Origin of the sequence: Agreia sp. PsM10, assembly GCF_030433855.1 — a bacterium.
In the GTDB taxonomy this organism is placed as follows: Bacteria; Actinomycetota; Actinomycetes; order Actinomycetales; family Microbacteriaceae; genus Agreia.
The window spans coordinates 340,679-397,409 of sequence record NZ_JARUXC010000002.1 but is presented as its reverse complement, the minus strand read 5'-3'; the positions used below and the strand labels follow the sequence as shown (position 1 = coordinate 397,409).

53 protein-coding genes and 1 tRNA gene (2 of these 54 cut by a window edge) are annotated in these 56,731 nt (G+C 68.1%); 23 read left to right on the top strand and 31 right to left on the bottom strand.

Going from position 1 to position 56,731, the window contains the following annotated elements; genetic code table 11:
• Window positions 1-406: the 3' portion of a helix-turn-helix domain-containing protein gene (locus QCD70_RS03920; RefSeq protein ID WP_301213869.1), read on the top strand. It extends 203 nt beyond the left edge of the window; 406 of the gene's 609 nt are visible here — the last part of the coding sequence; its start codon lies beyond the left edge, outside the window; it ends in the stop codon at window positions 404-406.
• On the top strand, window positions 403-951 hold the full coding sequence (locus tag QCD70_RS03915) for a helix-turn-helix domain-containing protein (protein WP_301213868.1): 549 nt from the start codon (window positions 403-405) through the stop codon (window positions 949-951). The genes QCD70_RS03920 and QCD70_RS03915 overlap by 4 nt, the downstream gene beginning before the upstream one ends.
• Before the next feature lie 37 nt (window positions 952-988).
• On the opposite strand, the gene QCD70_RS03910 is transcribed toward QCD70_RS03915, so the two are convergent.
• Complete coding sequence (locus QCD70_RS03910) at window positions 989-1,546, bottom strand: flavin reductase family protein (protein WP_301213867.1); 558 nt, start codon at window positions 1,544-1,546, stop codon at window positions 989-991.
• 230 nt (window positions 1,547-1,776) lie between these two features.
• Here QCD70_RS03910 and QCD70_RS03905 point away from each other — a divergent pair, with 230 nt between their 5' ends.
• Together QCD70_RS03905 and add are read left to right on the top strand one after the other, a co-directional pair.
• Window positions 1,777-3,153: an NtaA/DmoA family FMN-dependent monooxygenase gene (locus tag QCD70_RS03905; protein ID WP_301213866.1), complete on the top strand. Its 1,377-nt coding sequence runs from the start codon at window positions 1,777-1,779 to the stop codon at window positions 3,151-3,153.
• Between the two features lie 4 nt (window positions 3,154-3,157).
• Window positions 3,158-4,210 (top strand): adenosine deaminase, encoded by a 1,053-nt coding sequence (gene add / locus QCD70_RS03900; protein ID WP_301213865.1) that lies wholly within the window; start codon window positions 3,158-3,160, stop codon window positions 4,208-4,210.
• Here the strand turns inward: add and QCD70_RS03895 are convergent.
• Window positions 4,181-5,731 carry an MFS transporter gene (locus QCD70_RS03895; RefSeq protein ID WP_301213864.1) on the bottom strand — a complete coding sequence of 517 codons (1,551 nt, stop codon included), beginning with the start codon at window positions 5,729-5,731 and terminating at the stop codon, window positions 4,181-4,183. The genes add and QCD70_RS03895 overlap by 30 nt on opposite strands.
• A 170-nt stretch (window positions 5,732-5,901) precedes the next feature.
• On the opposite strand from QCD70_RS03895, the gene QCD70_RS03890 reads away from it, so the two are divergent.
• Complete coding sequence (locus QCD70_RS03890) at window positions 5,902-6,504, top strand: TetR/AcrR family transcriptional regulator (protein ID WP_301213863.1); 603 nt, start codon at window positions 5,902-5,904, stop codon at window positions 6,502-6,504.
• 124 nt (window positions 6,505-6,628) lie between these two features.
• On the opposite strand, the gene serA is transcribed toward QCD70_RS03890, so the two are convergent.
• A complete protein-coding gene (gene serA / locus QCD70_RS03885) occupies window positions 6,629-8,218 on the bottom strand; it encodes a phosphoglycerate dehydrogenase (RefSeq protein ID WP_301213862.1) in 1,590 nt (529 codons plus the stop codon).
• An 89-nt stretch (window positions 8,219-8,307) separates the two neighbouring features.
• Between serA and QCD70_RS03880 the strand changes: the two genes are divergently transcribed.
• A complete protein-coding gene (locus QCD70_RS03880) occupies window positions 8,308-8,709 on the top strand; it encodes a DoxX family protein (protein ID WP_301213861.1) in 402 nt (133 codons plus the stop codon).
• On the opposite strand, the gene QCD70_RS03875 is transcribed toward QCD70_RS03880, so the two are convergent.
• From QCD70_RS03875 to otsA, 11 genes are all read right to left on the bottom strand, one after another.
• Window positions 8,706-9,077 carry a hypothetical protein gene (locus tag QCD70_RS03875; RefSeq protein ID WP_301213860.1) on the bottom strand — a complete coding sequence of 124 codons (372 nt, stop codon included), beginning with the start codon at window positions 9,075-9,077 and terminating at the stop codon, window positions 8,706-8,708. The genes QCD70_RS03880 and QCD70_RS03875 overlap by 4 nt on opposite strands.
• 8 nt (window positions 9,078-9,085) lie before the next feature.
• The gene (locus QCD70_RS03870; protein ID WP_301213859.1) at window positions 9,086-9,595 is read right to left on the bottom strand and encodes a DNA polymerase III subunit gamma/tau; all 510 of its coding nucleotides are present in this window, start codon (window positions 9,593-9,595) and stop codon (window positions 9,086-9,088) included.
• A 29-nt stretch (window positions 9,596-9,624) separates the two neighbouring features.
• Window positions 9,625-10,428, bottom strand: a complete 804-nt coding sequence (locus QCD70_RS03865) for a DUF1684 domain-containing protein (protein WP_301213858.1) — start codon at window positions 10,426-10,428, stop codon at window positions 9,625-9,627.
• A gap of 145 nt (window positions 10,429-10,573) precedes the next feature.
• Window positions 10,574-14,416: a glycoside hydrolase gene (locus QCD70_RS03860; RefSeq protein ID WP_301213857.1), complete on the bottom strand. Its 3,843-nt coding sequence runs from the start codon at window positions 14,414-14,416 to the stop codon at window positions 10,574-10,576.
• Window positions 14,417-14,695: 279 nt separating this feature from the next.
• The gene (locus QCD70_RS03855) at window positions 14,696-15,355 is read right to left on the bottom strand and encodes a DUF998 domain-containing protein (RefSeq protein WP_301213856.1); all 660 of its coding nucleotides are present in this window, start codon (window positions 15,353-15,355) and stop codon (window positions 14,696-14,698) included.
• Between the two features lie 19 nt (window positions 15,356-15,374).
• On the bottom strand, window positions 15,375-16,400 hold the full coding sequence (gene ilvC / locus QCD70_RS03850) for a ketol-acid reductoisomerase (protein ID WP_044442264.1): 1,026 nt from the start codon (window positions 16,398-16,400) through the stop codon (window positions 15,375-15,377).
• 43 nt (window positions 16,401-16,443) lie between these two features.
• Window positions 16,444-16,953 carry an acetolactate synthase small subunit gene (gene ilvN / locus QCD70_RS03845; protein WP_044442265.1) on the bottom strand — a complete coding sequence of 170 codons (510 nt, stop codon included), beginning with the start codon at window positions 16,951-16,953 and terminating at the stop codon, window positions 16,444-16,446.
• A gap of 3 nt (window positions 16,954-16,956) precedes the next feature.
• The gene (locus QCD70_RS03840; RefSeq protein ID WP_301213855.1) at window positions 16,957-18,786 is read right to left on the bottom strand and encodes an acetolactate synthase large subunit; all 1,830 of its coding nucleotides are present in this window, start codon (window positions 18,784-18,786) and stop codon (window positions 16,957-16,959) included.
• A gap of 80 nt (window positions 18,787-18,866) precedes the next feature.
• Entirely contained in the window at window positions 18,867-20,561 is a 1,695-nt protein-coding gene (gene ilvD / locus QCD70_RS03835) for a dihydroxy-acid dehydratase (RefSeq protein WP_044442268.1), read from the bottom strand.
• 19 nt (window positions 20,562-20,580) lie between these two features.
• Complete coding sequence (otsB, locus tag QCD70_RS03830; RefSeq protein ID WP_301213854.1) at window positions 20,581-21,417, bottom strand: trehalose-phosphatase; 837 nt, start codon at window positions 21,415-21,417, stop codon at window positions 20,581-20,583.
• Window positions 21,414-22,895, bottom strand: a complete 1,482-nt coding sequence (gene otsA, locus QCD70_RS03825) for an alpha,alpha-trehalose-phosphate synthase (UDP-forming) (protein WP_441004906.1) — start codon at window positions 22,893-22,895, stop codon at window positions 21,414-21,416. The genes otsB and otsA overlap by 4 nt, the downstream gene beginning before the upstream one ends.
• A gap of 244 nt (window positions 22,896-23,139) precedes the next feature.
• Here otsA and QCD70_RS03820 point away from each other — a divergent pair, with 244 nt between their 5' ends.
• Window positions 23,140-23,334 carry a hypothetical protein gene (locus QCD70_RS03820; protein ID WP_055931049.1) on the top strand — a complete coding sequence of 65 codons (195 nt, stop codon included), beginning with the start codon at window positions 23,140-23,142 and terminating at the stop codon, window positions 23,332-23,334.
• Window positions 23,335-23,372: 38 nt separating this feature from the next.
• Here QCD70_RS03820 and QCD70_RS03815 read toward each other — a convergent pair whose 3' ends face one another.
• From QCD70_RS03815 to QCD70_RS03795, 5 genes are read right to left on the bottom strand one after another with little or no spacing between them, the layout of a single operon-like run.
• Entirely contained in the window at window positions 23,373-24,140 is a 768-nt protein-coding gene (locus QCD70_RS03815; protein ID WP_301213853.1) for a FadR/GntR family transcriptional regulator, read from the bottom strand.
• Window positions 24,141-24,155: 15 nt separating this feature from the next.
• Complete coding sequence (locus QCD70_RS03810; RefSeq protein ID WP_044442276.1) at window positions 24,156-24,947, bottom strand: 3-oxoacyl-ACP reductase; 792 nt, start codon at window positions 24,945-24,947, stop codon at window positions 24,156-24,158.
• On the bottom strand, window positions 24,944-26,311 hold the full coding sequence (locus tag QCD70_RS03805; protein WP_301213852.1) for an aldehyde dehydrogenase family protein: 1,368 nt from the start codon (window positions 26,309-26,311) through the stop codon (window positions 24,944-24,946). Before QCD70_RS03805 ends, QCD70_RS03810 begins: the two co-directional genes overlap by 4 nt.
• Entirely contained in the window at window positions 26,308-27,063 is a 756-nt protein-coding gene (locus QCD70_RS03800) for a gamma-glutamyl-gamma-aminobutyrate hydrolase family protein (protein WP_301213851.1), read from the bottom strand. The genes QCD70_RS03805 and QCD70_RS03800 overlap by 4 nt, the downstream gene beginning before the upstream one ends.
• The gene (locus QCD70_RS03795; RefSeq protein WP_301213850.1) at window positions 27,050-28,432 is read right to left on the bottom strand and encodes a glutamine synthetase family protein; all 1,383 of its coding nucleotides are present in this window, start codon (window positions 28,430-28,432) and stop codon (window positions 27,050-27,052) included. The genes QCD70_RS03800 and QCD70_RS03795 overlap by 14 nt, the downstream gene beginning before the upstream one ends.
• Before the next feature lie 231 nt (window positions 28,433-28,663).
• Here QCD70_RS03795 and QCD70_RS03790 point away from each other — a divergent pair, with 231 nt between their 5' ends.
• From QCD70_RS03790 to QCD70_RS03760, 7 genes are all read left to right on the top strand, one after another.
• Entirely contained in the window at window positions 28,664-30,235 is a 1,572-nt protein-coding gene (locus QCD70_RS03790; RefSeq protein WP_301213849.1) for an amino acid permease, read from the top strand.
• 132 nt (window positions 30,236-30,367) lie between these two features.
• Window positions 30,368-30,730, top strand: a complete 363-nt coding sequence (locus QCD70_RS03785; RefSeq protein WP_301213848.1) for a hypothetical protein — start codon at window positions 30,368-30,370, stop codon at window positions 30,728-30,730.
• 43 nt (window positions 30,731-30,773) lie between these two features.
• Window positions 30,774-32,348: an AAA family ATPase gene (locus QCD70_RS03780; protein ID WP_301213847.1), complete on the top strand. Its 1,575-nt coding sequence runs from the start codon at window positions 30,774-30,776 to the stop codon at window positions 32,346-32,348.
• Window positions 32,345-33,064, top strand: coding sequence for a potassium transporter Kef (locus QCD70_RS03775; protein ID WP_301213846.1), 720 nt, complete (start codon window positions 32,345-32,347; stop codon window positions 33,062-33,064). Before QCD70_RS03780 ends, QCD70_RS03775 begins: the two co-directional genes overlap by 4 nt.
• A complete protein-coding gene (locus tag QCD70_RS03770; protein ID WP_301213845.1) occupies window positions 33,061-35,028 on the top strand; it encodes a VWA domain-containing protein in 1,968 nt (655 codons plus the stop codon). Before QCD70_RS03775 ends, QCD70_RS03770 begins: the two co-directional genes overlap by 4 nt.
• Window positions 35,021-35,692, top strand: coding sequence for a phosphohydrolase (locus tag QCD70_RS03765; RefSeq protein ID WP_301213844.1), 672 nt, complete (start codon window positions 35,021-35,023; stop codon window positions 35,690-35,692). Before QCD70_RS03770 ends, QCD70_RS03765 begins: the two co-directional genes overlap by 8 nt.
• The gene (locus QCD70_RS03760; RefSeq protein WP_301213843.1) at window positions 35,689-37,056 is read left to right on the top strand and encodes an AMP-binding protein; all 1,368 of its coding nucleotides are present in this window, start codon (window positions 35,689-35,691) and stop codon (window positions 37,054-37,056) included. The genes QCD70_RS03765 and QCD70_RS03760 overlap by 4 nt, the downstream gene beginning before the upstream one ends.
• Before the next feature lie 54 nt (window positions 37,057-37,110).
• On the opposite strand, the gene QCD70_RS03755 is transcribed toward QCD70_RS03760, so the two are convergent.
• Complete coding sequence (locus QCD70_RS03755; protein WP_301213842.1) at window positions 37,111-38,487, bottom strand: glucose-6-phosphate dehydrogenase; 1,377 nt, start codon at window positions 38,485-38,487, stop codon at window positions 37,111-37,113.
• Window positions 38,488-38,543: 56 nt separating this feature from the next.
• Between QCD70_RS03755 and QCD70_RS03750 the strand changes: the two genes are divergently transcribed.
• Window positions 38,544-40,337 (top strand): glycoside hydrolase family 15 protein, encoded by a 1,794-nt coding sequence (locus tag QCD70_RS03750; RefSeq protein ID WP_301213841.1) that lies wholly within the window; start codon window positions 38,544-38,546, stop codon window positions 40,335-40,337.
• A 21-nt stretch (window positions 40,338-40,358) separates the two neighbouring features.
• On the opposite strand, the gene arfB is transcribed toward QCD70_RS03750, so the two are convergent.
• On the bottom strand, window positions 40,359-40,781 hold the full coding sequence (gene arfB / locus QCD70_RS03745; RefSeq protein WP_301213840.1) for an alternative ribosome rescue aminoacyl-tRNA hydrolase ArfB: 423 nt from the start codon (window positions 40,779-40,781) through the stop codon (window positions 40,359-40,361).
• A gap of 36 nt (window positions 40,782-40,817) precedes the next feature.
• Between arfB and QCD70_RS03740 the strand changes: the two genes are divergently transcribed.
• The 3 genes from QCD70_RS03740 (at window position 40,818) to QCD70_RS03730 (ending at window position 44,111) form a co-directional block, all read left to right on the top strand.
• Window positions 40,818-41,552 carry an alpha/beta hydrolase gene (locus QCD70_RS03740; protein ID WP_301213839.1) on the top strand — a complete coding sequence of 245 codons (735 nt, stop codon included), beginning with the start codon at window positions 40,818-40,820 and terminating at the stop codon, window positions 41,550-41,552.
• Window positions 41,549-42,562 (top strand): alpha/beta hydrolase, encoded by a 1,014-nt coding sequence (locus QCD70_RS03735; protein ID WP_301213838.1) that lies wholly within the window; start codon window positions 41,549-41,551, stop codon window positions 42,560-42,562. The genes QCD70_RS03740 and QCD70_RS03735 overlap by 4 nt, the downstream gene beginning before the upstream one ends.
• Window positions 42,563-42,650: 88 nt before the next feature.
• Window positions 42,651-44,111 carry a hypothetical protein gene (locus QCD70_RS03730; protein WP_301213837.1) on the top strand — a complete coding sequence of 487 codons (1,461 nt, stop codon included), beginning with the start codon at window positions 42,651-42,653 and terminating at the stop codon, window positions 44,109-44,111.
• Between the two features lie 122 nt (window positions 44,112-44,233).
• Here QCD70_RS03730 and QCD70_RS03725 read toward each other — a convergent pair.
• Window positions 44,234-44,306, bottom strand: a tRNA-Lys gene (locus QCD70_RS03725).
• Window positions 44,307-44,390: 84 nt separating this feature from the next.
• Here QCD70_RS03725 and bcp point away from each other — a divergent pair.
• Together bcp and QCD70_RS03715 are read left to right on the top strand one after the other, a co-directional pair.
• Complete coding sequence (gene bcp, locus QCD70_RS03720; RefSeq protein WP_301213836.1) at window positions 44,391-44,873, top strand: thioredoxin-dependent thiol peroxidase; 483 nt, start codon at window positions 44,391-44,393, stop codon at window positions 44,871-44,873.
• A gap of 18 nt (window positions 44,874-44,891) precedes the next feature.
• Window positions 44,892-45,239: a DUF2200 domain-containing protein gene (locus tag QCD70_RS03715; protein WP_301213835.1), complete on the top strand. Its 348-nt coding sequence runs from the start codon at window positions 44,892-44,894 to the stop codon at window positions 45,237-45,239.
• A gap of 23 nt (window positions 45,240-45,262) precedes the next feature.
• Here QCD70_RS03715 and QCD70_RS03710 read toward each other — a convergent pair whose 3' ends face one another.
• Window positions 45,263-45,628 (bottom strand): hypothetical protein, encoded by a 366-nt coding sequence (locus tag QCD70_RS03710; RefSeq protein WP_301213834.1) that lies wholly within the window; start codon window positions 45,626-45,628, stop codon window positions 45,263-45,265.
• Between the two features lie 280 nt (window positions 45,629-45,908).
• On the opposite strand from QCD70_RS03710, the gene QCD70_RS03705 reads away from it, so the two are divergent.
• Entirely contained in the window at window positions 45,909-46,157 is a 249-nt protein-coding gene (locus QCD70_RS03705) for a WhiB family transcriptional regulator (RefSeq protein ID WP_044442296.1), read from the top strand.
• Between the two features lie 151 nt (window positions 46,158-46,308).
• Here the strand turns inward: QCD70_RS03705 and QCD70_RS03700 are convergent, their stop codons facing one another.
• Genes QCD70_RS03700 through QCD70_RS03690 form a run of 3 tightly spaced genes read right to left on the bottom strand, consistent with a single transcriptional unit; the run spans window position 46,309 to window position 49,728 of the window.
• Window positions 46,309-47,802 carry a sensor histidine kinase gene (locus QCD70_RS03700; protein ID WP_055930996.1) on the bottom strand — a complete coding sequence of 498 codons (1,494 nt, stop codon included), beginning with the start codon at window positions 47,800-47,802 and terminating at the stop codon, window positions 46,309-46,311.
• Between the two features lie 4 nt (window positions 47,803-47,806).
• Entirely contained in the window at window positions 47,807-49,078 is a 1,272-nt protein-coding gene (locus tag QCD70_RS03695; protein ID WP_301213833.1) for an AAA family ATPase, read from the bottom strand.
• 5 nt (window positions 49,079-49,083) lie between these two features.
• Window positions 49,084-49,728 (bottom strand): SAF domain-containing protein, encoded by a 645-nt coding sequence (locus QCD70_RS03690; protein ID WP_301213832.1) that lies wholly within the window; start codon window positions 49,726-49,728, stop codon window positions 49,084-49,086.
• Window positions 49,729-49,814: 86 nt separating this feature from the next.
• Between QCD70_RS03690 and QCD70_RS03685 the strand changes: the two genes are divergently transcribed.
• Window positions 49,815-50,096, top strand: a complete 282-nt coding sequence (locus QCD70_RS03685; RefSeq protein ID WP_301213831.1) for a helix-turn-helix domain-containing protein — start codon at window positions 49,815-49,817, stop codon at window positions 50,094-50,096.
• A 3-nt stretch (window positions 50,097-50,099) separates the two neighbouring features.
• On the opposite strand, the gene QCD70_RS03680 is transcribed toward QCD70_RS03685, so the two are convergent.
• Window positions 50,100-50,714, bottom strand: coding sequence for a hypothetical protein (locus QCD70_RS03680; protein ID WP_301213830.1), 615 nt, complete (start codon window positions 50,712-50,714; stop codon window positions 50,100-50,102).
• A gap of 283 nt (window positions 50,715-50,997) precedes the next feature.
• Between QCD70_RS03680 and QCD70_RS03675 the strand changes: the two genes are divergently transcribed.
• The gene (locus QCD70_RS03675; protein WP_301213829.1) at window positions 50,998-51,501 is read left to right on the top strand and encodes an Rv3235 family protein; all 504 of its coding nucleotides are present in this window, start codon (window positions 50,998-51,000) and stop codon (window positions 51,499-51,501) included.
• A gap of 93 nt (window positions 51,502-51,594) precedes the next feature.
• Here the strand turns inward: QCD70_RS03675 and secA are convergent, their stop codons facing one another.
• The 4 genes from secA to QCD70_RS03655 all read right to left on the bottom strand — a co-directional run.
• On the bottom strand, window positions 51,595-54,450 hold the full coding sequence (secA, locus tag QCD70_RS03670; RefSeq protein ID WP_301213828.1) for a preprotein translocase subunit SecA: 2,856 nt from the start codon (window positions 54,448-54,450) through the stop codon (window positions 51,595-51,597).
• Window positions 54,451-54,619: 169 nt separating this feature from the next.
• Entirely contained in the window at window positions 54,620-55,345 is a 726-nt protein-coding gene (hpf, locus tag QCD70_RS03665) for a ribosome hibernation-promoting factor, HPF/YfiA family (protein WP_301213827.1), read from the bottom strand.
• Between the two features lie 11 nt (window positions 55,346-55,356).
• Window positions 55,357-56,172 carry a ComF family protein gene (locus QCD70_RS03660; protein ID WP_301213826.1) on the bottom strand — a complete coding sequence of 272 codons (816 nt, stop codon included), beginning with the start codon at window positions 56,170-56,172 and terminating at the stop codon, window positions 55,357-55,359.
• 92 nt (window positions 56,173-56,264) lie between these two features.
• Window positions 56,265-56,731 carry the end of an LpqB family beta-propeller domain-containing protein gene (locus QCD70_RS03655; RefSeq protein ID WP_301213825.1) on the bottom strand. Its footprint extends 1,222 nt past the window's final position, so 467 of the gene's 1,689 nt are visible here — the last part of the coding sequence; its start codon lies off the right edge, out of view; the stop codon is at window positions 56,265-56,267.

Here is a 56,731-nt window from a genome sequence, read left to right as displayed (position 1 = left end):
CCGGCTCGCTGCAGCGCTGGAGGTGCCCGTCGCACGCCTTCTGCCCAGCACCGACCGGATCGAGCGCGTCACCGCCTCGAGGATCAGGCGCGCCCGCTCGCGCAGCGAGGGCCCCGTGCGGCCTCTTCTGACGACGGGCGACCTCCGCGCCGTGCGGATCGAGCTCGCTCCCGGAGAGGTCGAGCCGCGCCCGGTGGTGCACGAGGGCGAGGAGTTCCTCGTTCTACTCCAGGGCGTGCTCGTCCTGCTGCGCGAGGGGCTCCCCCCGTTGCGCATGGAGAGCGGCGACACCCTCTGGCTGGACGGCACCGTGCCGCATCGTTTCGCCTGCCCCGACGAGTCGCCCGTGCCGGGCTCGGCCTTCATCGCGCTCGTCGGGCGCGATGCACTGGACGCGCACTCGTGATCGCCGAGGGATGGGAGCTCGGCATCGGGGCCCGCATTCGGTCGTCCCGAGAAGAAAGGGGGCTGACGACCCGCGCCCTCGCCAGCCTCGCAGGGCTGTCGCAGTCGCTCCTGTCGGACATCGAGAATGGCCGCGCTCTGCCGAGCGTCGCCTCGCTCTACGCGATCGCGGAAGCGCTCGGAACAGGACCCGCCGAACTGCTGCCGCAGGACGACGACACTGCCCGACTGACCGAACACGGGGTACCGCTGCCGCCCGAGGGCCTGGGCGAGGCGGTGTCGACACGCATGCTGTACGGAGCACCGGGGCGCCGCATCGAGGTGTACCTGTCGACCTATCCGCCGGGGCAGACAGACCCCGAACCGTTCCAGCACTCGGGCGAGGACATCATCATGGTGCTCGAGGGGCGCATGACGCTGACCGTCGGCGACCGCGACGAGCAGTTGCGTGCGGGCGATGCCGCATGGCTCGACTCGTCGGCTCCGCACTCCATCCAGCCGCAGGGGCGTGCCGACCTGCAGATCATCGTGATCACCGCACGCTGAGGACCGGGCTCACCGGCGTGCGCGGTAGAACCGTCGTTCAGGCGGGCGACGGCAGGGCCACGGTCGAGCCCGTGTGATAGACGAGCGGTCGGGCGCTTCGGTGCGCGCTCGCTCCGACGACCTCGAGAACGACGACGACATGGTCGCCGGTCGGAATCGCACTCAGGATCCGACACTCGAGCCAGAGGCGCGCGCCGGAGATGAAGACCGCACCGTCGGCCGTGCGGCCGAGCACGGATCCGTCGAAGCGGTCTCCGCTGCGCGAGGCGAGCCGACGAACGGCCTCGCTGTTGTTCTCCGACAGCACCGAGACGCCGATCCGTGCGGCGTTCTTCAGCGACACCCACGTCTGCGATTCGCGTTGTATCGAGACGAGCGCGCACGGAGGGTCGAACGAGGCTCCGACGGTCAGCGAGGTCACGATCATGCCCACCGCGCGCCCCTCGACGTCGGCGCAGATCGCCGCGATGCCGGCCGGGTATTCGGCGAACATCTGCCGCACGGCCGCGGGGTCGGAGGGAACGGGCGGCATGGCCACTCGATCCGATTCATCGTCGGGCGATTCGAACTCGGCCCACGGCTGCGTCCACTCCATCGCTCTCCATTCCCGGGAGCCTTCAGAACTCACGTCAGGACCCGAGCCTCCCGCCGGCACATTTCAGGCTCATTACAGCGCCGAGAACGATGTGTAACAGTTATCGGCACCTACCGCAGAGCCGCAGTTGGAGCGATGGTGAGCGGCTTGTCCGCTGTTGTTGACGCGTGCAATGATCGGTCTGAGATATCACCCGAGTCGGGTGAGAGCACACTCGACAGGGAGATCACATGGTCAAGCAACTCGTCCTCGGGGCGTTCGAGGAATTCACGCCGAACTTCATCGCAAACGCGTGGCATCACGAGCGCGGAGACACCAGCGCGTTCGCGACGCTGGAGTTCTGGCAGGACCTGGCGGCCCGCATGGACGCGGCCGGCTTCGACTTCTTCTTCCTGGCGGAGGCCATCGGCTACCCCATGAACGACGCGGGACAGGTGCCCGAGGCCGTCATCCGCGATGCCGTGCAATTCCCCGTGCACGATCCGCTCGCGCTGATCTCCGGACTCGCTGCCGCGGCCCCGCGCATCGGCTTCGTCGCGACGGCATCGACCACAGCCCAGCACCCGCTGCTCAATGCTCGAACCTTCACCACGCTCGATCACCTCACCGGCGGACGCATGGGCTGGAACATCGTGACGAGCGACAACCAGCAGGCGCTTGTTCGCCTGCTGGGCCAGACGGATGTGACGCCGCACGACGAGCGCTATGCCCGCGCGACCGAGTTCGTCGACCTGTCTCTGCGTCTCTGGGAAGAGGCCTGGGACGAGGGGGCGGTCCTCGCGGACAAGGCGACCCGCACGTTCTCGGATCCGGCGAAGGTGCACCGCATCGAGCACGAGGGAGAGTACTTCCGGTTCGACGGATACTTCCCCGCCACCCCGTCGCCGCAGCGAACCCCCACCCTGTTCCAGGCGGGAACCTCTGCAGCCGGCACCGCCTTCGCCGCGCGGTACGCCGAATGCGTGTTCACCCAGGACAGAGAACCTGCGCGCCTCGCAGCGACCGTGACCCGCCTGCGAGCCCAGGTGGTCGCGGCCGGCCGGCCCGCCGAGTCCCTCAGGATCGTCAACGGTGCGAGCTTCGTGATCGCCGACACGGTGGAGGAGGCGCAGCGCCTGCGGGCCGAGCTCAACGCCACGCCGACCAGGGAGGCGACCGCGGCCCTGTTCCTCGGCTGGTCGGGCGTCGACCTCGGCGCCCTCGACCCCGACGCCACACTCGACTCCGTCTCGACCGAGGTGGGCCAGACGATGATCGACATGTGGCGGAACCCGAATGGCACGAGCCCGACCGTCGGCGAGATCCTCGACTCGCTCGCCTCGACCTTCGGCGGGATGCGTTTCACCGGAACGGCGGAATCGATCGCGACCGAGATCGCAGCCCTCGTCGAGGAGACCGACGTCGACGGGTTCCTCGTCGAGAACTGGTACGGCGGCTACGAGGGCTACCGCGACTTCGTCGAGCTGCTGATGCCCGTTCTGCGAGAGCGGGGGCTGCTGCCCGACGTCGCCCGATCAGGAACTCTCCGCAGCATGCTGACCGGAGAGCCCGACGTGCCCGAGTGGCACCCTGCTCGCGCCGTGCGCGGCGCCCAGAGCGGCGCCTGAGGCGATGGACGATCCCCTCGACAGCGCCACGGAGGCGCTTCTGGTCGCACTCCCCAAGGTCTCTCTGCACAACCACCTCATCGGTGCAGTGGCGGCCCGCACCGTGCTCGATCTCGCTCGCAAGCACGACGTCGTCCTCGACGGCGGTCGCGATGCGGAATCGCTGTACGACCACGACTCCTACGAAGATCTCGACGAATTCCTGCGCGTCCTCGACGTCGCCGGTTCGGTCATGCGGGACGCCGACGACTTCCGTCGGGTCGCCTTCGAGACCTTGACCGACGGAGGGGCGGCGCTGGGCGTCGTGCACCGCGAGATCTTCCTCAGTCCTCCGGGGCATCCCGGCGTGCCGTATCGCACGATCATCGATGGCGTACTGGCAGGGATGCGCGACGCCGAGGCCGAGACGGGCATCACGAGTCGGATGGTGATCGGCCTCAACCGCAACGACTCCGCATCGGCGGCCGTGGAGCTGGTCGAGCAGGTGATCGAGCATCGCATCGACGAGGTCGTGGGCATCGGGCTCGACTACTCCGAGCTGATCGGACCTCCTGCGCGCTTCGTCGAGGCATTCCGGCTGGCCGGCCGCTCAGGGCTCCACCGCACGGCACACTCCGAGAGCGGTCCACCCGCCAACATCGAGGTCATCCTCGACGAGCTCGGCGGAGAACGCATCGACCACGGCTACCACGTCGTCGACGATGCCCGGATCACAGCGCGGTGCGTAGACGAAGGAATCACCTTCACGTGCACACCCGTCAGCTCGGACATCGGCCGGTACTCCGGAAGCGGCGACGGCTCGCACCGTCGGATCGCGCAGATGGTCGACGCGGGCCTGCGCATCACCATCGACTCCGACGACCCTCCGATGTTCGGCACCGACGCCGTCAACGACTTCCGCGCGCTGGCCCGCGCCCTCGGCTACGGCTTGCCCGAGTTCGCCGGCTTCACCCGGAACGCGGTGAACGCGGCCTGGCTGGACGACAACGATCGGGCATCCCTCTCCCGGGCCGTCGAGACGCGCCTGTCAGCCCTCGGAGCGCACCCTGCGCAATGACACGAGCGCCAGCACGATGGCCAGCGCCATGAGCCCGACCCCGATTCCGGAGGTCAGCACCACGCCGCTGTCGAACGACTCGCGGGCCGACTCGAGCAGCCGGTAGCCCGCGGGGCCGCCGATCGACTCCGCCACCGAGACGGCGCCGCCGAGCGTCTCGCGCGCGGTCGCCGCGTTCTCATCGGCCAGCCCGGCCGGCAGGGTGACCCCGGCCCGATAGGCGGCGGTCAGGATGCTGCCCAGCACGGCCGTGCCGAGCACGGCTCCCAGCTCGTACGACGTCTCGGACACTCCGGATGCCGCGCCGGCCTTGTCTGCGGGCACCGACGAGATGATGAGGTCGTTCGAGATCGTCTCTGCCGCGCCGATTCCGAGGCCGAGCACCGCGAAGGCGATCGCCAGTGTGGTCTCGGTCGCCTCCTGGCCGGTGACCATGATGATGGCGTATGCCGCACCTGCCAGCGCGAGCCCCGTGGCGACCACGAAGCTCGGCCTGACCAGGCGCACGATGGGCACGACGACGAGGCCGGCGACGATCATGACGATGAGCCCGGGCACCAGCGCGAACGCCGCATCGAGCGGGCTCAGCCTCAGGACGAGCTGCAGGTGCTGCGAGACGAAGAAGAGAAAGCCCACCAGCGAGAAGACGCTCACGAGGTTGATCAGCACGGCGCCGGTGAAGGCTCCACGACGGAACAGCCTCATGTCGAGCATCGGATTCTCTCGGGAGAGCTGACGGCGCACGAACAGGACTCCCGCCGTCACGCCGATGAGCACGAGCAGCATCTGCGACCACTCGAAGCCGTGCGTCGCGAACTCCTTGATCGCGAAGACGATCGGCACGAGCGTGACCATCGTGAGACCGATGCTGATGAGGTCGATGCGACCCGGGTTCGGGTCGCGCGACTCGGGAACCAGCAGCGGCGCGAACACCAGAAGCGGAATGAGCACGGGCACGGCGATGAGGAAGACGGAGCCCCACCAGAAGTGCTCGAGCAGGATGCCGCCGACGATCGGCCCCAGAGCCGATCCCGCGGCGAATCCGGCGGCCCAGATGGCGATGGCCAGCCGGCGCTGCTCTCGGTCGAGGAAGATGCTGCGCAGCAGCGAGAGGGTCGACGGCATGAGCATGGCGCCGAAGAATCCCAGGCCGACCCGCGCGAGGATCAGCAGTTCGGCCGTGGGCGCGAAGGCGGCCACGATCGAGACGAGCGCGAACCCCGTGGCGCCGATCAGCAGCAGCCGACGGCGACCCCACCGATCGCCGAGGTTGCCCATCGCGACGAGAAGGCCGGCGAGCACCAGCGGGTAGGCGTCGATGATCCAGAGCTGGGCCGCGGCCGACGGGCGAAGCGACTCGGAGATGACGGGCAGGGCGAAGCTCAGCACGGTGTTGTCGATGCTCGAGATGAGCACGGGCAGCATGAGAACAGCGAGCGCGAACCAATTGCGAACGGATGCGCGGGGTGGCCGCCCGTCGTCGGTGCGCAGGGCGGCTGTAGGAGTGGTGAGGAGGGCCATGGTCGGAGTTCTTCGTTTCGATTCGAGAAGTGGTGCGGATCCACTATACCGTCCAGCCGGTACAGTGACTACCTCCATAACGAGCGAACGGGGCTCTCTATTCCCGAGCGGGCCGGGTGAGGTTGTGTCGCGTGCTGCTCGCCGACGCCGGGGCGGCTACCATCGAAGCGATGCCCGACACCCCAGAGAACCCGCCGATCGACGCCGCCGCGCCCGCCTCGGCATCCACGCGCGACCGAATCATCGATGCCTTCGCCCAGCTGCTCGGTGAAAACGGCGAACGCGCCGCGACCCTCGACGCCGTCGCCGCCGCCGCCGGAGTGTCCAAGGGCGGCCTGCTCTACCACTTCGGCTCGAAGGAGGCCCTGATCGAGGGCGTGCTGGAGCGCCTGGCCACGCTGGTGGAGCGCGATGTCGCGGCCATCCGGTCGTCGCCGTCGGGGCCGGTGGCACACCTGATCCGCACGTCGATGGCCACGGGCAGCGCGCTCGACAAGGCGCTTGTCGCCACGTCGCGCCTGGCTCAGGCGTCGAACTCGACGGCCCGCGACGCCCTGCGCGCCGCGAACGATGCGTGGTACGGCATCGTGCTCGAGAGCACGGGAGACCCGGTGCTCTCGCGCGCGATCATGCTGATCAGCGACGGGCTCGCCTACGGCTCGGCTTTTCTGCCCGGGTCGTCGACTCCGGAGACGGCGGAGCTCTCGGCGTCGGACATCGACGATCTCGTCGACCTGATCACCGAGGTCACGGCCCAGCGCGCGGGGCACTGAGCCTGTCGTTCCCTGAGCTTGTCGTTCCCTGAGCCTGTCGTTCCCTGAGCTTGTCGAAGGGCCCGCGGCTGCGCTTCGACAAGCTCAGCGAACGGAACTCCGCTTCGACAAGCTCAGCGAACGATCACTCCGTGAGGTCGATCTCCTGCAGCGAGTCGGCGTCGATGGCCGTGCGCAGCTTCTCGAGCAGCTCTTCGGGGGCGGGCGAGTCGACGGTCAGCACGCTGAGCGCCTTGCCGCCGGCCACGTGGCGGGCGATCTGCATGCCGGCGATGTTGATGTCGGCGTCGCCGAACTCCTTGCCGTAGATCGCGACGATGCCGGGGCGGTCGTCGTAGGTCATCACGATGAGGTGCTCGGCGAACGGAACCTCGACGTCGTAGCCGTTGATCTCGACGATCTTCTCGATCTGCTTCGTGCCGGTCAGAGTTCCCGACACCGAGATCTGCGATCCGTCGCTCAGCGCGCCCTCGAGCGTGATGAGGTTGCGGTACTCCTCAGACACCGACTCGGTGATCAGGCGTGCAGTCACGCCGCGCTGCTCGGCGAGCAGGGGTGCGTTCACGTACGAGACCGTCTCGCTGACGACGTTCGTGAAGATGCCCTTGAGCGCGGCCAGCTTGAGCACGCTCACGTCGAAGTCGACGATCTCGCCGCGCACGATCACGTCGACGCTCGTGAGGGGGCTGTGCGCGAGGCCGGAGAACACCTGGCCGAGCTTCTCGACCAGCGGGATGCCGGGTCGGACCGTCGGGTCGATGACTCCGCCGGCGACGTTGACGGCATCCGGAACCAGCTCGCCCGACAACGCGAGGCGAACCGACTTGGCGACCGAGACGCCCGCCTTCTCCTGCGCCTCGTCGGTGGATGCGCCCAGGTGGGGCGTGACCACGACGTTGGGCAGGGCGAGCAACGGGGAGTCGGTGGGCGGCTCGCTGACGAACACGTCGAGCCCGGCGCCCGCGATGGTGCCCGCGGTGAGTGCACGGTGGAGGGCGGCTTCGTCGATGAGGCCGCCGCGTGCGACGTTGACGATGAACGAGGTGGGCTTCATCAGCGCCAGCTGCTCGTCGCTGATCATGCCGGTGGTCTCGGGGGTCTTCGGCATGTGGATGGTGATGAAGTCGCTCTGCGCGAGCAGCTCGTCGAGGCTGAGCAGCGTGACGCCCAGCTGCTGGGCGCGGGCCGAGGTGACGTAGGGGTCGTAGGCCACGACGTTGGTGCCGAACGCCTGCATGCGGGCGGTGATCAGCGCGCCGATACGGCCGAGTCCGATGATTCCGATGGTCTTCTCGTAGAGCTCGACGCCCGTGTAGGCGCTGCGCTTCCATTTGCCGTCGGCCAGGGCCGCGTGTGCGGCCGGAATGTGACGGGCAAGGCTCAAAATGTGACCGACGGTGAGCTCGGCGGCCGAGATGATGTTCGAGGTGGGCGCGTTGACCACCATGACGCCGGCGGCCGTCGCGGCCTTGATGTCGACGTTGTCGAGGCCGACACCCGCGCGGGCCACGACCTTGAGTTTGCGGGCCGCTGCGATGGCCTCGGCGTCGACCTTGGTGGCGGAACGCACGAGAATCGCGTCTGCGTCGGCGAGCGCGGCGAGCAACGCCGGTCGATCCGTTCCATCGACGTTCACCACATCGAAGTCGGGGCCGAGGGCCTCGACGGTGGCGGGCGACAGTTCTTCGGCGATCAAGACAACCGGTTTCGACACGGAGCGGATCCTTCGGTTTGGCTCTGTAAAGAGGATTTCCGCGAGACTGCGCGGCCAGAAACCATATTAGAGGCAGGCACAATGGGGTGATGACCGATGCGACGCTGACCGTAATAGTGACGATCGTGCGCATCGTGATCGCCGTGGTCTTCATCGGCATGGGCATCAATCACTTCGTGCCGAGGTCGGCACGGGTGATGGCGAAGATGATTCCGCCGGCCATGCGCCGCGAGGGCGCGTTCAACCCGCTGAACCTGGTCTACTTCACGGGCGTCTGCGAGATCCTGGGCGGCATCGGCCTTCTCGTGCCTCAGACGAGGCTCGCGGCCGGTATCGCGCTGGTCGTCTTCCTGGCCGCCGTCTTTCCCGCCAACGCGTATGCGGCCGCGAATCGGGAGCGGTTCGGAGCCGTCGCCATCCCGTTCTGGCCTCGACTCGTGGGCCAGGTCGTGCTGGCCGCACTCATCGTCTGGGTGGCTGTCGCCGCCTAGAGCCCGCCGAGCAGCAGCGACTCGAGGTCGGCCTTGATCACCATGGCGACGGCGAGGGCGACGAGGAAGACGACGGCCTTCGCCCAGGCCGGAAGTCTCCACCCGACGAGGAACCCCAGGCCGTAGGTGACGATGGGCGCGGCGATCGATCCGATGAAGACGAGCCACGAGACGCCGGAGAGCGCGAATCCGAAGGTCGCGAGGGCCTCGAACAGATTGGCCACGCCGACCCAGACCCAGATGGCCGAGATGAGTGCGAAGAGCAGCGCGATGCCCCATCCGGCCTTCTTCGAGAAGCTGAGCTCGCGGAAGCTCGTGCGGGCGGCGGTGCCGGTGGAGCCGCGTGGTGCGGTGGTGTTGTCGGTCATGGTGACGTCTACGCTCCCTGGATGAAGGGCCAGGGCACGAGCACGAAGACTCCGAGCAGCAACCAGCCGAGGCGGGATCGCCAGGTTCTCTTCTGGGTCAGCAGCAGGGCCGACACGAACCACAAGGGCGCCGCCGCGATCGAGAGAAACTGGCCGATTCTGAAGCAGACCTCGAGGAAGAGACTGTCGAGAGGAAAGAAGGTGACGGTCGTGCGGGCCACCACGATGGCCCAGCCGATCGTGTAGAGCAGGTAGATGCCGCCGAGAATACCGAGGGTGATGAGCGCGGCAGAGCTCAACTGGGCCGATGCCTTCTCGGCCGCAGCAAGTTCGGCCTCGACGCGTGCGTCTTCGGCCAGCTCGGCCTGCTCGAGAACGGTGGGGTCTTGCGCCGGTGCCGTGGTCGCCGCCGGTGCCGGGGCCGCGGCCGGGGCGGTGCCTGCCTGGATGGGCGGGGTCAGCGTGGGGTCGTCGTCGCCGGCCCAGTGCAGGGCATCGTCATCGCGGCTCGTCGTCATGTACGCAAGGTTAGCCGCCCGTGCCGTCGCTAGACGGACAGGACGCGCTTCTCCCCCGCATCGACGGGGAACACGAAGCGGTTCTGCTGCGGAGGCATGGGGCAGTTGAACCAGTCCGAGAATCCGCACGGCGGAATGTAGGCACGGTTGAAGTCGAGCTCGACCGTGCCGTCGCGGCGCGGGCGCACCGCGAGGAATCGGCCGACGTCGTAGGTCTCGTCGCCGGTCGTGAGGTCCTGGAAGACCAGCAGCAGTTTCCCCTCGTCTTCGAAGGCGGCCAGCGTGCGGGACTGCCCGCCGATGACCACGTCGATGTCGCCCGGAAGCACCTCGTCGCGCAGCCGGCCGTCGTCTTTGATGTGCTCGATGCCGATCGCGCGCTTCTCGGTGGGGGTGAACGTTCCCTCGAGAACCCACTCGGGCGTGAAGTCGTAGGCCGAGATGCGGTCGAAGCTCTCGGCCTTGGGGTTCGCCGGATCCCAGACCCGCAGGATGTAGTTGCCCTCGAGGCCCGGGTACACCGTTCCGGTCACTCCTTGGCCGAACGTCAGTGTGGAGGGAACGACCGTGTCCGATCCGGCGATGTCGACCGTGCCGTCGACGAGATCGCCGTCGACCCGGATGCCGTCGGTCGCGACCGCGGTGACCCGCACGCCGCCACCGCCGGGAGTCGGCGCCCAGACGCCGGGAACCCCGTCGATCTCGCGCTCGGAGTCGATCTCGGTCGTGCTCACGAGGGCGAGCGGCCCCTGCGGCGAGGTCACGTAACGGTGGCGTGCCTGCCGGAATCGGAGGAAATCGGCTTCGGCGGCAGAGGTGGAGGGTGTGGTCACGGAGTCCATGATCCTCTCAACAGACGAACCGCCGCACCGATTCCCGCATACAGGCGATCCCGCTGCGCCGGTCGAGGAGCCGCACGACGAAGGAGCCGGCGTATCGAGACCACTCGCGACGTGGTCTCGATACGCTCGTTCCTCGCTACTCGACCGGCGAGCTACGACGACGCCTCACCGCGGTGAGCACCACTCCGAACGCCACAAGGAGGGTGCCCAGGCTCAGCCCCAGCGTCCACGACGAGTCGATGCCGGTTCGGGCGAGCGCGCCGCCACCCGTTCCGCCCGCATCGGAGCTGTTCACCGACGGCTTCACCGAACCGGATGCGGGCTCGCCCGTTCCCGGCTGCCCTGTACCCGCGGCCGCGATGACCACCGTTCTCGAGTCGGCGCTGGCCGTGGAGTACCCCTCGACCGCCGCGGTCGCCGTCACTCCGACAGCCGCGCCGACATCGCTCGCAGTCGGCGTGTACCGCGCGGAGTCGGCTCCGTCGATGAGTGCACCGTTCCTCGTCCACGCGTACGACACAGCAGCGTCCGCGGGGTCCGTCGTCGCGGTCGCCACGAGTTCGGATCCGACGATGCCCTCGCCCAGGATGACGGGCGCCACCGTCGCCGCGCGGACGAAGGTGACGCTGTAGCGCGACACCGTCTCGCCGTCGGCGGCCGTGACCGTGACGCTCGCCGCGGCATCCGGACCCACGGCGGCCGTCGGCTGGGTGATCTCGACCGTCGCCTCGGTATCGACGGGCGAGGCCGTGACGACCGGCAGAGCCGAGCCCGTGAGGGGCACGGTGTAGTCGAGCGTCGAACCGTCGAAGCCCTCGACGGCCGTCCCGTTCACGGAGAGCCGCGCGAGATCCGACACGGAGGCGACACCCGGGGCCAGGGCGAAGATCTGCACCTCCGACACGATCATGTGCGTGTTCGGATAGGCCGTGAGCACCACGCGCAGCTGCGCCGTGGAGATGCCCGAGAGGGGCACGTCGACCACGGGTGCGGATCCGTCGGCGGGCGTCTCGACGGTCGTCGGGGAACCGGGAACCGTCGTCCAGGCGCCCGAGGCATCCTGATACTGCACGGTGATCTCCGAGGCCCAGCTGGTGGATCCGCCATCTTTGTAGAAGTAGACCTTCGTGTGGGTCAACGGCATCGAGGAGCCGAGGTCGTAGCTCAGCGTGTCCGAGGTCGACTTCGTTCCGCTTCGCCAGTTCGACCAGCCCTTGTCGCTCGTGACGTTGTTGCGCGTGTTGTCCACGGGATAGCCGGACTCCGTCGACGTCGCCTGCGCCGTCGTCGACGGCAGCGGAGCCACGTTCGCCTCACCGGGCTCCGTGAGTATCACCGACAGCGTGGCCGCGAGCGGCTCTGCCGAGGGATCGTTCGACTGCGCGGTGCCGGGAACGGTGACGACGCCGACCGACGCCAGGCTCTCGGCGGTGACGGCGTCGAAGTCCCACGAGACGGGGGCGTCGAACCGATTGCTGCTCTGGCCGATCCTCGCCGGAACGGTTGCGGGAGCCGCGGCGATCACGGCCTCTCGTGACACACCGGCGTAGCTCGTCAGCGAGACGGGGTCGGTCGACACGAATCCGCCGACCTCGACCGTGGCAACGAGATCGGTGAATGCGGTGCCGAAGAGGTCGGTGCCGGAACCCGTGACCGTCAGCGGGCCCGAGTTCCAGTCGACGCCCTCCGTGTTCCAGGTCACCGCGACCGGAGCCCCCGGCCCGGAGTTGTAGAGGGGCGTCACCGTCGCGGGGAGCTGGGCGGGAATGCCGGCGATGGTGCTCACGACGACGGGCTCGAAGCCGGAGAGTGTCGTGTCCTGGAACGACCACGCCTGGTTGGCCCCGCCGTTCGAGGAGTACACGTTCACCGGGGCGCCCTCGGCCGTCGATCCGCCCGGAACCTCGAGCGCCTGGGGGGAGGCGGCGTTCACGAGGCTCCACGTCGCGCCGTCGGTCGTCGTCAGAATCCATTGCTGAGACGGGGTCGCCGCGGCGTTCTCCCGCGTCGAATCGACGAGCAGCGTTCCCTGGCTGTTGGCCGCCAGCACGAGTCCGGATGCACTGCGCAGAACGTAGCGCTCGGCATTCGAGGTGCCGTTCGTCACCTTCTCGGCGGTCCAGACCTGCGAACCGGCCGCGCCGCTCGTCGTGGCCAGTGCCGTGATCGTCGCGCCCGGGGTGGAGCCGGCGGCCGCACCCGTGTTCGCCGTGATCGCCTTGCCGCTCTGCTTGCCGACGATGCGGTAGGCGTGCCCGTCCTCGAGGGGAGCGGCGCCCTGAGCGATGCCGCTGACACCGTCGATCACGAAGGTGCTGACGGACTTCGCGGGAACGGTCACGACGGCCGTCTTGGATGCCAGGTCGATGGCGACGGGGGTGCCCTCGATGAGCGCGTTCTTCGTCGTGTCGTCGGCAGGAGACTCGGTGGTCACGATCGGGGTCAGGGTTGCACCGGGTGCGATCGTGCCGAACTTCGAGAGGTCGACCGTGATCGTGCGTGCCGTCGAATCGCTGTTGGCGTGGACGAGGGTGACCCCGGATCCGTCGGCCGACACGGCCGAGGTCGTCTGGGTGTTGGTCGAGGGGATGATGTGGTCGCCCGGGTGGATGTAGTGCGTGAAGTTGCGGAGGGTGTTGTACTTCGCGTTGGTGACGATCTTGCACGACGGGTCGGCGTCGCCGTCTGCCAGGCGGCGAACGGAGTTGCCGTCTGCGTTGCAGTCGAAGTCGATGAGCACACTGCCCCAGTTCAGCTTCTCGACCTTCTGCATGTTGTAGTAGTCCTCGACCGGCTGCCACAGCACCCAGGCCGAAGGCTCGAGTTCGCGCAGGTCGTCCATGACGCGGGTGGCCATGCCGATGCCGTTGTTCATGTTGGTCTGGTTGTTCACGCCCGTGCCGTCCCAGTCGCCTTCGATCTCGCTCATCCAGAGCGGCTTGTCGGCCGTCTTGGCGATGTCGCGCACATTCACGCGGCCGGAGGTGCCGTAGGTGTGCACGTTGAGCTGCGAGACCGAGTCCTTCGCCTCCTGGGTCCAGCCGTTCCAGTTCGTCACGAAGGTGCCCGGGTTCGTCTCGTCCATGGCAGAGATGGTGGCCTTGGTCGTCGTGTCGCTCTTGGCCAGCTCGGCGGCCAGCGCCTGGACGACGGCGTCCTGCATGGCCGGACCGACGTGGGCGCCTTCCTGCCCGCCCTTCCTCGGCCATCCGGTGGCGGGGTCGATGTTGGTGCCCCAGTAGTTCGTGTTGGGTTCGTTGACGGGCTCGATCGTGTCGAACGAGATGCCCTCCTCGTTCTCCACCGTCTGAGCCGCGGTCTTGAGGTACGTGGCGAAGTCGGCGACCGCCGACGGCTTGAGCTGCTCGGCGCTCGAATTGAAGCCACCGGAGACGTATCCGCTCTCGGTCATGAAGTACGGCGGCGAGTTGCTGAAGGCCTCCCACTTGGTGATCTTGTCTTTCAGCGCGCTCACCCACCACCGCTGGGTCTGGTCGGCGTCGAGGTTGTAGGAGGCCGGATCGCTCGCATCCCAGGCCGCCGCGTAGGCATCCCGGTCGGCGTAGGTGGAGGTCACCTCGGGGCTGCCTGCGGGAGTCGCGAGGTCGGGGTTCCACCACCCCTCGACGGGTCCACCGGCCCGCAGGTACGGAGGCACATCGGTGGCGTTGCCGCCGCCGATGTTGTAGCGGGCGATGTTGAGGTTCAGGCCGTCTTCGCCGAAGACCTTCTCGAGCAGTTCCTGGCGCATGCTGTCGGGGTAGCCGCCGGTGGCGTTGGCGAACCACACCAGGCTCGTTCCCCAGCCCTCGAAGGACTCGCCCTGGTAGGCGGGGTTCGGCGTGATCGTGATCGCTGTCGACTCGGCGGCGCTGGCGGATGGCGCGGCCGTCGCGCCCACTCCCAGTGTCAGGGCGCCGAGAGCCAGGGCCGTGGTGGCCGCGAGCACGCGTCTCTTCAAGGGTGACGTCATTGTCATGGGTGGACCTTTCCTCCGTTGGAAATGCCGGTACTCGGTGGAGCCGTCGGCGCAATCGTGTTAACGCAAACACTGAGGTAAATTCAGTGATGTTTACGCAAACATTTCTCCGAGTATGGCGAGCCGACGCGACGCGTGTCAAGAGCCGCGGCGTGTCGCCGGGCCGTCGGCGCCGGCCGCAGCCACATGCCGAGCCGCGCTCGTCGAGGTGCGGAATATGGCCGCCTCTGGAGCGCGCAATGCGGCCATACTCCGCACCTCAGCGCGCGGGATCCGGCCTCAGCGGTGGGAGGAGCGGCGCGCGGCCCGGCACACGACGAAGGCCCAGCCCAGGATGCCCGCCAGGCACACGCGCTCGGTGAGGCCCAGAACAGAGGGGGCCCAGGCGATCGACACCGCCAGCAGCACGAGCCCGACGGAGGCCAGCGCGACGAAAGCGGTGGCCGCGCGCCGGACCCGAGTGAATCGCGGGGCCCTGCGCATCCAGATCGCCAGCAGCACCATGCCGGCCAGGGCGCACAGGAAGCCGGTCGTCGCGAACGCGACGTGCACCGCGCCCGTCGCGGTGGTGGGCTCGATGCCGAACTCGCCCGGGCCGTTCACGTCGGTCGGAAAGAAGACGAGCGCCGCCGAGCACGCGCCGGCGATGCCCAGAAGAACGCAGCCGACGACGCGCAGCGCCGACGATGCACCCGAGCGGCTCACGACGACCAGCACGCAGAACGTCATGACCGCCCGGCTCACGAAATTGAGATCCATGACCCAGCCGAACTCCCCGACCGCCAGGTTGCTCTCGGCGTCAGAGATCACGCTGTAGTGCGGAGGAAGCGACTGCAGCACGACGTCGACGGCGATGTACAGCAGAACGAGGGTCATGCCGAGCCCGGCGACGCCCCGTGTGAACGGCGATGGCCGCCCCGACACAATCGGGGCGGCCATCGATTCGAGAGTCAGGAGACTAGCGTGCGGCGGAGCCGTCGGTGTAGTCGGCGTCCTGCTGCTTCCACGCGAAGAGGGCGCGGAGCTCCTTGCCCGTGGCCTCGATGGGGTGCTGGGCACCCTTCTCGCGCAGCGCGAGGAACTCGGGGGCTCCCGCGTCCTGGTCGTCGATGAAACGCTTCGCGAACGCGCCGTTCTGGATGTCGGCGAGAACGGCCTTCATGTTCTCCTTGACGTCGGGCGTGATGACGCGGGGGCCCGAGACGTAGTCGCCGTACTCGGCCGTGTCGGAGACGCTCCAGCGCTGCTTGGCGATGCCGCCCTCCCACATGAGGTCGACGATGAGCTTGAGCTCGTGCAGCACCTCGAAGTAGGCGATCTGCGGCTGGTAGCCGGCCTCGGTCAGGGTCTCGAAGCCGTACTGCACGAGCTGCGAGACACCGCCGCAGAGAACGGCCTGCTCACCGAACAGGTCGGTCTCGGTCTCTTCGGTGAACGTGGTCTTGATGCCGCCGGCGCGCAGTCCGCCGATCGCACGGGAGTACGACCAGGCGAGGTCCCACGCCGAGCCCGACGCGTCCTTCTCGACGGCGACGATGACGGGAACGCCACGGCCGGCCTCGTACTCGCGGCGCACGGTGTGGCCCGGGCCCTTGGGGGCGACGAGGATGACGTCGACGCCATCCGGTGCCTGGATGTAGTCGTAGCGGATGTTGAAGCCGTGGCCGAAGACGAGGGTGGCACCCTGCTTCAGGCTGGGCGCGATGTCGTCGCGGTAGATGTGGCGCTGGAACTGGTCGGGAGCGAGCAGCACGATGACGTCGGACTGCGCGGTCGCCTCGGCGACACTGAGAACCGTGAAGCCGGCCTCCTGCGCCTTGGGGATCGACTTCGATCCTTCCTTCAGGCCGATGACGACGTCGACGCCGGAGTCGCGCAGGTTGAGCGCGTGGGCGTGGCCCTGCGAGCCGTAGCCGACGACGGCCACCTTCTTGCCCTGGATGAGCGAGAGGTCTGCGTCTTTGTCGTAGAAGATTTCGGTCACTTTATTACTGCTCCTTGTTGTGTGGGTGAAGTTCGTGAGGTTGCTAATTCTTGAAGACGCGTTCGGTGATGCTCTTCGAGCCGCGTCCGATGGCGAGCAGGCCCGACTGGGCCAGCTCCTTGATTCCGTAGGGCTCGACGACGCGCAGGAACGCGTTGGTCTTGCCCGAGTCGCCGGTGACCTCGATCACGAGCGCGTCGGTCGAGACGTCGACGACGCGGGCGCGGAACAGGTTGACGGCCTCGAGCACGTGCGACCTCGTGGAGTTGTCGACGCGCACCTTGACCAGCAGGTGCTCGCGCTGCACCGACTGGTCGGGGTCGAGCTCGACGATCTTGATCACGTTCACGAGCTTGTTCAGCTGCTTGGTGACCTGCTCGAGGGGCAGTTCTTCGACGTCGACGGCGACCGTGATGCGCGAGAGGCCCTCGATCTCGGATGCGCCGACGGCGAGGCTCTCGATGTTGAATCCGCGGCGGGCGAAGAGGCCGGCGACCCGCGTGAGCAGACCGGGTTTGTCTTCGACGAGCAGGGAGAGAACGTGGTGGCTCATGGTCTACTCCTCATCCCACTCTGGGGCGATCTGCTGTGCGTGTTCGATCAGCGAGTTGCTGACCCCCTGGGGAACCATCGGCCAGACCATGGCGTCGCGGCTCACGATGAAGTCGATCACGACCGGGCGGTCGTTCGTCTCGATCGCGAGCTTGATCGCCGCGTCGATCTCCTCGACCTTCGTGACTCGGATGCCCAGCGCGCCGTAGGCGTCGGCCAGCTTCACGAAGTCGGGAACCATCTGCGTGCCGTGGCCCGTGTTCAGGTCGGTGAACGAGTGGCGCCCGTCGTAGAACAGGCTCTGCCACTGCCGCACCATGCCGAGCGAGGAGTTGTTGATGATCGCGACCTTGATCGGGATCTTGTTGATCGTGCAGGTCGCGAGTTCCTGGTTCGTCATCTGGAAGCATCCATCGCCGTCGATCGCCCACACCAGGCGATCGGGCTCGGCGACCTTGGCGCCCATGGCTGCGGGAACCGAGTAGCCCATGGTTCCGGCGCCGCCGGAGTTGAGCCACGAGTTCGGCCGCTCGTACTTGATGAACTGGGCGGCCCACATCTGGTGCTGGCCGACACCGGATGCGTAGATCGCCTCGGGTCCGGACAGCTCGCCGATGCGCTTGATCACGTATTGCGGCGACAGCAGGCCGTCGGTCGGTTCTGCGTATCCGAGCGGGAACTCGGTCTGCAGTCCGCGCAGGTACTCCCACCACTCGTCGATGTCGGGGCGCGTCTCGGTGGCCGCGGCCGTGGAGACGAACCCCTTCGTGAGGTCGGCGATGACGTCTTTCGCGTCTCCCACGATGGGAACGTCGGCCGCGCGGATCTTGCCGATCTCGGCCGGGTCGACGTCGACGTGCACGATCTTGGCGTTGGGGGCGAACTCGCTGACCTTGCCGGTGACGCGGTCGTCGAAGCGCGCGCCGAGCGCGACGATGAGGTCGCTCTCCTGCAGGGCGAGTACGGCGGGAACGGTTCCGTGCATGCCGGGCATGCCGAGATTCTGCTCGTGCGAGTCGGGGAATGCGCCGCGCGCCATCAGGGTGGTGACGACGGGAGCACCTGTGGCCTCCGCCAGCACGGCGAGCTCGGCCGAGGCCTGGGCCCGGATGACTCCGCCGCCGACGTAGAAGACGGGCTTCTTCGCCTCGAGGATGAGCTGCGCCGCAGCCTGGATCTGCTTGCCGTGGGCCTTGGTCACCGGGCGGTAGCCCGCCAGGTCGACCTTGGGATTCCACACGAACGGCGCCGAGTTCTGCTGCGCGTCCTTCGTGATGTCGACGAGCACGGGGCCCGGGCGGCCGGTGGATGCGATGTGATACGCGGCAGCGAGGGTCGCGGGCACGTCCTCCGGCTTGGTGACCAGGAAGGAGTGCTTGGTGATCGGCATCGTGATTCCCACGATGTCGACCTCCTGGAACGCGTCTGTTCCCATCAGGGTCGAGAAGACCTGGCCCGTGATGATCAGAACGGGCACCGAGTCCATGTAGGCGTCGGCGATGGCCGTGACCAGGTTGGTGGCGCCGGGGCCCGACGTCGCGATGGCGACGCCGACCTTGTTGGTCGAGGACGCGTAGCCCTCGGCCGCGTGGCCGGCGCCCTGCTCGTGGCGAACGAGGATGTGCCGGATGGCGGTCGACGCCATGAGTTCGTCGTAGAACGGGATGATCGCTCCGCCGGGAAGGCCGAAGACGTCTTTCACCCCGAGGTGCTCGAGCGAGCGGAGGATGGCTCCGGACCCCGTGAGGACCTCAGGGGCGTTCGCCGGAGCGGACGCGGAGGCCGGTTTGGGGATCGCCGGAGAGCTTGGCACGGGAGATGGATCCACGGGCATGTTGTTTTCCTAGCTTGTTGCCTGCACAGCGTGTCGTCGTGCGCTGCGGCAGACGGCGGTGATGAGGGTGGAGCGCCGTACTACCCCGTGATGGCGCCGGTCGCGGCCGACTTCACGAGCTTCGAGTACTTTGCGAGAACGCCACGGGTATAGCGCGGAGGAAGAGGGGCCCAGCCGTCTCGGCGGGCTGCAAGCTCATCGGCCTCGACGAGTAACTCGAGGGAGCGAGCGGCGATATCGACCCGTATTAGATCACCATCGCGCACGAAGGCGATAGGACCTGCGTCCACCGCTTCGGGTGCTATATGGCCGATACACAGTCCGGTTGTGCCGCCTGAGAACCTGCCGTCGGTCAATAGTAGTACATCTTTGCCGAGGCCAGCGCCCTTGATCGCGGCCGTGATGGCGAGCATCTCGCGCATTCCCGGGCCGCCCTTGGGGCCTTCGTAACGGATCACCACGACGTCTCCGTGGTTGATCAGACCCTCCGTCAGGGCGTCCATCGCGGCGCGCTCGCGCTCGAAGACCTTGGCCGGTCCTTCGAAGACGGCCGCGTCGAATCCGGCCGTCTTCACGACGGCACCCTCGGGGGCGAGTGACCCCTTGAGCACCGTGAGGCCGCCCGTGGGGTGGATGGGGTTGTCGAGCGTGCGCAGCACCTTGCCGTCGAGCTCGGGGATGTCGAGTTCGGCCAGGTTCTCGGCCAGCGTCTTGCCGGTGACCGTGAGCACGTCGCCGTGCAGCAGTCCGGCGTCGAGAAGCGCCTTCATCAGAACGGGCAGGCCGCCGTGGCGGTCCATGTCGTTCATGACGTACTTGCCGAAGGGCTTCATGTCGGCGAGGTGCGGGATGGTGTCGCCGATGCGGTTGAAGTCGTCGATCGTGAGGTCGACCTCGGCTTCGTAGGCGATGGCGAGAAGGTGCAGGATGACGTTGGTCGAGCCTCCGAGGGCCATCGCGACGGCGATGGCGTTCTCGAACGCCGGCTTGGTCAGGATGTCGCGGGTCGTGATGCCGAGGCGCAGCATGTTGACGACGGCCTCGCCGCTGCGGTGCGCGTAGTAGTCGCGGCGTCGGTCTGCCGAGGCGGGCGAGGCGGAGCCTGGCAGGCTCATGCCGAGGGCCTCGGCGACGCTGGCCATGGTGTTGGCCGTGTACATGCCTCCGCAGGCACCCTCGCCCGGGGCGAAGGCGCACTCGATGCGCTTGGCGTCGGCCTCGCTCATGGTGCCGGCCTTCACGCCGCCGACAGCCTCGAACGAGTCGATGATCGTGATGTCTTTCTCGGTGCCGTCGGACAGCTTCACCCAGCCGGGCGCGATCGATCCGGCGTAGAGGAAGACGCTGGCCAGGTCGAGCCGTGCCGCGGCCATGAGCATGCCTGGCAGCGACTTGTCGCATCCGGCCAGAAGAACGGAGCCGTCGAGGCGCTCGGCCTGCATGACGACCTCGACGCTGTCGGCGATGACCTCACGCGAGACGAGCGAGAAGTGCATGCCCTCGTGGCCCATCGAGATGCCGTCGGAGACGGAGATGGTGCCGAACTGGAGCGGGTAGCCGCCGCCCGAGTGCACGCCTTCTTTGGCGCCCTGCGCGAGGCGGTCGAGCGACAGGTTGCACGGCGTGATCTCGTTCCACGAACTGGCGATGCCGATCTGCGGCTTCTCCCAGTCGGCGTCTCCCATGCCGACGGCCCGAAGCATTCCGCGCGAGGTGGTTGCTTCGATTCCATCGGTGACGACGCGACTGCGCGGCTTCATGTCTATTTCGGGCATGTTACGAGTTTAGAACCACTCAAGGTGCGGAAGTGCACGCCTCCGCGCGGAACTGGGCGAGCAGCGCGAGCACCTGGGCGACCTCGGCTTCGTCGCTCACGCGGAACTCGGCGATGGTCTTGCCCGCCCCGCTCTTCAGCCCGAAGTCTCCGCTGCGCAGCACCGCGAACGCGTCCTCATCGGTGACGTCGTCGCCCGCGTAGAGCACGGCGGTCGCCTTGGTGTACTCCTTCAGGTGGAGCAGCGCCTCGCCCTTGGTGGTCGATCGGATCGAGAACTCCAGCACGTTCTTGCCCTCGCGCACCGTGAGACCCTCGATCTCGGACTGCGTCTCGGCGAGTGCCATCAGGTGGGCCTGTCGGCTGCCCTCTTCCGACGCGAGGCGGGTGTGCAGCGCGAAGCCCGCCGGCTTCGACTCGATCCAGACGTCGTCGACCTTGTCGGCGACGTCTTCGAGAACACCGCTGAGCACGTCGACCTGGGCCAGCTCCTGCGTGTCGAGCGTGAGCCGCGTGGGGCTGTCGAGGCGGATCTCGACACCGTGGGAGCCCACGAGGAGAACGTCGTCGGGAAGGTCGCTCACCTGTTCGAGGCTCTCCATCGCACGTCCCGAGATGAGTGCCACACGGGTGGAGTCGAGCTTCAGCAGGTCGAAGAGGGCCCGCCTCGCCTCGGGAAGCGCGCGGGCATGACTCGGCACGTCGACCTCGGGAGCGAGGGTTCCGTCGAAGTCGAGTGCGACGAGCAGGCGCTCCGTGCGCGCGAGTTCGCGCAGGCGCTCGATCAGGTCGTCGGTCTCGTCGATCTGGGTGCCGGATGCGACGGCTCGGCTCGTGCCGTTCGGCTGGGTGCTCATCGGTCGGATGCTCCCCACTTGGTCGCGACGTACGAGGGCGTTCCGTTCGGGTCGGTCAGGGCAGACAGGAAGGCGGTCGACCAGCGCGACACGTCGTAGTCGCGCACCCGTTTGCGCAATGCGCGCATCCGTCTCGAGCGCTCGCTCTTCGTCATCTCGATCGCCTCCATGATCGACTCCTTGAGGCCGTCGATGTCGTGGGGGTTCACGAGCAGGGCGCTCTTCAACTCGTCTGCGGCGCCGGCGAACTCGCTCAGCACGAGCACGCCGTCGTTGTCGAAGCGGCTGGCCACGTACTCCTTCGCGACGAGATTCATTCCGTCGCGGAGCGCGGTGACCAGCATCACGTCGCTGGCCAGGTAGAGCGCCACCATCTCCTCGCGGGGGTATCCCTGGTGCAGGTAGCTGATGGCCGTGTGGCTGATGGTCGAGTAGTCGCCGTTGATGCGCCCGACCGTGAGCTCGACCTCGTCGCGCAGCTGCTGGTACGCGGCGACACGTTCGCGGCTGGGGCTGGCGACCTGCACGAGGGTCACGTCTTCGACGGTGACCGTGCCGTCGGCGAGCAGCTCGCCGAACGCCTTGAGACGATGGCCGATCCCCTTGGTGTAGTCGAGCCTGTCGACGCCGAGCATCACGACCTTGGGGTTGCCGAGGCCGGCCCTGATCTCTTTGGCACGGGCCTGGATGTCGGGACGCCGTGCGAGGTTCTCGAAGCTCTGCGTGTCGATCGAGATCGGGAAGTGCCGTGCGTGCACCGTGCGCACGAGGCTGCCCGTGCGCGACGTCGACACCCGGGCCGGCTCGAGCGACTCGGACAGGTCGTCGTCGATCGGCACGTCGATGGCCGTGCCCTTCGTCGTGTAGCTGAGCAGACGGCGCACGGCACGCGTGAAGTTGCCCGCGTCTGCCGCGCGCTGGAACCCGATGACATCGGCCCCGAGGAGGCCCTCGATGATCTGGGCTCGCCACGGCAGCTGCGAGAAGATGCCGTATGCCGGGAACGGAATGTGGTTGAAGAAACCGATGGTGAGGTCGGGACGGAGCTCGCGCAGCATCTTGGGCACGAGCTGCAGCTGATAGTCCTGCACCCAGACCGTGCCGTCGGCCGCGGCGACCGAGGCGGCGCGCTCCGCGAAGCGCTGGTTGACCCGCACGTAGGACTCCCACCACTCGCGGTGGTACGTGGGCGGCGCGATCACGTCGTGATACAGCGGCCAGAGGGTGTCGTTCGAGAACCCCTCGTAGTAGTTCTCGACGTCGTCTGCGCTGAGTGTGACGGGAACGATGGAGATGTCGTCGTGCTCGAACGGCTCGGACTCGTCGTCCGCCACGCCCGCCCAGCCGACCCAGGCTCCGTCGGCCCGTTGCATGACTGGCTCGAGGGCGGTCACGAGACCGCCAGGCGAGGTGCGCCACTCGACGCTGCCGTCGGCGCGGGTGACCTTGTCGACAGGGAGCCTGTTGGAGACGACCACGAGGTCGTATGTGTCGGCAGGGGTAGTGGACCGCGATGCGGCCTCGTCCGTGGAAATGGGGAACTCCTCGTTTGCGATCGGCCAAGGCGCCGACCGTGTAGACCAGTGATCAGGCTACCAGTCGATCCCCCGCACCCACGGGGTGCTCGGGCGTGCGCTATACAAGACGACCCCGAGCATCCGGAAGCCCGGGCGGCCGGACGGCACGAACGACTAACCTGAAGACACGACCACGGAGGCACGCATGCGCAAATTCATCTTCAACTCGAGTGTGATCGGTGCTGTCGTCGGCGCCTGGTCGGTGCTGCAGACCACGAGACAGGGTCCGCGCGACTGGCGACTGCTTCTCATGTGGCTCAGCTGGGGCATCACGGTCGCCCTCGCCATCGGCAGCGTTCTGCAGGCCGACGACGACGCCCGCGAGCTCGACGCGAAGTAGCCGCCCCTTCCCTTCGACAGGCTCAGGGAACGGCGGCGTCAGGCCAGGAAGCCTCGGAGCAGCGCCTCGGATCCCTCGAGGTGTTCACGCATCGTGACCGCCGCCCTGTCCGCGTCTCCCGTGAGGATCGCGAGGACGATCTGCTCGTGCTGCTCGTTCGAGTGCGCGATGTTGCGCTCGAGCAGGGGGATGTGGTCGAGGAACTCGTTGATCCTCATGCGGTTGTCGGCCAGCAGCGGCATGAGCGACGGCACGCCCACGAGCTCTCCGATGGCAAGGTGCAGGCGTGAGTCCAGCCGCCGATAGTCGTCGGCCGACGCCTCGGCGGTCTCGCGCAGGCTGCTCCAGAGCAGTTCGCGCTGCGCCTTCGTGAGTGCGCGATCCGCCGCGGCGCGGGCGGCTCCGACCTCGAGGATGTCGCGGAGGCCGAGCACGTCGTCGAGATCTTCCGCCGTCACCGTCTCGGACTGCGGCGCCGCGTCGTCGAGCACTCCGCTGAGGCCGACGAGCGGAACCCGATCGCTGACGAACGTGCCTCCGTAGCGCCCGCGCCGCGAGACCAGGAAACCGGCATCCGCGAGCGCCTTGATCGCGTCGCGCACCGTGTCGCGGCTCACCCCGAAGCGCAGCGCGAGGTCGCGTTCGCTGGGCAGGGCCTCCCCCGGTGAGACAACGCCCAGGCGGATCGTCTGCAGCAGCCTCGAGACGGTGTCCTCGAACGCGTTGCCGGTGCGCACCCGGCGCAACAGGGCGTCGCCGGCCAGGCCCGCGGCATCCGGTTGCGAGCCGTCTGCGATATCGGTCATCGCGTTCTCGACCCTCTACTCGGGTGTCACGTAGGCCGAGCTGATTCCCCCGTCGACGAGGAATGTCGAGCCCGTGATGAACGAGGAGTCGTCGCTGGCGAGGAACGCGACCGACGCCGCCAACTCCTCTGGCTCAGCGAACCGTCCGAGGGGGATGTGCACGAGGCGGCGCTGGGCGCGGGCCGGGTCCTTGGCGAAGAGCTCCTGCAGCAGGGGCGTGTTCACCGGGCCCGGGCAGAGGGCGTTGACCCGGATTCCCTGGCGGGCGAACTGCACGCCCAGCTCGCGGGACATGGCGAGAACGCCGCCCTTCGATGCCGTGTACGAGATCTGCGACGTGGCAGAGCCCATCACGGCGACGAACGACGCGGTGTTGATGATCGAACCGCGCTTCTGCGGAACCATGTAGCGCAGCGCGGCTCGCGAGCACAGGTAGACCGACTTGAGGTTCACGTCCTGCACCTTCTCCCAGGCGGGAAGCTCGGTCGTCTCGATGGAGTCGTCGTCGGGGGGCGAGATGCCCGCGTTGTTGAAGGCGACGTCGACCGATCCGTAGGTGTCGAAGGCCACCTTGAACAGGTTGTCGACCTGGGCCTCGTCGGTGACGTTCACCTGCACGAAGAGGCCGCCGACGGCAGCGGCCGCGCGCTCGCCCGATGCAGCATCCATGTCGCCGATCACGACCGTGGCGCCCTCGGCGGCGAAGCGGCGGGCGGTGGCGAAGCCGATGCCGCTGGCGCCGCCCGTGATCACCGCCACTTTTCCGGCGAGGCGCTTCGTGAGGTCGATGGTGGGCAGGTCGGTCATGAGAGCTCCTCTACGGCGATGAAGACGTTCTTGGTGTCGGTGAAACTGAGGGGTGCGTCGGGGCCGAGCTCACGGCCGAGGCCCGACTGCTTGAAGCCGCCGAACGGGGTGCTGTAGCGCACGGAGGAGTGCGAGTTGACCGAGAGGTTGCCCGCCTCGACGCCGCGGGAGACGCGCAACGCGCGGCCGACGTCGCGGGTCCAGATCGAGCCCGAGAGGCCGTATTCCGTGGCGTTCGCCAGCGACACCGCGTCGGCCTCGTCGTCGAACGGGAGCACCGTTACGACAGGTCCGAAGATCTCCTCGGTGGCGGTGCGGTCGTCGCGACCCGGCGTGAGCACCGTCGGCGGGAACCAGTACCCCGGGCCCTGCGGCGCGGATCCCCGGAACGCGACCTGGCTGTCGTCGGGAACATACGAGCTCACCGACGCGTGGTGCTTCGCCGAGACGAGCGGTCCCATCTCGGTGGCCTCGTCGTTCGGGTCGCCGACGACGACCCGGTTCACCGCGGGCTCGAGCAACTCCATGAAGCGGTCGTAGACGCTGCGCTCGACCAGGATGCGACTGCGCGCGCAGCAGTCCTGCCCCGCGTTGTCGAAGACCCCCGACGGGGCCGAGGCGGCGGCCCTCTCGAGGTCGGAGTCGGCAAACACGATGTTGGCGCTCTTGCCGCCGAGCTCGAGGGTCACCCTCTTCACCTGCTCGGCACTGCCCGCCATGATCTTCTTGCCCACAGCGGTCGACCCGGTGAACACGACCTTGCGCACGGTCCGGTTGGTCACGAAGCGCTCCCCGACCACGTTCCCGTGCCCGGGCAACACCTGGAACAGGCCGTCGGGCAGTCCGGACTCCCGCCCGATCTCGGCGAGCCGCACCGAGGTCAGCGGCGTCCACTCGGCCGGCTTCAGCACGACCGCGTTGCCCGCCGCGAGCGCCGGGGCGAACCCCCACGCCGCGATGGTCATGGGAAAGTTCCACGGCGTGATGACTCCCACCACGCCGAGGGGCTCGTGGAACGTGACGTCGAGGCCGCCGGCGACCGGGATCTGTTTACCGAAGAGCCGTTCGGGAGCCGCCGAGTAGTAGGTGAGCACGTCGCGCACGTGGCCCGCCTCCCAGCGGGCCTGGCCGATCGGATGGCCGGAATTCAGGGTCTCCAGCCGGGCGAGTGCCTCGACGTTCGCGTCGACGGCCGCCGCGAAGTCCCGCAGGGCCTGCGCCCGCTCTGCGGGGGCCCGGCGCGCCCATGCCTTCTGCGCATCCGCCGCCCGCGCGATGGCGTCGTCGGTGCCCTCGACGTCGAAGAGCTCGACGTCGGTGACGACCTCTTCCGTCGCCGGGTTGATCACGGTGTAGCTGCTCATGCTGTCGGGTGTTCCTGTTCCTGTGCTCGGTACTGTCGGGCCGCCTCGACGAGGCCGGCGAAGAGTCGGATGTCGTCGGGCGACTCCTCGGGGTGCCACTGCACGGCGACGCCGAACGGAACGGACTCGAGCTCGACCGCCTCGATCGTTCCGTCGGGGGTTCGGGCGGTCACGACGAGCCCGTCGCCGAGCGAGTCGATGGCCTGGTGGTGGTAGACGGGAACGTCGAGTTCGTCGCTCGCGAGCAGCGATGCGAGTCGCGAGCCCTGTTCGACGCCGACCTCCACGTGGTTGAAGATTCCGTCGCCGGCCTGGTATCGACGGTCGCCGACGACATCGGGAAGGTGCTGGTGCAGGGTTCCGCCCCGCGCGACGTTCAGCATCTGCGCTCCCCGGCAGATGCCGAGGAACGGGATCTCGCGATCGATCGCACGGCGCAGCAGCGTGTCCTCCCACGCGTCGCGGTCGCGCCGGGGCTCGTCGGTCTCGGCGTGGGCCTCCTGGCCGTAGCGCGACGGTTCGATGTCCTTGCCGCCGGTGAGGATCAGGCCGTCGAGAGAATCGAGCAGGCGATCCGCGATCGCGTCGCTGACGGCCTGGGGCGGCAGCAGCACGGCGATGCCGCCGGCCTTCTCGACGGCATCGAAGTAGACCTTCGGGAGGAACGAGGCGGGAACGTCCCAGACTCCGGTCTTCGCGCGTTCGAGGTAGGTCGTGAGGCCGATAACCGGCAGGCGATCAGAGGCGCTCAAAGCCGCGCACCCTCTCCCAGTCGGTGACGGCGCTGTCGAAGGCCTTCAGCTCGATGCGCGCGTTGTTCACGTAGTGGTCGACGACCTCGTCACCGAACGCGGCCCGGGCGATCTCGCTCGACGCGAAGAGCTCGGCCGCATCGCGCAGGTTCGTGGGCACGCGCGGTGCACCCGACGTGTACGCGTTGCCTACGGTCGCGTCTTCGAGCTCGAGCTCGTTCTCGATTCCGTAGAGCCCGCCGGCGATGAGGGCGGCGGTCGCCAGGTACTGGTTCACGTCGCCCCCGGGAACGCGGTTCTCGACGCGCATTCCGAGGCCCTTGCCCACCACGCGCAGGGCGCAGGTGCGGTTGTCGAGCCCCCAGGCCACTGCCGTCGGCGCGAACGAGCCGTCGACGTAGCGCTTGTACGAGTTGATGTTGGGCGCGAAGAACAGCGTCAGCTCGCGCAGCGTCTTGAGCTGGCCTGCCATGAAATGACGGAACATGTCTGACATGCCGTTCTCGGCATCCGGATCACTGAAGACTGCAGTGCCGTCGGTGCCTCTGAGGCTGATGTGCACGTGGCACGAGTTGCCCTCGCGTTCGTTAAACTTGGCCATGAACGTGAGCGACTTGCCGTGCCGATCCGCGATCTCCTTGGCACCGTTCTTGTAGATCGAGTGGTTGTCGCACGTGACCATGGCGTCGTCGTAGCGGAAGCCGATCTCCTGCTGCCCGAAGTTGCACTCGCCCTTCACGCCCTCGCAGTACATGCCGGCGCCGTCCATCGACACCCGGATGTCGCGCAGCAGCGGCTCCATGCGCGTGGAGGCCAGCAGGGCGTAGTCGATGTTGTAGTCGCTCGCGGGGGTGAGGTCGCGGTATCCCTTCGACCAGGCAGAGCGGTAGCTGTCGTCGAAGACGATGAACTCGAGTTCGGTGGCGACGAACGCCTCGAGGCCGCGATCGGCGAGGCGCTTCATCTGCGCCGCCAGGATCTGCCGCGGCGACGGCTCGACCGGCTCGCCGTCGAGCCAGTGCAGGTCGGCGGTGACCATCGCCGTGCCCGGCAGCCACGGAATCGTTCGCAGGGTCGACATGTCGGGCATCATCGCCATGTCGCCGTAGCCGTGCTCCCAGCTCGACATGTCGTATCCGTCGACCGTGTTCATCTCGACGTCGACGGCGAGCAGGTAGTTGCAGCACTCGGCTCCGTGCGACGCCGCGTCTTCGACGAAGAGGCGGGCCGAGAGCCGCTTGCCCACGAGCCTGCCCTGCATGTCGGTGAAGGCCACGATCACGGTGTCGACCTCGCCGGCCGAGACCTGGGCCGTGAGGGCGTCGAGCGTGAGATTTCCTGCGGTGGATGCCACGGTGTGCTCCTTCATCGATGGTCGCCACGGGCGATTCCCGCGCTGCGGAACCCCGTCGACCCGACCATTACATCACACGAGTTCGTCGGCTGAGCGGGAGTTGTTGCCCGTGTTCGTAACACGCAATTTACACACAAAGGTGGTGCCAACCAACCAATAGAACGCTAGTGTGTGCAGAAATCGTGCGAGGGAGCCGATGGCGTTCCGCTGTGCACTGCCGAGACAACGAGCTACCGGAGGATCCACGTGACTGACAGCAAGACCCGCCGTTCGGGCGTCACCTACAGCAAGGCTGCAGACGGCTACTTCGAGAAACGCACGCTCAAGAGATCGGCGGGCATCTGGGGGCTCTGGGGCCTCGCCGTGGCGGCAGTCATCTCGGGAGACTTCTCGGGGTGGAACTTCGGAATCGACTTCGCCGGCTTCGGGGGCATGCTCATCGCCTTCGCCCTGCTCATCGTCATGTACTACGGAATGATCTTCTCGATCGGCGAGATGGCGGCGGCCATGCCGCACACGGGAGGCGCGTACTCGTTCGCCCGCTCGGCGATGGGGCCGTGGGGCGGACTCGTGACGGGTCTCGCCGAGACCATCGAATACGTGGCAACGACCGGTGTGATCGTCTTCTTCTCGGCGCAGTATGCCAACAGCATCACGACCGAGCTCCTCGGCTTCGACCTCTCAGGCGCCATGTGGATCTGGTGGCTGGTGCTCTACATCGCGTTCATCGCGCTGAACGCTGCCGGGGCCGCAATCTCGTTCAAGTTCGCGATCGTCGTGTCGATCATCTCCATCGCGATCCTGCTGGTCTTCTCGGCCATGGCCGCGTTCTCGGGACTCTTCAGCTGGGACAGCCTCTTCAACATCGAACCCGACCCGGGCCAGTCGGCGTTCCTCCCCCACGGCGTGATCCCGATCCTCTTCGCGCTGCCCTTCGCCATGTGGTTCTTCCTCGGCATCGAGGAGCTGCCGCTCGCGGCCGAGGAGGCCCACAACCCGGTGCGCGACATTCCCAAGGCGGGCTTCTGGGCCCGCGGAACCCTCATCGTGACCGGACTGCTGATCCTGTTCCTCAACACCGGCGTGATCGGCGCAGAGAACATGGGCGTCTCGGCGGAGCCCCTGCTCGACGGATTCCGCGCGATCGTGGGAGACCAGGCGGCCGCGGCCCTCGCGCTCTTCGCGCTGATCGGCCTGCTCGCCTCGCTCCAGGGCATCATGTTCGCCTACGGACGCAACATGTACTCGCTCTCCCGCGCCGGGTACTACCCGAAGTTCTTCTCGCTCACCGGCAAGCGCCAGACGCCCTGGGTCGCCCTCACCGTGGGCGCGGTGATCGGTTTCATCGCCCTCGTCGTTCTCGACATCCTGTCGAACGTCGACGCTGAGGGAGCGGGGGCGGTCGCGGGAGCGATCATCCTGAACATCGCCGTCTGGGGCGCTGTCGTGGCCTATCTGCTGCAGATGATCTCCTTCGTGATCCTGCGCAAGAAGTTCCCCAACGCCAAGCGGCCCTACGTGAGCCCGTGGGGCATCCCCGGCGCCGTGGTCGCCGGCGTGATCTCCGCGCTCATCTTCCTGGGCTTCCTGCTGAACGTCACCTTCCAGCCGGCCATCATCGCGATCGTGATCGTCTACGCACTGATCCTGCTCGGGTTCGCCCTCTGGGGACGCAAGCAGCTCGTGCTGTCTCCCGAGGAGGAGTACGCGCTGTCGGGAGGCCTGCACGGCGACCCCGAAACCGATGGCTACGGGGGCGCGGTGGCCGAGGAGATCCGGTCGGAGGACCTCGACGCGTCCGGCCACCCGAAGGGTTAACGGAACCCTGCCGAAAGCTGTCCCGAACAGGTCGCGATCCCGTCTATCAGGCGGGATCGCGGCGTGTCTGCGGCCTCATCCCGAGCCCGCACCGCACACTGGGATCACGACCGTGGTGGGAAGGTGTGAAAAATGCTCGGATGGCGACGACGCGCGAAGGCAGAACAACAAGACGAGGCCAACCAGCAGCGCCTTTCCGAGCTGGTGAACCAGACCCTCATGGAGAACTTCGGTCCCTACGGTTCGTTCGCGATCACCCGCCGCACCGAGGTCGACACCGACGACATCTTCCACACCGTCCTGGCCGCCTCCGTGGCCCGCGATATCGTGTCGACGCTCACCAGCCACGGCGTCTTCCGTGCTGCGGAGACCCCGGCGTCGCGCACGCCGCTCGCCCCGATCAACACCGTCGACGTGCCCGCCGAACTAGCCAAGGCAGTCACCGACGCGGCTCCCCGCACCACGACCCTCGTCGGTCCGGTCCGCGCGGCGTAGCAGCTCTCCCCCGCACCGCTCCGCAGCTTCCTAGACTGGTGCCATGCCCAATCGCTGGAACAAGATCTCGGAATCCCCCACGCGAACCGGCACCGGCGCATCCCGCCCGGGCCTGACAGCCGAAGACCTGTTCCGCCAGCCGAACACCGTCGACCAGGTCGCCCTCGACGAGAAGCTGCGCCGCGTCTACTTCTGGCTCGTCAACCGTGCCGTCATCTCGCCGTTCTACGACATCGAATTCTCGCTCGACGCCCCGGTGAGCTTTCCCCTCGGCGACGCCGGCGCAGAGCTGCACCTGCCCACCGACCAGTCGTATTCGTCGAACGTCCTGCTGCCCCTGCTCACCACGGCGGTCGGCGGAAAATGCCTGCTCGTCGGCGGGCCGGGGCGCGGAAAGACCACCCTCGCCGTGCTGATGGGCGTGATCGCGGGCACCGAACCCGCCGAGGTGCGGCGAAGCGTGCAGCAGGGGCAGCCCCAGCTCACGGTCGGAGACCTCGTCGGCATGCCCCTGCCCCGCGACCTCGTGAACGCCGCCAGCCTGCCCGAGATCACCATCGCCTGGCGCGGCTGGCTCACGAAACCCGTCAAGATCATCGACGAATACAACCGCATCCCCACCAAGACCCAGTCCGCGCTGCTCACGATGGTGGCCGAGGGCTACGTCGAGAGCTATGACCAGATGCTCCGCACGGCTCCCGAGTCCGGCGTCGAGAGCTGGTTCTTCACCGCCAACGACGATTCGGGCGGGGGAACGTTCCCGGTCATCCAGGCCCTGAAAGACAGGGTCGACGTCACGGTCGCGGCGCAGGGATTCAACAGCAGGTTCTTCGACGAGCTCATCACCCGGGTCGAGGCCGGGGAGAAGCCCGAGGACCACGTTCCCGCCGAGCTGGTGTTCAGCGCTGCCGAACAGACCGCGCTGGCGGCGGCCATCCGGGCGGTTCCCGTTCCCCGCGACGTGCGTCGACAGCTCGAGTTCTTCGCGAGCCAGTTCGAGTTCGTGCAGCACGGAGGCCGCCGCTTCGAATACCGCACGAAGGACACGGTGATGACCTCGGGCGGCCAGGTCGGCGAGGTGATCGACAGCAACACCGGCGCAGACCTGCAGGTCGACCTCGGGGCGCAGACCGTGAACAGCCTCTCGGCCCGGGCGCTGCAGTCGCTCATCACCTACGCGAAGGCCATGGCCTACTTCCGAGGCGTCGATGTCGTCGGACTCGACGACGTCGCCGCGGTGCTGCCCTTCTCCCTGCGGGGAAAACTGCTTCCCAACGAGCTGCACCCCCGGTTCGAGACCGGCGCCGACAGGGAGCTCGCGACCGACTCGATCAGCTGGCTCGCCGATCTGTTCGAGCAGTCGCGTCGCCAGTTCCTGTCACTTGGACTCGCGAAGAGCGACCCGGTCGGCGACCTCCTCGCGGAATTCACGGCGGGACTCGACGGTGTCAGCCAGGTCGAGGCGTCGCGCCGCCTCACGGCCATCGAGTCGCAGATCCAGACGATCTCGAAGCAGAAGAAGCTCTACGGTCGGCATTTCGACGACCTCGTGGCCCTGAAGTACCTGCACCAGCGCTACACCAACTACCTGCAGTGGCTCGAGGGTCGCCCCCGATGATCCGACGGCCCGGCCAGGCCGTCGACGACGGCCTTCAGCCGCAGACGACGGTCGTGCCCGCCGTTCCCGGCTTCGATGTCGACCAGTCGATCCGCAACGTCGAATCCTGGGGCGGAGACTCGACCCTCTACACACACTTCCTGTCGCTCGCCCTCGCGGCCGACGATGCCGCTGCCAGCACAGACGGGCCGCTGCCGCACACCGTTCTCACGCTCGCGGCCCTCTCCGCGTGGCGCTCGGGCACGCTCGATCTGAGGCAGGATGCTCTCGCCCGGCTCGGCGAGGCGCTCGGCTCCGGGTCGGTGCCGCGACAGGCCCTCGCGAGCGCCGTGGGCCTGCAGCCCTCCGAACTCGACGACTTCGCGAGCGCCCAGGCCGAGAGCCCGTTCGGATGGCCGGCCAGGGGCGACGGCGACGTCGTGATCGCCCGTGTCGGCGGATTCCGCGGGCTGGGCGGCGCGTGGACGGCACCGCCCCTGACGGGCGAGCACGGCGATCGGGAGGGCCGATTCGTCATCACGCTCACCGACGGCGAGCGCTGGCAGCTCGACGCCGATATCTTCGGCACGAGTCTCTCCCGGCTGCCGTCTGACTCGGCGCCCGCGACCGCAGCCGACCCCGTCGGCCGACCCGCGGCATCCGGAGCCTGGCCCACCCGACTCGCCGTCTTCGACACCTCGTACCTCGCCTGGCTGCTGCTGGAGAAGGCCCGATGACCCCTCTCTTCGGTGCACGCGAGCATCCTCTCGACGAGGCGCAGCGCGCGGCTTGGCAGTCGGCGCAGGCGCTGTGGGGCGTGCGCCTGCATGATCCTCTCCTCGAACCCGGTGCCGCGAGGTCGTCGTTCGCGTGGTTCTCGTTTCCACCGCAGGTGTCGGTCGATCCGACCGAGGCCCGCCGCCACGGGGTCGACGGGTTCTACGAATCGATCTTCGCGCACGAGATCGGCCACCACGTGCTGTCTCCGAGCACGCGTATCGACTCGTTCACGATCACCCAGCAGCTCGCCCGGGCCATCGCCGCCACGGGACGGGCCCGCATCCCCGATCCCGACGGCCAGGCCCACCGCATGTCGAACCTGTGGTCGGACATGCTGATCAACACCCGCGTCGCGACGATGCAGCGGCAGCGCGACGGCGCGACCTCCGGCGACCCCCAGATGATCACCATGTGGCGCGCGCTGTCAGTGTCGCCACCCTCCGACCAGCTCTGGTGGGTGGTGCTGCGCGCCTACGAGATCCTCTGGAGCAGGCCGGCAGGATTCCTGTGCCCGGCGGAACCGCCGCCGCGGCCCGTCGTGCACCGGCAGCCGCCACCACCGACGGTGCCCGCCGCGACGAAGACCGAGGAGCAGAGGCTGAAGGCCGTCGAGGCAGCAGCGGCCGCCGACGCCCGCATCGCCGCCGAGGCGCGCTGGGCGGAGCTCGTGCTCACGAATCCGCCCCTCGACGCCGCCCTCCTCGCCGAGACCGTGCGCACCTTCGGCGACGACCCGGTGAGCGGCGCCCTGCGCTTCGGCATGATCATGGCGCCCTACCTGATCTCCGACGGGGAGCCCCGTCGGCGCTCGACGGCGGCCGGCGCGCAGGCGGCGGGCGGATGCGCGGGGCAAGCCGACGAGACGGCTCCCACGGCGGCCGAACTCGAGCGGGTGCTCGGCGACCCGCGGCTGCGCGAGGTGCCGGAGCATCCGGCCGTCGAGAAGGCGCGCCAGGCCGCATCGGCCTCGGGCACCGGCATGGAGGCCAACGACGAATCGGCCGACGACGCGAGCGTCGACGGGCTCGGCCAGGGATACGGATTGGCCGACACGCTGGCGCTCTATTCGGCGGCGAATGCCGACGACGTCGTGGCGGCCTGGTACCTCACCGCTGCCCGCCGGTACGTGCGGCCCCTCACCCAGCCCCCGAGCACGCCGCGCTCACTCGACGAGACCATCCCCGGCGCCCTCGAGCAGTGGAACATCGACGACGACATCTCGGCGATCGACTGGCCTGCCTCACTGTCGCACAGCACGACCGTCGTTCCCGGCGTCACGACGAGGCTTCGCGATGTGCTGCCGGATGCTCCTCCCGACGCCCGTGAGAGCGTGCAGCTCGACATCTATATCGACTCCTCCGGGTCGATGACCGCACCTCGACGCGAATCTCCGGGCGTGCTGGCCGGCACCATCCTCATTCTGAGCGCCCTCCGCGGGGGCGGACAGGCGCGAGTGACGTCGTTCTCCGCAGCGGGCGAGGTCGCGGGCGGCGCACGGTTCACCCGCGACAGGGCCGAGTTGATGCGCGACCTCACCTTCTATTTCGGGCACGGAACGACGTTTCCCCTCGACCTCTACGCGACCCGCTACGCCGACGCGCGACGCTCCCGCGGAGCCGGCGCGTCCGTCAAACGACGGCACGTCGTCGTGCTCTCCGACGACGGCCTGCAGTCGATGTTCGGTGCGGGGCAGCCACAGTATGCGGACGTGGCGCGGACGGTGCGCCGAACCCTCGACACCGCCACGCTCGTCGTTCAGGATGCCGGTCGTCGCCTCACGGAGCCGGCCACCGAGGCCGGCTACGACGTCGAGTACATCGACAGGATGACGGACGCGCCCCTCGTCTGCGCGCGCCTGGCCCGCAGACTCGCCGAACCGCCGGGCCTTCGACGCACTGAAGCTGGAGGTCGACGTGGCTGATCGAATGGAGCCGGACATCGAGTCGGCCGAGCAGCTGCTGCAGCGCTGGCTCGACTGCGGCGACGACGTCGACGCAGCCTGGCAGCGGGCCGTGCCCGGGCCACCCGTCGACGTCGTGGGCAGCCGTCTCTCGAGCATCCCGAAGAGCTTCCTCGACGACCGGGTCTCCCTGCTGGCCCTCGCCGGCGACGTTCTCGGCGCCGATCGCGGCCGCACGCCCGCATCGACCGAGGTCGTGCAGTTGCTCAGCGACGTCACGGAGACGAGGTCGTCGGCCGCCAGACGGGGCGCGGCCATCGCCCTGTGGCTCTGGGCGAGCGAAGACCTGCTCGGTGCATTCGCTCCCCGGCTGGAGACCGCCCACGCGGCGCGCACACTCGCGGCTCTCGCGCTGCGGTTGGCCGCCGTCGTCGATCCCTCCGAGTGGATCAGCGACGCCGAGCGCCGAGACGAGGCCGCCCGGACCTTCCTGCTCTGGTCGGGCGCACTGCCCGCCGGCGAGGACCGCGAGACGGCTCGATCGCTGCTCGACATGCGGGACTCGCTGCAACGCAACGGAGCTCTGGCCGCCGCCGCTGCGGAGCATGCACACCGCCTCGAGGTGACCCGCGCCCTGAACGACGCCCGGGCGCGCGAGGCGGCCGCCCGGTACACCCACGAATGAGCGTGAACGGCATCAACGCGCCAGACCCCGACGATCCCCTGGCCATCGCCGAGTACACTCCCGGCGGCCAGACGGCCCTCGTCGATGCCGAACGGTGGCCGACACTCAGCCCCGAGGGCGCGCGTCGGCTCGAGACGCTCAGGTCGCATCCGGATGCCCCGGCGTGGGTTCACGCCACGGGCGACCGGCTCTCGGCCGAGGCCGTGCGGCGCGTGCGCCGGCCCCTGCCGACGGCCGGCTGGATCGACGAGCACCTCGACACGGCGCGACGCCTTCCCGCCTACCGAAGACGGGCGGCGGAGCTTCGCTCGCTGCAGGACTTCCCCCTGATCACCCGTGACGACCTCGTCGACGATGTGTCGGCGTTCGTGCCCCTCGACGCCGATCTCGCACGGGCGGTGCACGGGTCGAGCTCGGGCAGCACGGGCCGCGCGCTGCTGATTCCCGACGACATCGAGGACACGGCACGGACCTTCCACCTGATGATCGCCCTCGCCGCCGAACAGGGTGTCGTGTGGGAGCCGGATCACACCCGCCTCGCGCTCGCCCACGTCGTGAAGCAACGGCAGGCGTTCACCTACGCCTCGGTGATCAGCTCCTTCGACCAGGCCACGATGGCCCGGCTCAATCTCGACCGGCGCGGGTGGCGCAGCCCTGACGCTCGCACACGATTCCTCGTCGACCAGAACCCGCAGGCGTTCAGCGGCAGCCCCACCAGCCTCGCCGAGCTGCTCGACGCCGAGCTCGTCGCGGCGCTCCGCCCGCTCGCGATCTTCTCCGGCGCGATGGCCCTGTCGAGTGCGCTGCGCCACGACCTCGAGCGTGCTTACGGCTGCCCCGTGATCGACATCTACGGACTCCACGAGACCCGGCCCATCGCATCCCGCGCCGACGACGGGCCGTTCGTGGTGCTCGACCGGCGCGTGCACGTCGAGATCGTCGACGAGCGGGGCCGACCGGCCCCGCCCGGCGCGCACGGAGAGATCGTGGTGACCGCCGGCGAGAACTCCCTGCTGCCTCTCGTGCGCTACCGCACGGGCGACTTCGGCCGCCTGGTCGACGTCGGCGGTCGGCTCGCGATCGCCGACCTCGAGGGTCGCGAGGCGACCACGTTTCTGGCCGCCGACGGCAGCCGCGTGCCGTGCGTCGACCTGACCCAGCACCTGCAGGCGGCCGGCGCGCACGGCTGGTCGGTGATTCAGGATGCGACGGGCCGGGTCGAGGCGACGATCGTGCGGGGCGATTCGGCGCAGGTCACAGCCGCCCTTGAAGCACTGCTCGGCCGCACGGTCGAGGTGCAGCAGCGCCCGTCCCTCTCCGACCTCGGCGACGGAAAGCCCCGCCGCTACGTCTCGCGCGCGTGAGCGCAGCGGTGGTGGTCTCAATACGCTCGTTTCTCGACCGGCGCAGGGTCCGCGTCAACCGATGCGGGCCCACTTCGACGGACCGTCCGAGCCCGCCTTGTAGCTGTCGAGCGGCACCTCGTCGGCGCGCCACGCCTCGAGCACCGGGGCCACGATGCGCCAGCCCTCCACCGCCGAATCGCCGCGCACCGACAGCGACGGGTCTCCGTCGAGAATGCCGGCGAGCACCTCGCGGTAGGCGAGCAGCTGGCCGTCGCCGAAGAGGGCGTCGAGCTGCGTCTTCTCGAGCTCGTAGGGGTCGCCCGGGCCGTTCACGTTGAGCTCGAGCGACATCTGGTCGGGGGCGAGGAAGATGCGCAGAACGTTCGGATGCTCGGTTCCCGTGAGCCCCGTGGGCACCCGATTGGCCTTCTTGAACGTGATCGCGATCTCGCGACGACGCTCGGAGAGCGCCTTGCCGCTGCGGAGGGTGAAGGGCACACCCGCCCAGCGCCACGTGTCGATCTGCACGGTGACCTCGGCGAGCGTCTCGGTCTTGCGCGAGGCGACGACCCCGGGCTCCTTGGAGTACGCGGGCATCTCGCGGCCGTCGACGTCTCCCGCGGTGTAGCGGGCGCGTCGGCTCGAGGCTGCCGGATCGCCGTCTTTCAGGCTCGTGGCGCGCAGCACGATCTCCTTCGCGTCGCGCAGGTCGTCGGCGCCGAGCGTCGACGGCGGCTCCATCGCGACCACCGCCATCACCTGAAGCAGGTGGCTCTGGATCATGTCGATGAGGGCGCCCGCGGTGTCGTAGTAGCCGGCCCGGCCCTCGAGCCCGAGCTGCTCGTCGTAGACGATGTCGACCTTCTCGATGTGCTCGGCGTTCCAGACGGGCTCGAAGATGCGGTTCGCGAAGCGCAGCCCGAGCAGGTTGAAGACGGTGGATCGGCCGAGGAAGTGGTCTACGCGGTGGATCTGGTTCTCGGGGACGAGCTTGGCCAGCTGCGCGTTCAGCGCCTCTGCGCTCGCCACGTCGGTGCCGAACGGCTTCTCGAGGGCGAGCGTGAGCCCGGCCGGTCGGGTGACCTGCTCGAGCGCCGTGCAGGCGGCGACGGCCACGGCGGGCGGCAGCGCGAAGTAGATGGCTGGGGCGGCGTCGCACGAGTCGATCAGCTTCTGCAGCACGGCCGGGTCCGTGACGTCGGCCTTCACGTAGGTGGCCGTGGTTCGTGTGTGGTCGCCCGACGGGCCGGTGCAGTTCACCGTGGCGAACGCCGTGTCGACGACCTTTCTGAAGTCGTCGTCGCTCCAGTCGGCGCTGCCCGCGCCGATCAACTGCAGGTGGCGCTCGTTCTGCTCATCGAGCAGCTGGCCGAGGCCGGGAAGGAGCAGGCGGGAGGTGAGGTCGCCCGAGGCTCCGAGAATGATCAGCGATGACAATTTCTTCGACATGGTAGTCAGGGTAGTGCCGGGCGCCGAGCGCAGCCTTCAGGTGTGAAGATGGGGTAATGAGCCTGGCCATCGAGGATTACGCCCTGATCAGCGACTGCCACACGGCGGCCCTCGTGGGGCGCGACGGCAGCATCGACTGGCTCTGTCTCCCCCGCTACGACTCGCCGTCGACGTTCGGCGCCCTCCTCGGCACCGAGGAGCACGGCCGCTGGCTCCTTGCTCCGTCGTCGCCCGAGGCCACCTGCACACGCGTCTACGACGGAAACACCTTCGTGCTGGTCACCACCTGGACCACCCCGACCGGCGTGGTCGAGGTCATCGACCTCATGCCGCACGGCGACCGACGGGCCGACGTACTGCGCCGGGTGCGCGGCGTCTCGGGCCACGTCGAGATGGTCGAGGAGCTGGTGATCCGTTTCGGGTACGCGACGGCCGTTCCCTGGGTGCGCCAGTCCCGAGACCACGGCCATCCGATGCTCGTGGCCATCGCCGGGCCGGATGCGCTGGTGCGGCGAGGGCCGCGGCTCACGGCCGCCGACACCCGGCACCGCGGCGTGTTCGCGGTGCGCGAGGGCAGCCACGTCGACATCTCGCTCACCTGGTTCCCGTCGCACAGGGAGCCCCCGCAGCAGCTCGACTTCGACGAACGCCTCGTCGCCACGAAATCGTGGTGGGCCGAGTGGTCGAAGTCGCTCACGCACGACGGACCGTACGGGCCGGAGGTCATCCGGTCGCTTCTCGTGCTGCGCGCCCTCAGTCACGAGGACACGGGCGGCATCGTCGCGGCGGCAACGACGTCGCTCCCCGAATCGCAGGGCGGGGTTCGCAACTGGGACTACCGCTACGTGTGGCTGCGCGACGCGTCGCTCACCCTGCAGGTTCTGCTCTCGCACGGCTTCGACGAGGAGGCCGTGAACTGGCGCGACTGGCTGCTGCGCGCCATCGCGGGCGATCCCGCAGACATCCAGATCATGTACGGCCTGGCCGGCGAACGCGAGCTGCCCGAGCGCGAGATCACGAGCCTGCCCGGCTACCAGGGCGCTTCGCCGGTGCGCATCGGCAACGGGGCCGCGCTGCAGTACCAGGCCGACGTGATCGGCGAGGTCATGATGGCCCTGCACGAGGCACGCCTCGCCGGCGCCGAGGAGACCGAGTTCAGCTGGCCGCTGCAGAGGGCGCTGATGAGTTTCGTCGAAGACAACTGGACCAGGCCCGACAACGGCATCTGGGAGATCCGCGGCGCGCTGCAGCACTTCACGCACTCGCGCGTCATGATCTGGGTCGCCCTCGACAGGGCCGTGCGGGGTGTGCGCGAATTCGGGCTCGACGGGCCGGCCGACCGCTGGGAGAAACTGCGCGACGAGGTGCGCGCCGAGATCGAACAGAACGGGTGGGACGCCGAGCGCGGCACCTACACCCAGTACTACGGCAGCACCGAGGTCGACGCATCGCTGCTTCTGCTTCCGCAGACCGGCTTCTGCACCCCGACGGATGCGCGCATGCTCGGCACGGTGAAGGCCATCGAGAGCGACCTCCTGAACGACGGGCTCGTGATGCGGTATCGCACCGAGAGCGACGTCGACGGGTTGCCGGCCGGCGAGCATCCGTTTCTCGCCTGCTCGTTCTGGCTCGCGGAGCAGTGGGCGGGCTCGGGGCGCCTCGCCGACGCGGTCACGCTCATGGACAGACTGGTGTCGTTCACCAACGACGTGGGCCTGCTCTCCGAGGAGTACGACCCGGCCGCGGGTCGGCAGATGGGCAACACGCCCCAGGCTCTGTCGCACCTCGCGCTGGTGCGCGCGGCAGACGCGATCGACCGCAACTCCCCGCCGACCACGGAGGAGAACTGACGCGTGTGACGCCCGGCTCGTCTATTCGGCCGTCGGCCGTTGACGCTGCTGCTTGGTCTCCGACCGTCGCTTCTTGCCGGCCAGGTGGCGCCTCGCCGAGCCACGGGTCGGCTTCGTCGCTCGCCGGAGCGGCGCAGGAGGCGCCAGCGCGTCGCGCACGAGCTCGCCGAGATTCTCGAGGGCGGTCTCGCGATTGCGCAGCTGGGAGCGCTGTGCCGAGACCGTGACGGTGATGCGCCCGGCGGTCAGTCGGCGACCGAGTCTGCTCAGCAACTGCTCCCGCTGCGTCTCGCTGAGCACGGCGGAGTCGGCGACGCTCCACGACAGCTGCACCCGACTGTCGGAGGTGTTGACGTGCTGGCCGCCCGGGCCCGACGAGCGGGAGAATCGCCAGTCGAGCTCCGCCGCCGGGATGGTGAGCCCATCCACCACCTCGAGATCCATTCACCCAGCGTCGCACGATCAGGGAGAATCGACCCCATGAGTTCTCGTCGTCGCTCTCTGCTGCGCACCGCCGCCGCGCTTCTCGTGGCCGTGATCGTCGTGGGCGCGAGCGGCTTTCTCGTCTACGCCAACGTCACATCCGCCGCCGAGCGCGAGCCTCTCGCCGAGGTCGCCGACGACCCGGCCGTCGTCATCGACTACGCGCGCGACTCCGTGGTGCTCACGCCCGCCTCCGACCCGAACGGCCAGGGCCTCGTGTTCATCGCGGGCGCCAAGATCGAGCCCGTCGCCTACGCCTACAAGCTGTCCGGGCTCGTCGAGGCCGGATACGCGGTCGTCATCGTGCGCCCGTTCCTCAATTTCGGGCTGTTCGAGACGCGGCCTCTGTCGGCCTTCACCTCACTCGCGCCCGACGTCTCCGACTGGTTCGTGGGCGGGCACTCCCTCGGCGGGGTGAAGGCGTGCATGTACGCGGAGGCGCCCGAGGTGAAGGGGCTCGTTCTCTTCGGGTCGTACTGCGCCAACGACCTCTCCGGCTCAGACCTGACCGTCGTCTCGCTGTCGGGAAGCGACGACGGGCTCAGCACGCCCGACAAGATCGCCGCCAACGCGAAGACCCTGCCCGCAGACACGACCTTCGTCGAGATCGAGGGAGCCAACCACGCGGCCTTCGGCGACTACGGGCCGCAGGCGGGCGACGGCGACTCCTCGATCGACGACTCCGACATGCGCGACATCATCACCGACACGATCACGGGAGCCCTGCAATGACCCATCGACGCACACGCGCCCGCTTCGGCACCGCTGCCGTCGTCATCGGCGCCGTCACGGCGGCCGCGATCTCCGCGTGGAAATTGAGCCCCTGGCCGTCGGCGCTCGTCGTGCGATACGTCTTCGAGAAAGACGGGGCGCGGGTCTTAAAGGCCCTTCAGGCCCACGCACCGGGCGGCGTCGACCGGGCCACCGGCATCCGGTATCGGCCGCACGACGAGCACGCGCTTCTGGATGTCTACCACCCGTCGGGCGCGTCGGCCGGCCTGCCGACCGTGGTCTGGACGCACGGCGGCGCATGGATCTCGGGCGGGCGCGCGAACGCTGCGCCCTACTTCGAGCTGCTCGCCGCGGCAGGCTTCACCGTGGTCAGCGTGGACTACTCCCGGGGTCCGGCGAGCCGCTATCCCACCGCCGTGCACCAGCTGAACGACGCCCACGCCTACCTCGTCGCGCACGCCGATGAGCTGCACATCGACCCCGACCGCATCGTTCTCGCCGGCGACTCGGCGGGCGCGCAGCTCTCGAGCCAGCTGGCCACCGCCATCACCGACCCCTCCTACGCGGCCGAGCTCGGCATCCGGCCCGGTCTTGCGGCCCACCAGCTGCGCGGCGTGATCCTGCACTGCGGCATCTACCACATGGAGGGTCTGCTGACCGCGACGGGCATCGTCGGATGGGGCAACCGAACCGCCCTGCACGCCTACGTGGGCGGTCCGCGCTTCGCCTCGTCGCCCTCGCTCGCGCAGATGTCGATGATGCACCGGGCGACCGCGGCGTTTCCTCCGACGTTCATCAGCGGGGGCAATGGCGACCCCCTGACAGACGGCCAGGCGAAGCCGTTCGCCGATCGGCTGGAGTCGCTGGGAGTCGAGGTGACGCGGCTGTTCTGGCCCGCCGATCTCACTCCCCCGCTGCCGCACGAATACCAGTTCGATCTCGACCGACCCGAGGGGCTCGCCGCGCTGAGGGCTGCAATCGACTTCGTCTGGCACCAGACTGGGGGGTGATGAGCATGTCGTGTGATCGATGGTTCGATTTCGCGACGCTCCCCGTGTGCCCGAACGCACAGCCCATTCCGTAACGACGAAGGAACCCATGAGCGACAACGACGACAGGGCCGAAGACAAGCAGGGCACTCCCCCGCTCCCCGCATTCCCCGGTGCCCCGGCGCAGCCGGATGCGCCCGACGCCCCCGACGCGCCGGACGCGAAGCAGGTGCCGCCCGCTCCCGAGACGCCGAAGGCGCCGGATGTGCCGCAGGCGCCGTCCGCGCCGGTTGCGCCTCCGCATGCGCCGTCCGCGCCCCCGCAGGCCCCGTCCGCGCCTCAGGCACCGCAGCAGCCGCCGTACGCGGGCGGGCAGTACGTGCCGCCCTCGGCGCAGCCTCAGGCCCCCGGCGCGCCCCAGTACGGAACTCCGCAGAACGGAGCACCTCAGAATGGCGCTCCCCAGAACGGTGCGCCGCAGTATGGAGCACCGCAGTACGGCGCTCAGCCCACCGCAGGCTACGCGGCGCCGAAGGGACCCAAGCGCAAGCTCGGCACGGGCGCGCTGATCGGCATCATCGGCGGAGCGATTCTCGTTGTCGTGATTCTTGTGGTCGGCGTCGTCTTCGGCATTTCGCGCATCGGCGGAATGGCCGGCGGCGGAGGTGGCGGTGGTGGCGAAGAGCCCAAGGCCCAGGCGTCATCGCCCTCAGACGCCGTGACCGACTACCTCACGGCCATCGCCGACGGCGATGCCAAGACCGCGCTCGGTTACCTCAGTTCGCCTCCGAGCGACTCGACGCTTCTCACCGACGAGGCCCTCGCCGCGTCGGCCGAGCTGGGGCCGATCACCGAGATCGACGTTCCCGAGACCAAGGGCGAGAGCGGTTCGGCCGATGTCACGGCGACGTACCTGCTGAACGGCGAGCCCATCACCACCACCTTCAGCACGTCCGACTACGACGACGACGGAAAGTGGGAGATCAGCGGGGGCACGGGCTCGATCTACACGGAGCCCTTCGACGGCCTCGGACTCACGATCAACGGCCAGGAGGTCGACGCCGAATCGGTGGAGGTCTTCCCCGGCACGTATGAGCTGGCCACCTCGCTGAAGAACTTCACGCTCTCCGGCCCCACCACGGTGACGATCACCGAGCCGTATGAATCAGCCGACACGTCGCAGATCAAGCCCGCCCTGACCGAAGAGGCTCTGCAGCAGTTCCGCGGTCTGGTGAGGGCAGCGGTCGACGCCTGCATCGCATCGACCACGTTGGCAGCCGGCTGTGGAATCGATCTGCCCGCGACCATCAGCGACGGCACGCAGCTCGCCGACGGCACCATCACGCGCAGCCTCAGTGCCGACGCGAACGCCACCCTCGACTCCCTCGAGGCGACGCCGAGCTACGACAACCCCACGCTGGTCGAGGGCGAGTACATCGGCTCGCCGTCGGTCGAGGCCGACTGCACGAAGGACGGAGCGACCGGGCGCTGCTCGATCTACTTCGCCCCGGCCCTCGGAACCCCCTCGGTCGACATGGCGTCCGACAACCCGGTGGTGAACTGGGACTGACGCCCGGTCTGCTTAGCCGAGCAACAGAGAAGCCCGGGGTCGATTCGACCCCGGGCTTCTTCGCGCAGCACGTTCGCCGGAATCGAAAAAGCCCGGAGTTCGTGAGAACTCCGGGCTTGCGGTGCACCCCCCGGGACTTGAACCCGGAACCCACTGATTAAGAGTCAGTTGCTCTGCCAATTGAGCTAGAGGTGCCTTGGCGCGAAACTGCAGCGCCGAGGGAAAACACTACCATGAGATGAGAGCGTCGTGCGACGCTCGTTGGACCAGAGGAGAACCATGACCGACACCGTTTCGCGACTGTCCGCGGGAACACCCGCACCGGAGTTCACGCTCCTCGACCAGGACGGCGTGGAGGTGTCGCTCATCGACTTCCGTGGGCAGAAGACCATCGTCTACTTCTACCCCGAAGCCGACACCCCCGGCTGCACCACTCAGGCGTGCGACTTCCGCGACAACCTCAACTCGCTCGCGGCCGCCGGCTACCAGGTGCTCGGTGTGTCGCGCGACAAGCCCGCAAAACTGGCCGCCTTCAAGGAAGGCCAGAACCTCACGTTCCCGCTCCTCTCCGACCCCGACAAGGCCGTGCACGAGGCATATGGCACATGGGGCGAGAAGTCGCTGTACGGCAAGACGGTCACGGGAGTCATCCGATCGACCTTCGTGCTCGACGAGAACGGCGTCATCACCCTCGCCCTCTACAACGTCAAGGCCACCGGCCACGTGGCCTCCCTGCGCAAGAAGCTCGGCATCGACAGCTGACCCGGAAGGGGCCGCCCCATGCAACACCGCATCTTCACAACGAGCTTCGCGAGCGTCTACCCGCACTACGTGGCGAAGGCCGAGCGCAAGGGACAGCAAAGATCCGACGTCGACCTGGTCATCCGCTGGCTCACGGGCTACAGCCAGGAGCAGCTCGACAAGGCCATCTCCGATGAGGTCACGTTCGAGCAGTTCTTCGACGATGCGCCGGCCTTGAACCCGAACGCGTCGCTCATCACGGGCGTCATCTGCGGCATCCGGGTCGAGGAGATCGATGATCCGCTGATGCAGAAGATCCGTTACATGGACAAGCTGGTCGACGAGGTCGGCCGGGGCAAGAAGATGACGTCGATCCTGCGAACCTGATCCGCCTGTCGAAGCGGGCCCGCCTAGGAGACGCGGCGAGTGGCAGCGACGACGGGCGGGCTCATGAGCAGCAGGATGGCGATGGCGGCCGGGATCAGGAGCGCCCACCCGAGCGACGGCACGGCGAAGACGCCCTGGAAGCATCCGATCGCCACGGCGATCTGCAGAAGCTGCCACGTCAGCGCCGCACCGCGCACCCAGGCCTGCCGGCGGAGCAGACCGACGACCATGGCCCAGAGCGCGCACGCGAGGCCTGCGGCAAGGAGCAGAATCACGACCGCCGAGGCGAAGGAATCGGGCGTCGCCGTGAGCAGCTCGACGATGAGCCACACCGTCACACCGGTCGCGAGTAGGGCCTCGGCCGCGAGGACCACTGAGAGCGCGAGCAACAGAATCGGTCGTCGCGACGACGGATCCGGTGCCTGTTCACCCGAATTTGGCTTCGAATTCAGCGGTTCACTCACAGCCGTTACCCCTAGAAAAGTCTTGATTTGCAATTACCAGTATGCGACCATATTTGAGGTCAATGTTGCTCACAGTGACGTGGGTGGATGCAGATTTCTTTCTGCAGCAGTCCCTGTGCCATTGACCCTCACCCGAATCTTAGGCCGAGCCCTTTTTCTACACCCGTAGGGCAGCCGAAGCTTCCGCACTAAAAGGAGCACCTCCATGGATTGGCGCGACAAAGCAGCCTGCCTCACCGCAGACCCCGAGCTGTTCTTCCCCGTAGGCAACACCGGCCCGGCCGTCGACCAGATCGACAAGGCCAAGACCGTCTGTGCACGATGCACGGTCACCGAGATCTGCCTGCAGTACGCCCTCGAGACCGGCCAGGACTCGGGCGTGTGGGGTGGCCTCAGCGAAGACGAGCGCCGCGCCCTCAAGCGTCGCGCAGCACGCGCGCGCCGCGCCTCCTAAACAGCACCGCATCCGCGAGCCGCGGATTCTCGTGCGAGTCGTCCTTACCCGCGACCGGCACAGAGAATTCGCGGCTCGTTCGTTTGCGCGGGCGAGTCAGTGCATACGAGCCACTCAGCGCATCAGGGCAACCGGATGCGCCGGATCAGCTCTATGGCTTCGTGAGCCAGCGGAACGGGATCTCGATCGTGACGACCGTGCCCGACCCCACCATGGTGTGCCAGTCGATCGTTCCGCCGAGCTCACCCTGAATCAAGGTGCGCACGATCTGGGTTCCCAGACCTGAGCCCACTTTGCCCTCGGGCAGTCCGGTGCCGTTGTCGCGCACCTCGACGGTCAGGTTCTCCTCCGACCGCGTGGCGACGATCTCGACCTGGCCCTCCTGGCCGGCCAGCCCGTGCTCGACCGCGTTCGTCACGAGTTCGGTGAGTGCGAGGGCGAGCGGCGTGGCGTACTCGCTCGGCAGGATGCCGAAGCTTCCGCTCGACTTCGGGTGCACCGTGGTGTTGTGGGCCGAGGCGACCTCGGCCACGAGCAGCAGCACGCGGTCGAAGACCTCGTCGAAGTCGACGCGCTGGTTGAGCCCCTCCGAGAGGGTGTCGTGCACGACCGCGATCGCGGCGACGCGGCGCATGGCCTGCGTCAGAGCGTCTTTGGCGTCTTCGGAGTGCGTGCGCCGCGCCTGGATGCGCAGCAGCGAGGCGACGGTCTGCAGGTTGTTCTTGACCCGGTGGTGGATCTCGCGGATCGTCGCGTCTTTCGTGATGAGCTCGCGCTCGGTGTGCCTGAGCTCGGTCACGTCGCGGCAGAGAACGATGGCGCCGAAGCGCGTGCCTTGCAGGCGCAGCGGAATCGCGCGCAGCGACACCGTGACGCCCTTCGCCTCGATGTCGGTGCGCCACGGGGCACGGCCGGTGACGACCAAGGGCAGGGATTCGTCGACCTCGAGCCGTCCGCCGAGCAGGGCGGTCGTGACCTCGGCCAGGGACTGGCCTTCGAGTTCTTCGGGGAAGCCCATGCGGTTGAATGCGGACAGGCCGTTGGGGCTGGCGAAGGTGACGATGCCGTCGGCGTCGAGCCTGATGAGACCGTCGGATGCGCGGGGGGCGCCTCGTCGAGGACCGGTCGGCGCGCCCAGGTCGGGGAAATCGCCAGTGCCGATCATGGCGAACAGGTCGTTGGCGCACTCGTTGAAGGTGAGTTCCTGACGGCTGGGGGTGCGCGTCTCGCTGAGGTTCGTGTGGCGGGTGATCACCGCGATCGGGTGGTCGGTGGTCTGGCGGTCGTTCGGCGCGAGTCGGCGCAGCACGGGAACGGCGCGCACCCGCGTGGGCGTCTCCTCGTACCAGTCGGGCGCGGCCGTGTCGACGATGACCGAGTTGCGGAACGCTTCGGTGACCTGGGTGTTCCACTCCGGCTTGATCTTCTGCCCCACGAAGTCGCGGTAGAACAGGGTGGCCGAACTCGAAGGCCGGGCGTGCGCGACGGCCAGGAACGAGTCGTCGGCCGTGGGAACCCACAGGACGATGTCGGCGAAAGCGAGGTCGGCGAGCAGCTGCCAGTCGCTCACCAGCAGATGCAGCCACTCGACATCGGCTTCGGAGGAGCGGCCTTGGGCAAGTACGAGATCACTGAGCGTCGACACCTGCCTAGCCTAGGCGACGCGCGCGGAGCATCTGCAGCGGCCCACCCCTCTGGCCCTGCCGCGCAGCCTGTCGCGCCTCCCGTCTCGATGTGCCATGCGGCGACGGCGCGACGATGCTGCGATCGACGAGCTGCGCGATGGCGGCGCGAACCGGTGAACGAGGGGCGGCATCGAGAACGGTCTTACCCGCCAGCACGGCCGCATCGACACCCGCCGTGTCGAGCGGCAGGAACACGGCGTCGTCGAGTCCGCCGAAGCGCCCCAGGGTCTGCTGCACCTGATGCTGCGCATTGCTGCCGACCGAGCTCGCGCGCAGGCGATTGATCACGACGGAGATCTCGGCCGTCTCGACCTGCTCGAGGAGGTCGACGTGGGCACGCAGAAACCGCGACAGTCCGATCGGGTCGGCCGAGCCGACGGCCACCACCCTGTCGGCCTGACGAAGCGCAGCGAGCGTCGCGGCATTGCGCCTCGGGGCGAACATGTCGCTCGAGATCTCTTCATCTGTCTCGAGGTTGAACCCGGTGTCGACTACGACGTAGTCGACCCATTGGCGGCAGGTGCTCAGCACGGTCGTCACACGATCGGCTCCGAGTTCGGGCCACCGCGATGCTCTTCCGATTCCGCTGAGGATCCAGAACGACGAACGCGGCGAGGTGTAGCGCGACGCGATTCGCTCCAATTCGGCCAGGGTGAGGCTGTCTCGCGAGGCCAGTCGACAGGCCGCTGCGAACGACGGAGACTCGTCGAGCATGCCCAGGCTCGGCGCGATCGCTCCGCCATAGGTGTCTGCGTCGACCAGGGCCACGGTTCTGCCCCTGGACGCGAGTTCGGCGGCGAGCTGGATGGCCACGGTCGTGCGGCCCGGGGCACCCGCAGGGCCCCACACCGCGATCACCGTGCCCGCCTCACCCTCGGGCGCGGAGCCGCGAGGCACGGCTGCTCCGCCGCGCAGCAGGACCTCGATGTCGTTCCACGATGCGCGTGCATCGACCACCTCGAAGAGCCCCAGAGACAGCGCGTAACGCCGCTCGGCATCGTCGGCCGCGACCGCGACCATGCGGATGCCCGCGTCGTCGGCCTCCGCGAGCACGTCGAGCGTGAGGTGCCGCCTCGTGGCGGACACGACGATGCCGTCGGGGGTGCGGCCGCGGATGGCGGACACCAGATCGTGCGCGGTGTCGAGCCGCGCGACGATGTCGTGTCCAGCGAAGGAGATCTGCTGGATCAGCCGGTCACGCGCCGTGTCGTCGAGGCAGGTCAGAAGTGTCAGCACCGGGCTCACTTCTCGACGAGCGGCTCGCCGTCGGGCACGATGGCCAGCGCGGCACCGTTCGCCATGGCCTCGAGAACGGATGCGACGGACTCGCGCGGAACACGCAATTCGACCTGCACATCGGTGCCGGATGCGACGAGCCCGGCGGATTCGACGACCGACACGACTTCGGCCTGTGCGACAAGGACCACGGGCGCCTCGAACACCGACCCGGAGTCGGAGGCGGCCGCCGACCAGAGGGTGACCCGGGAGGACGTGTCGACGACCGACGGAACCGGACCGGACACGGTGACGACCACCTGGGCCTCGTCGACGGAGCGGGCGGCGCCCACCGACGCGCTCGGCACCAGTTCGCCCCGCCCGATGGCTCGCACGACGACGGCGCCCTCCGCCGGAATGTCGTCTGGCCTGAGATAGCGGTCGGCCGCCGAGCCGAGCCGCACGTGCGCGACGGCCAGATCGTCGGCGGTGAGTCGTTCACCCGTCGTGATCGTTGACGACGCCACGTAGACGTCGGTCGTCTCGTCGACGGTCGCGACGAGCCAGGTGACACCGACAGCGGCGACCACGACGAGCGTGACTCCGATCAGAAACCGAGGGTCGACGAAGAACCTTCGATGCGTTCGGAGGCGGGGAGCGGAGCGGTCCATACGCACATGGTGCCAAGGTTCGCGGCACCGTGTGAAAGTTATCCACAGGGCCGCAGGATGCACCGCGCCGGTTTCATAATTGAGGAATGAACGATCCCGCTTCGCCCGATCGCCTCGGTCGTTTCCTCACCCTTGCCGACACGGCAGAGGTGCTGAACGTCTCGGCGAGACAGGTCTACGCCCTGGTTCGTTCGGGCGAGCTGCCGGCCATAAAGGTGGGAGCCGCCGGGCACTGGCGCATCGAGCGGCTCGTTCTGGAGTCGTACATCGACGCGATGTACGAGGAGAGCCGCCGCCTCAGCCTGTGGCAGCAGTCCGACGCCGCACCGCTGCCCGAGCTGTCCGATGGCAGAATCATCAGGCGCTGAGAATCACACCCTGAAGAGCACGACACAGTCGAAGGCGATGAGGCGGTAGCCCACGACCTCGACCTCGCGACGCGACGATGTGGCGTCGTGCACGGCGATGTCGAAATGATCGCGACCGACCCGGTCGATGGTGCCGAACACCGACTCGGTGGCCAGAACCACCTCGATCGCAGTGCGCCTGCGGCACAGGTCTCGGAGAAGAAAGGCGAGCCCGAGCCTGTCGGTGATCGCTCCGGCGCCCTCGTGCGACGGGCGAGGCTCGAGCGAGTGGCGTATCTGGCGCTTCGTGAGCGACAGCCCCTGCACTGCGGTGAGAGGAACGATGCACTGCCGCTGCCGTCGCGTGCCGCCCGACGCGCTCGGGTCGAGGTCGGCCGCGAACCAGTCCTTTCCGATCGTCTTCACGATGGCCGACAGGGTGCCACCGCCCAGCAGAACGAACGAGATCGAGTAGTTCGCCCCTCGCTCCGAGACGCTCGCCAGCTGGAGCAGGCGGTCTCTCAACGAGAGCCGGCCGAGCCGCAGCCGCTCCTCCTCGTCGTGAAGATCGTTCTCCTCGGCGTGAAGACCGTACTCGAGCTGGCTCTCGAGGTCGGAGAACAGGTTGTCCCATCGCATAGCAGGAACGGTAACGGGTGATCGCGAGCCCGGGTGGAATCTGTCCACAGGGCAGAAAGGCTTGTAGACACTGTGACTCCAAAGCTGCTTGAGTGTCCGAAGATCCCCCATGCAGGGGACATGCTCATCACTGCCAACCACTGACAGTGCATCGCTCGCCTGGATGGGGACAAGAACAGGCGCTCGGTGCACCGAAGTCACTGGAGCGCGCTCGCGCACGCCCCAGCGCCCTGCTCACGCAGCTTTCGACGTCTCATTCGACCGTTTCGCCAGAGAAGACACCATGCAGAGTCCCCGCACCGCACGCTCGACGACCCCCTACTTCGACCCACAGCACGCAGCCACCCTGCGCGCCGTTCCTCCCCTCGCCCCCGACGCGGCGACCTCCGAGCCGCCCGAGCGCCCGCATCCCGAGTACTTCGATGCGCAGCCCACCTCGACCTCGTCGCTGCCGAACCCGGTGCCGCTCATGGAGAATCTCGCTCGCTGCGTGCTCGAGGTGCTGGCCGGCGCACGCGACCTCGACCAGCTCTCACGATGGGTCGCCGACGACGTCTACCGTCATCTTCTGAAGAGGGTCGTGCTGGCTGCGCGGGCACGTCAGGCGCGGGGCACCCCCGTCGGACGTCCCTCATTCCGTATCGGCAACACGATCACCTGCGAGCCGGCAGACGGCGTGGTGGAGGGCGTCGTGATCGTGCACGGCAAAGCGCGCACCAGGGCCGTGGCCATTCGCCTGGAGGGGCTCGACAAGCGCTGGCGCGCGAGCGCCATCAACGTTCTCTGACGGGTCGTTCCCTGAGCTTGTCGAAGGGGCCTGTCGAGGGGCTGCCCTTCGACAGGCTCAGGGAACGGCGACAGGCTCAGGGAACGCCAGTTGCTACTTCTTCTTGCCCTGCTTGCGGCGGTCGGCGCGGTTGTTGGCAGCCGGGGCGTTGGCCGGGCGCTTGGCCTGCGGGCCCGCGGCGGGCCGCTTCGCGCCCTGCTGACCGGATGCCGCCGGGGCGGCCGCCGGAGCAGACGCTCCACGGGAGAACGCGGACGCGACAGGAGCGGACTCCTCTTCGGCCTTCTTCGCGCGAGCCGTGGCGGCCTGCTCGATCTGGCCCTTCTGGTTGCGCACCTCGACTCCGCCCGAGTCGCTCGGAGCCGAGTAGCTGAGCTTCTCGGTGGCCGTCGAGTCTTCGAGGCCCTTGGCCTGAACCACGGGCGCGTCGACCTCGCCTGCAGGAGTGTTGACCTGCACGTCGAGGTTGAAGAGGAAGCCGACGGTCTCTTCGCGGATCTGACCCATCATCGACTGGAACAGGGCGAAGCCCTCGCGCTGGTACTCGACCAGCGGATCGCGCTGCGCCATGGCGCGCAGGCCGATTCCGTCTTTCAGGTAGTCCATCTCGTAGAGGTGATCGCGCCAGCGGCGGTCGATGACCGAGAGCACGACCCGGCGCTCGAGCTCGCGCATGGCGGTCTCGCCGAGGGTCTCCTCGCGGTTCTTGTAGGCGAGCTGCGCGTCGGAGAGGATCTCGCGGCGCACGAAGGCGCGGTCGATGCGACCCTTGCTTCCGCCGGCCTCGGAGACGACCTCGTCGATCGTGATCGACACGGGGTACAGCGTCTTGAGCTCGGTCCACAGGGCGTCGAAGTCCCAGTCGTCGCCCGTGCCGGAACCGGCGTGGGTGTCGATGACGTCGTCGACGACGTCGACCAGGAACTTCTGCGCACGCTCCTGGAGGTCTTCGCCCTCGAGGATGTGGCGGCGGTCGGAGTAGATGGCCTCGCGCTGGCGGTTCAGAACGTCGTCGTACTTCAGAACGTTCTTGCGGATCTCGGCGTTGCGGCCCTCGACCTGCGACTGCGCGCTGCGGATGGCCCGCGAGACGACCTTCGACTCGATCGCGAGGTCGTCGGGAACGTTGCTGCGGCCCATGAGGCTCTCGGCGGCGCCGGCGTTGAAGAGGCGCATCAGGTCGTCGGTGAGCGACAGGTAGAAGCGGCTCTCGCCCGGGTCTCCCTGTCGGCCGGAGCGACCGCGCAGCTGGTTGTCGATGCGGCGCGATTCGTGCCGCTCGGTTCCGAGAACGTAGAGGCCGCCGGCCTCGACGACCTTGTCAGCCTCTTCTTGAACATCGGACTTGACCTTCGCGAACACCGAATCCCACTCGGCCTCGTATTCGTCAGGGGTGTCGACGGGGCTGAGACCGCGCGAGTTCATCTCGGCGACGGCGAGGAACTCGGCGTTTCCGCCGAGCATCACGTCTGTTCCACGACCGGCCATGTTGGTGGCGACGGTGACCGAGCCGAGACGACCCGCCTGAGCGACGATCGCCGCCTCACGCGCGTGGTTCTTGGCGTTCAGGACCTCGTGCCGGATGCCCTTCTTGGCGAGCAGGCGGGAGAGGTATTCGCTCTTCTCGACGCTCGTGGTTCCCACGAGAACGGGCTGGCCCTTCTCGTGGCGCAGGGCGATGTCTTCGACGACCTGATCGAACTTGGCCTGCTCGTTCTTGTAGACGAGGTCGGACTGGTCGATGCGCTGCATCTTGCGGTTCGTGGGGATGGCGACCACGCCGAGCTTGTAGGTCGACATGAACTCAGCCGCCTCGGTCTCGGCGGTACCCGTCATGCCCGACAGCTTGTCGTAGAGACGGAAGTAGTTCTGCAGCGTGACGGTGGCGAGCGTCTGGTTCTCGGCCTTGACGGCCACGCCCTCTTTCGCTTCGATCGCCTGGTGGATGCCCTCGTTGTAGCGGCGGCCGGCGAGGATGCGGCCGGTGTGCTCGTCGACGATGAGAACCTCGCCGTTGAGAACGACGTAGTCCTTGTCTTTCTTGAAGAGCGCGCGGGCCTTGATGGCGTTGTTCAGGAACGAGATGAGCGGCGTGTTCGCCGACTCGTAGAGGTTGTCGATGCCGAGGTAGTCCTCGACCTTCTCGATGCCGGGCTCGAGGATTCCGACGGTGCGCTTCTTCTCGTCGACCTCGTAGTCTTCGTCGATGACGAGCCGGGTCGAGATGCCGGCGAACTCAGTGAACCAGCGGTTGGCCTCGCCAGAGGCGGGGCCGGAGATGATGAGCGGGGTGCGAGCCTCGTCGATGAGGATCGAGTCGACCTCGTCGACCACGGCGAAGTTGTGGCCGCGCTGCACCATGTCGCTTGCCTGCCACGCCATGTTGTCGCGCAGGTAGTCGAAGCCGAACTCGTTGTTCGTGCCGTAGGTGATGTCGGCCTCGTACTGAACGCGGCGCTCGGCCGGCGTCTGGCCCGACAGGATGACGCCCGTGGTCATGCCCAGGGCGCGGAAGACGCGGCCCATCAGCTCCGACTGGTAGCTCGCGAGGTAGTCGTTGACCGTGACCACGTGCACACCCTTGCTGGTGAGCGCGTTGAGGTAGGCCGGCAGCGTGGCGACGAGGGTCTTGCCCTCACCGGTCTTCATCTCGGCGATGTTGCCGAGGTGCAGCGCCGCACCACCCATGAGCTGAACGTCGAAGTGGCGCAGGCCGAGCGTGCGGCGGGCAGCCTCTCGGACGGCCGCGAAGGCCTCCGGCAGCAGGTGGTCGAGGCTCTCGCCGTCTTCATACCGCTTGCGCAGGGCAGGCGTCTCTTCTTTCAATTCCTCGTCAGTGAGGTCTTTGAACCCGTCTTCGAGGGCGTTTATCGCCTTCGCGTAGCTCTCGAGTCTGCGAAGAATACGGCCTTCACCGACACGGAGAACTTTTTCAAGAACTGAAGCCACAGAGAGTCTCCTACTGCTGATATCGCGGCGCATTTGGCCGACAATCCCAGCAATTCTAGCCTGCCTTGCCTGTGCGTCACCGGAACTGCGCCTGAACCCCGGCCGAACACCGCGAAGGCCCGACCCTGTGCAGGGCCGGGCCTTCGTCACGCGGGCTGCGTTCGCGCGTCTATCGTGACGACGCTCCGGCCGCAGCGGCCGCGGCGACCGTGCCATCGGCATCCGTCGCCTGATCGTCGAGCCCGATCACGCCGTACTCCCAGCCCTTGCGACGGTAGACCACGCTGGGGCGCAGGCTGTCGGCGTCGATGAAGAGGTAGAAGTCGTGGCCCACGAGCTCCATGTAGTAGAGGGCGTCATCGACCGTCATCGGCGCGGCGGGGAACACCTTCTCGCGAATGACGACGGGCGTGTACTCGGTGTAGTCGTCGTCTTCGGAGTAGCTCGGCTGGTCGGGTTCTTCGGCCCGCGGCTTGACGGCTCCGCTGCTGTCGACGCTGTTCAGGATCTCGACATCGGCCGGCGTGATGTCGATGACCGCGAAGCCACCCGTGGAGGCCTCACGCAGGGAGACCGGGCGATGCTTGCCCCGATGCACCTTCTTCCTATCCTTGGCACGACGCACGCGCTCCAGGAGTTTCGCGAGGGCGAGATCGAACGCCGCGTACTTGTCGCTCGCCGCGCTCTCCGCCCGCACGATGGGGCCAGGACCGATCAGTGTGAGTTCGACCCGGTCGTCGCCCGGCGACGCCGTGGCCGAGTTGTGTCGGCAGAGTTTGACCTCGAGTGCGAGGGCCTTGTCGGCAAGATGCTCGACCTTCTCGGCCTTCTCTGTCGCGTAATCCCGAAACCGATCGGTGATTCCTAGGTTTCGTCCGGTGATGTTGATTTCCAAGGCGATCTCTCCTAGTCCAAGACGCGGCGCCCGAGTCGAGGGCGATTGGATTCCGCGCCTTTTCCCCCACCGTAGACCTGCCGGCTGACTAAGTCACCGTGTAATTCACTGTTTGTTCTCTTGACTTTTGCTGTATGGGCGAGAGCTGCCGAACCCCACACGATCGCTCCCCCGGCCTCGGCCGCGCGACGGCATTCGAGCAGGGTCGCTCCCGTCGTGACCACATCGTCGACGAGCAGCAGGTGACGCCCGGAGAGCCTCTGTCGAACCGCCTCGACCGAGCCCCGGAGATTGGCCCACCGCTCCTCGACGCCGAGGGATGCCTGGTCGCGGAGAGCACGCACGTAGCGGAGTCCGGTGGCCCGGCGAGGCTGCGGCCCTGCCCATCGCAGGAGCGACTCGACGGGGTTGTATCCGCGCAGCCGGAAGGCGCTGCGCGACGAGGGGACGACGAGGGTCTCGAGCATCGCGCCGGACGGCAGGCCGGGTCCGAGGGCGGCGACCGCCTGCGTCACGGCGACCCCGAGGAGTCGCCCGAGCGGCCTGGCGGCATCGACGCGACCGCTCTCTTTCAGCGCGTGCAGCGCCGTCTTGGGCACCCCGGCGTAGTCGACCGCGAACCACAGGGGAAGACCGCGCCCGTCTGCTGAGGCCCGGGCAGCGGGCGGCGTCACCAGGTGATGGCCGGCCGGCTCGGGCGGCTGGAGCGCCGCCCGACAGTCGTCGCACACCCCTCGGTCGGGCGCGCCGCACCCGGCGCACTCCACGGGCAGCAGCACGGCGAGACCGTCGAGGAGCGCCGTCGAGATCGGGCCACGGGCATCCATCACCTCAGCCTGACGGCCACCCGGCGCCGCGATCCCGGCGCACCGGCTCTCTGCGGAGAAGACGGCCCGCCCGGCGATTGTGCGGAGCGGTCTCAGTACTGCGTGGCCAGCAGCGCCACGTCGGCGGCGCGAACCTGCCACGTGTTGGCGCTCTGCTGCAGGATCGTGCCGTCGGAGGCCAGCACGCGCAACCCGACGACGTCGTTCGAGCCCACGAGCGAGACGACGTCCGACGCGTCGGCCAGCTGCGTCGTGGTGCCGCCGATCTGCTGCTGCACGATCGCGTTGTCGCCCGATGCGGTGAGCGTCGCAGACGCGACCGACAGGGAGTCGACCCACGTCGCATCCACTGCCGTGCCGGGCCCCTCGGCCAGGTCGACGGGCTCGCCGAGCCCCGTGGGTGTGCCGTCCTTGTCGCGGATGACCGACGCGACCACGAGGCGGGGCACGCCATCCATCGTGAGGAATGCGAGCACCCTGGCCCCATCGCGCGAGACGTCGAGCGACACGATCTCGCTCGCGCCGTCCCACGTGGCCGTGAAGCTCGATGGCGTGCGCC

Coding starts and splice junctions, on each gene's coding strand:
- QCD70_RS03910 (WP_301213867.1), bottom strand. CDS start 1,546: ATGGAGTGGACGCAGCCGTGGGCCGAGTTCGAATCGCCCGACGATGAA.
- QCD70_RS03905 (WP_301213866.1), top strand. CDS start 1,777: ATGGTCAAGCAACTCGTCCTCGGGGCGTTCGAGGAATTCACGCCGAAC.
- add (WP_301213865.1), top strand. CDS start 3,158: ATGGACGATCCCCTCGACAGCGCCACGGAGGCGCTTCTGGTCGCACTC.
- QCD70_RS03895 (WP_301213864.1), bottom strand. CDS start 5,731: ATGGCCCTCCTCACCACTCCTACAGCCGCCCTGCGCACCGACGACGGG.
- QCD70_RS03890 (WP_301213863.1), top strand. CDS start 5,902: ATGCCCGACACCCCAGAGAACCCGCCGATCGACGCCGCCGCGCCCGCC.
- QCD70_RS03880 (WP_301213861.1), top strand. CDS start 8,308: ATGACCGATGCGACGCTGACCGTAATAGTGACGATCGTGCGCATCGTG.
- QCD70_RS03875 (WP_301213860.1), bottom strand. CDS start 9,077: ATGACCGACAACACCACCGCACCACGCGGCTCCACCGGCACCGCCGCC.
- QCD70_RS03870 (WP_301213859.1), bottom strand. CDS start 9,595: ATGACGACGAGCCGCGATGACGATGCCCTGCACTGGGCCGGCGACGAC.
- QCD70_RS03860 (WP_301213857.1), bottom strand. CDS start 14,416: ATGACAATGACGTCACCCTTGAAGAGACGCGTGCTCGCGGCCACCACG.
- QCD70_RS03855 (WP_301213856.1), bottom strand. CDS start 15,355: ATGGCCGCCCCGATTGTGTCGGGGCGGCCATCGCCGTTCACACGGGGC.
- ilvN (WP_044442265.1), bottom strand. CDS start 16,953: ATGAGCCACCACGTTCTCTCCCTGCTCGTCGAAGACAAACCCGGTCTG.
- QCD70_RS03840 (WP_301213855.1), bottom strand. CDS start 18,786: ATGCCCGTGGATCCATCTCCCGTGCCAAGCTCTCCGGCGATCCCCAAA.
- ilvD (WP_044442268.1), bottom strand. CDS start 20,561: ATGCCCGAAATAGACATGAAGCCGCGCAGTCGCGTCGTCACCGATGGA.
- otsB (WP_301213854.1), bottom strand. CDS start 21,417: ATGAGCACCCAGCCGAACGGCACGAGCCGAGCCGTCGCATCCGGCACC.
- QCD70_RS03820 (WP_055931049.1), top strand. CDS start 23,140: ATGCGCAAATTCATCTTCAACTCGAGTGTGATCGGTGCTGTCGTCGGC.
- QCD70_RS03815 (WP_301213853.1), bottom strand. CDS start 24,140: ATGACCGATATCGCAGACGGCTCGCAACCGGATGCCGCGGGCCTGGCC.
- QCD70_RS03810 (WP_044442276.1), bottom strand. CDS start 24,947: ATGACCGACCTGCCCACCATCGACCTCACGAAGCGCCTCGCCGGAAAA.
- QCD70_RS03805 (WP_301213852.1), bottom strand. CDS start 26,311: ATGAGCAGCTACACCGTGATCAACCCGGCGACGGAAGAGGTCGTCACC.
- QCD70_RS03795 (WP_301213850.1), bottom strand. CDS start 28,432: ATGAAGGAGCACACCGTGGCATCCACCGCAGGAAATCTCACGCTCGAC.
- QCD70_RS03785 (WP_301213848.1), top strand. CDS start 30,368: ATGCTCGGATGGCGACGACGCGCGAAGGCAGAACAACAAGACGAGGCC.
- QCD70_RS03780 (WP_301213847.1), top strand. CDS start 30,774: ATGCCCAATCGCTGGAACAAGATCTCGGAATCCCCCACGCGAACCGGC.
- QCD70_RS03775 (WP_301213846.1), top strand. CDS start 32,345: ATGATCCGACGGCCCGGCCAGGCCGTCGACGACGGCCTTCAGCCGCAG.
- QCD70_RS03770 (WP_301213845.1), top strand. CDS start 33,061: ATGACCCCTCTCTTCGGTGCACGCGAGCATCCTCTCGACGAGGCGCAG.
- QCD70_RS03760 (WP_301213843.1), top strand. CDS start 35,689: ATGAGCGTGAACGGCATCAACGCGCCAGACCCCGACGATCCCCTGGCC.
- QCD70_RS03755 (WP_301213842.1), bottom strand. CDS start 38,487: ATGTCGAAGAAATTGTCATCGCTGATCATTCTCGGAGCCTCGGGCGAC.
- QCD70_RS03750 (WP_301213841.1), top strand. CDS start 38,544: ATGAGCCTGGCCATCGAGGATTACGCCCTGATCAGCGACTGCCACACG.
- arfB (WP_301213840.1), bottom strand. CDS start 40,781: ATGGATCTCGAGGTGGTGGATGGGCTCACCATCCCGGCGGCGGAGCTC.
- QCD70_RS03740 (WP_301213839.1), top strand. CDS start 40,818: ATGAGTTCTCGTCGTCGCTCTCTGCTGCGCACCGCCGCCGCGCTTCTC.
- QCD70_RS03735 (WP_301213838.1), top strand. CDS start 41,549: ATGACCCATCGACGCACACGCGCCCGCTTCGGCACCGCTGCCGTCGTC.
- QCD70_RS03730 (WP_301213837.1), top strand. CDS start 42,651: ATGAGCGACAACGACGACAGGGCCGAAGACAAGCAGGGCACTCCCCCG.
- bcp (WP_301213836.1), top strand. CDS start 44,391: ATGACCGACACCGTTTCGCGACTGTCCGCGGGAACACCCGCACCGGAG.
- QCD70_RS03715 (WP_301213835.1), top strand. CDS start 44,892: ATGCAACACCGCATCTTCACAACGAGCTTCGCGAGCGTCTACCCGCAC.
- QCD70_RS03705 (WP_044442296.1), top strand. CDS start 45,909: ATGGATTGGCGCGACAAAGCAGCCTGCCTCACCGCAGACCCCGAGCTG.
- QCD70_RS03690 (WP_301213832.1), bottom strand. CDS start 49,728: ATGGACCGCTCCGCTCCCCGCCTCCGAACGCATCGAAGGTTCTTCGTC.
- QCD70_RS03685 (WP_301213831.1), top strand. CDS start 49,815: ATGAACGATCCCGCTTCGCCCGATCGCCTCGGTCGTTTCCTCACCCTT.
- QCD70_RS03680 (WP_301213830.1), bottom strand. CDS start 50,714: ATGCGATGGGACAACCTGTTCTCCGACCTCGAGAGCCAGCTCGAGTAC.
- QCD70_RS03675 (WP_301213829.1), top strand. CDS start 50,998: ATGCAGAGTCCCCGCACCGCACGCTCGACGACCCCCTACTTCGACCCA.
- QCD70_RS03660 (WP_301213826.1), bottom strand. CDS start 56,172: ATGGATGCCCGTGGCCCGATCTCGACGGCGCTCCTCGACGGTCTCGCC.